This is a genomic window from Acidovorax sp. 35-64-16, assembly GCF_002281195.1.
In the GTDB taxonomy this organism is placed as follows: Bacteria; Pseudomonadota; Gammaproteobacteria; order Burkholderiales; family Burkholderiaceae_C; genus Acidovorax; species Acidovorax defluvii.
Genome location: NZ_NCFM01000006.1, coordinates 110501 through 164582, shown reverse-complemented (window position 1 = coordinate 164582; position 54082 = coordinate 110501). Strand labels below are relative to the sequence as shown.

The 54082-nt window shown below is 66.5% G+C and carries 62 protein-coding genes (1 of these 62 only partly in view); 7 read left to right on the top strand and 55 right to left on the bottom strand.

Annotation, left to right across the window (positions count from 1 at the left end):
* The first annotated feature begins 62 nt into the window (after nt 1-62).
* Together B7Y64_RS07210 and B7Y64_RS07205 are read left to right on the top strand one after the other, a co-directional pair.
* Complete coding sequence (locus B7Y64_RS07210) at nt 63-281, top strand: lipid A-modifier LpxR family protein (RefSeq protein ID WP_158386243.1); 219 nt, start codon at nt 63-65, stop codon at nt 279-281.
* A gap of 23 nt (nt 282-304) precedes the next feature.
* Nucleotides 305-1507: a patatin-like phospholipase family protein gene (locus tag B7Y64_RS07205; RefSeq protein WP_033448754.1), complete on the top strand. Its 1203-nt coding sequence runs from the start codon at nt 305-307 to the stop codon at nt 1505-1507.
* 57 nt (nt 1508-1564) lie between these two features.
* Here the strand turns inward: B7Y64_RS07205 and mobH are convergent, their stop codons facing one another.
* Nucleotides 1565-3415, bottom strand: a complete 1851-nt coding sequence (gene mobH, locus B7Y64_RS07200) for a MobH family relaxase (protein ID WP_033448757.1) — start codon at nt 3413-3415, stop codon at nt 1565-1567.
* A 317-nt stretch (nt 3416-3732) separates the two neighbouring features.
* Between mobH and B7Y64_RS07195 the strand changes: the two genes are divergently transcribed.
* The 3 genes from B7Y64_RS07195 to B7Y64_RS07185 all read left to right on the top strand — a co-directional run bounded on the left by B7Y64_RS07195 (nt 3733) and on the right by B7Y64_RS07185 (nt 5454).
* Nucleotides 3733-4359 (top strand): hypothetical protein, encoded by a 627-nt coding sequence (locus tag B7Y64_RS07195; protein ID WP_033448759.1) that lies wholly within the window; start codon nt 3733-3735, stop codon nt 4357-4359.
* 12 nt (nt 4360-4371) lie between these two features.
* Nucleotides 4372-5004 (top strand): RES family NAD+ phosphorylase, encoded by a 633-nt coding sequence (locus B7Y64_RS07190; protein ID WP_033448761.1) that lies wholly within the window; start codon nt 4372-4374, stop codon nt 5002-5004.
* A gap of 84 nt (nt 5005-5088) precedes the next feature.
* A complete protein-coding gene (locus tag B7Y64_RS07185) occupies nt 5089-5454 on the top strand; it encodes a DUF3742 family protein (protein WP_033448763.1) in 366 nt (121 codons plus the stop codon).
* Nucleotides 5455-5465: 11 nt separating this feature from the next.
* On the opposite strand, the gene B7Y64_RS07180 is transcribed toward B7Y64_RS07185, so the two are convergent.
* The 41 genes from B7Y64_RS07180 to B7Y64_RS06980 all read right to left on the bottom strand — a co-directional run bounded on the left by B7Y64_RS07180 (nt 5466) and on the right by B7Y64_RS06980 (nt 40313).
* The gene (locus B7Y64_RS07180) at nt 5466-6986 is read right to left on the bottom strand and encodes a conjugal transfer protein TraG N-terminal domain-containing protein (RefSeq protein WP_033448765.1); all 1521 of its coding nucleotides are present in this window, start codon (nt 6984-6986) and stop codon (nt 5466-5468) included.
* Between the two features lie 15 nt (nt 6987-7001).
* Nucleotides 7002-7373, bottom strand: a complete 372-nt coding sequence (locus B7Y64_RS07175; RefSeq protein ID WP_033448768.1) for a hypothetical protein — start codon at nt 7371-7373, stop codon at nt 7002-7004.
* Nucleotides 7370-8767 carry an integrating conjugative element protein gene (locus B7Y64_RS07170; protein ID WP_033448770.1) on the bottom strand — a complete coding sequence of 466 codons (1398 nt, stop codon included), beginning with the start codon at nt 8765-8767 and terminating at the stop codon, nt 7370-7372. The genes B7Y64_RS07175 and B7Y64_RS07170 overlap by 4 nt, the downstream gene beginning before the upstream one ends.
* Nucleotides 8768-8776: 9 nt before the next feature.
* Nucleotides 8777-9724, bottom strand: a complete 948-nt coding sequence (locus tag B7Y64_RS07165; protein ID WP_033448773.1) for a TIGR03756 family integrating conjugative element protein — start codon at nt 9722-9724, stop codon at nt 8777-8779.
* Nucleotides 9721-10167: a TIGR03757 family integrating conjugative element protein gene (locus tag B7Y64_RS07160; RefSeq protein ID WP_033449051.1), complete on the bottom strand. Its 447-nt coding sequence runs from the start codon at nt 10165-10167 to the stop codon at nt 9721-9723. The genes B7Y64_RS07165 and B7Y64_RS07160 overlap by 4 nt, the downstream gene beginning before the upstream one ends.
* Nucleotides 10168-10347: 180 nt before the next feature.
* Nucleotides 10348-11109, bottom strand: a complete 762-nt coding sequence (locus B7Y64_RS07155; protein ID WP_033448774.1) for a DsbA family protein — start codon at nt 11107-11109, stop codon at nt 10348-10350.
* Between the two features lie 13 nt (nt 11110-11122).
* The gene (locus B7Y64_RS07150) at nt 11123-13990 is read right to left on the bottom strand and encodes a conjugative transfer ATPase (protein ID WP_033448777.1); all 2868 of its coding nucleotides are present in this window, start codon (nt 13988-13990) and stop codon (nt 11123-11125) included.
* On the bottom strand, nt 13990-14430 hold the full coding sequence (locus B7Y64_RS07145; RefSeq protein WP_033448780.1) for a TIGR03751 family conjugal transfer lipoprotein: 441 nt from the start codon (nt 14428-14430) through the stop codon (nt 13990-13992). The genes B7Y64_RS07150 and B7Y64_RS07145 overlap by 1 nt, the downstream gene beginning before the upstream one ends.
* Entirely contained in the window at nt 14411-15829 is a 1419-nt protein-coding gene (locus B7Y64_RS07140; RefSeq protein WP_033448782.1) for a TIGR03752 family integrating conjugative element protein, read from the bottom strand. Before B7Y64_RS07140 ends, B7Y64_RS07145 begins: the two co-directional genes overlap by 20 nt.
* On the bottom strand, nt 15819-16736 hold the full coding sequence (locus B7Y64_RS07135; protein ID WP_033448784.1) for a TIGR03749 family integrating conjugative element protein: 918 nt from the start codon (nt 16734-16736) through the stop codon (nt 15819-15821). The genes B7Y64_RS07140 and B7Y64_RS07135 overlap by 11 nt, the downstream gene beginning before the upstream one ends.
* On the bottom strand, nt 16733-17425 hold the full coding sequence (locus tag B7Y64_RS07130; protein WP_033448786.1) for a PFL_4703 family integrating conjugative element protein: 693 nt from the start codon (nt 17423-17425) through the stop codon (nt 16733-16735). The genes B7Y64_RS07135 and B7Y64_RS07130 overlap by 4 nt, the downstream gene beginning before the upstream one ends.
* Nucleotides 17422-17832 carry a TIGR03750 family conjugal transfer protein gene (locus B7Y64_RS07125; protein ID WP_033448788.1) on the bottom strand — a complete coding sequence of 137 codons (411 nt, stop codon included), beginning with the start codon at nt 17830-17832 and terminating at the stop codon, nt 17422-17424. Before B7Y64_RS07125 ends, B7Y64_RS07130 begins: the two co-directional genes overlap by 4 nt.
* 12 nt (nt 17833-17844) lie before the next feature.
* Nucleotides 17845-18204 (bottom strand): TIGR03745 family integrating conjugative element membrane protein, encoded by a 360-nt coding sequence (locus tag B7Y64_RS07120; protein WP_023095489.1) that lies wholly within the window; start codon nt 18202-18204, stop codon nt 17845-17847.
* A 16-nt stretch (nt 18205-18220) separates the two neighbouring features.
* Nucleotides 18221-18454 carry a TIGR03758 family integrating conjugative element protein gene (locus B7Y64_RS07115; protein ID WP_003050225.1) on the bottom strand — a complete coding sequence of 78 codons (234 nt, stop codon included), beginning with the start codon at nt 18452-18454 and terminating at the stop codon, nt 18221-18223.
* The gene (locus tag B7Y64_RS07110) at nt 18451-18831 is read right to left on the bottom strand and encodes an RAQPRD family integrative conjugative element protein (RefSeq protein ID WP_033448795.1); all 381 of its coding nucleotides are present in this window, start codon (nt 18829-18831) and stop codon (nt 18451-18453) included. Before B7Y64_RS07110 ends, B7Y64_RS07115 begins: the two co-directional genes overlap by 4 nt.
* A gap of 98 nt (nt 18832-18929) precedes the next feature.
* A complete protein-coding gene (locus tag B7Y64_RS07105; RefSeq protein WP_033448798.1) occupies nt 18930-19679 on the bottom strand; it encodes a TIGR03747 family integrating conjugative element membrane protein in 750 nt (249 codons plus the stop codon).
* Entirely contained in the window at nt 19676-21868 is a 2193-nt protein-coding gene (gene traD, locus B7Y64_RS07100; RefSeq protein ID WP_033448801.1) for a type IV conjugative transfer system coupling protein TraD, read from the bottom strand. The genes B7Y64_RS07105 and traD overlap by 4 nt, the downstream gene beginning before the upstream one ends.
* Nucleotides 21869-21872: 4 nt before the next feature.
* Nucleotides 21873-22412 (bottom strand): integrating conjugative element protein, encoded by a 540-nt coding sequence (locus B7Y64_RS07095; protein ID WP_033448804.1) that lies wholly within the window; start codon nt 22410-22412, stop codon nt 21873-21875.
* Nucleotides 22409-22999, bottom strand: coding sequence for a transglycosylase SLT domain-containing protein (locus B7Y64_RS07090; protein ID WP_033448807.1), 591 nt, complete (start codon nt 22997-22999; stop codon nt 22409-22411). The genes B7Y64_RS07095 and B7Y64_RS07090 overlap by 4 nt, the downstream gene beginning before the upstream one ends.
* Nucleotides 22981-23706 carry a TIGR03759 family integrating conjugative element protein gene (locus tag B7Y64_RS07085; RefSeq protein ID WP_033448810.1) on the bottom strand — a complete coding sequence of 242 codons (726 nt, stop codon included), beginning with the start codon at nt 23704-23706 and terminating at the stop codon, nt 22981-22983. Before B7Y64_RS07085 ends, B7Y64_RS07090 begins: the two co-directional genes overlap by 19 nt.
* 14 nt (nt 23707-23720) lie before the next feature.
* A complete protein-coding gene (locus B7Y64_RS07080) occupies nt 23721-24362 on the bottom strand; it encodes a hypothetical protein (RefSeq protein WP_033448812.1) in 642 nt (213 codons plus the stop codon).
* Entirely contained in the window at nt 24359-24958 is a 600-nt protein-coding gene (locus B7Y64_RS07075) for a PilL N-terminal domain-containing protein (RefSeq protein ID WP_033448814.1), read from the bottom strand. Before B7Y64_RS07075 ends, B7Y64_RS07080 begins: the two co-directional genes overlap by 4 nt.
* A 227-nt stretch (nt 24959-25185) precedes the next feature.
* Nucleotides 25186-27465 carry a helicase-related protein gene (locus B7Y64_RS07070; RefSeq protein ID WP_033448816.1) on the bottom strand — a complete coding sequence of 760 codons (2280 nt, stop codon included), beginning with the start codon at nt 27463-27465 and terminating at the stop codon, nt 25186-25188.
* A gap of 135 nt (nt 27466-27600) precedes the next feature.
* Complete coding sequence (locus tag B7Y64_RS07065) at nt 27601-27906, bottom strand: hypothetical protein (RefSeq protein ID WP_033448819.1); 306 nt, start codon at nt 27904-27906, stop codon at nt 27601-27603.
* 88 nt (nt 27907-27994) lie between these two features.
* Nucleotides 27995-28315, bottom strand: coding sequence for a hypothetical protein (locus tag B7Y64_RS07060; RefSeq protein WP_033448821.1), 321 nt, complete (start codon nt 28313-28315; stop codon nt 27995-27997).
* 51 nt (nt 28316-28366) lie between these two features.
* The gene (locus B7Y64_RS07055; RefSeq protein WP_268258440.1) at nt 28367-29500 is read right to left on the bottom strand and encodes a DUF6094 domain-containing protein; all 1134 of its coding nucleotides are present in this window, start codon (nt 29498-29500) and stop codon (nt 28367-28369) included.
* 40 nt (nt 29501-29540) lie between these two features.
* Entirely contained in the window at nt 29541-30191 is a 651-nt protein-coding gene (locus B7Y64_RS07050; RefSeq protein ID WP_033448824.1) for a hypothetical protein, read from the bottom strand.
* Nucleotides 30192-30267: 76 nt separating this feature from the next.
* Nucleotides 30268-30528, bottom strand: a complete 261-nt coding sequence (locus tag B7Y64_RS07045) for a hypothetical protein (protein WP_033448827.1) — start codon at nt 30526-30528, stop codon at nt 30268-30270.
* 16 nt (nt 30529-30544) lie between these two features.
* Entirely contained in the window at nt 30545-30952 is a 408-nt protein-coding gene (locus tag B7Y64_RS07040; RefSeq protein WP_033448828.1) for a hypothetical protein, read from the bottom strand.
* A 103-nt stretch (nt 30953-31055) separates the two neighbouring features.
* The gene (locus B7Y64_RS07035) at nt 31056-31397 is read right to left on the bottom strand and encodes a hypothetical protein (protein WP_033448831.1); all 342 of its coding nucleotides are present in this window, start codon (nt 31395-31397) and stop codon (nt 31056-31058) included.
* 94 nt (nt 31398-31491) lie between these two features.
* Nucleotides 31492-32181: a DUF3275 family protein gene (locus B7Y64_RS07030; protein ID WP_033448834.1), complete on the bottom strand. Its 690-nt coding sequence runs from the start codon at nt 32179-32181 to the stop codon at nt 31492-31494.
* Nucleotides 32182-32238: 57 nt separating this feature from the next.
* A complete protein-coding gene (locus tag B7Y64_RS07025) occupies nt 32239-33156 on the bottom strand; it encodes a DUF3577 domain-containing protein (RefSeq protein ID WP_033448836.1) in 918 nt (305 codons plus the stop codon).
* 264 nt (nt 33157-33420) lie between these two features.
* On the bottom strand, nt 33421-33930 hold the full coding sequence (locus tag B7Y64_RS07020; RefSeq protein WP_033448839.1) for an XF1762 family protein: 510 nt from the start codon (nt 33928-33930) through the stop codon (nt 33421-33423).
* Between the two features lie 5 nt (nt 33931-33935).
* Nucleotides 33936-34778 carry a phosphoadenosine phosphosulfate reductase family protein gene (locus B7Y64_RS07015; RefSeq protein WP_033448841.1) on the bottom strand — a complete coding sequence of 281 codons (843 nt, stop codon included), beginning with the start codon at nt 34776-34778 and terminating at the stop codon, nt 33936-33938.
* Nucleotides 34779-34926: 148 nt separating this feature from the next.
* Nucleotides 34927-35280, bottom strand: coding sequence for a DUF3085 domain-containing protein (locus B7Y64_RS07010; RefSeq protein WP_033448843.1), 354 nt, complete (start codon nt 35278-35280; stop codon nt 34927-34929).
* A 78-nt stretch (nt 35281-35358) separates the two neighbouring features.
* Nucleotides 35359-36162, bottom strand: a complete 804-nt coding sequence (locus tag B7Y64_RS07005) for a hypothetical protein (RefSeq protein WP_033449053.1) — start codon at nt 36160-36162, stop codon at nt 35359-35361.
* Between the two features lie 272 nt (nt 36163-36434).
* Nucleotides 36435-37055: a class I SAM-dependent methyltransferase gene (locus B7Y64_RS07000; RefSeq protein WP_033448846.1), complete on the bottom strand. Its 621-nt coding sequence runs from the start codon at nt 37053-37055 to the stop codon at nt 36435-36437.
* Nucleotides 37056-37080: 25 nt separating this feature from the next.
* Complete coding sequence (locus B7Y64_RS06995) at nt 37081-37611, bottom strand: prolyl-tRNA synthetase associated domain-containing protein (protein WP_050450500.1); 531 nt, start codon at nt 37609-37611, stop codon at nt 37081-37083.
* The gene (locus B7Y64_RS06990) at nt 37608-38804 is read right to left on the bottom strand and encodes an MFS transporter (protein ID WP_033448849.1); all 1197 of its coding nucleotides are present in this window, start codon (nt 38802-38804) and stop codon (nt 37608-37610) included. Before B7Y64_RS06990 ends, B7Y64_RS06995 begins: the two co-directional genes overlap by 4 nt.
* A 25-nt stretch (nt 38805-38829) precedes the next feature.
* Complete coding sequence (locus tag B7Y64_RS06985) at nt 38830-39960, bottom strand: cysteine desulfurase family protein (protein ID WP_033448851.1); 1131 nt, start codon at nt 39958-39960, stop codon at nt 38830-38832.
* The gene (locus tag B7Y64_RS06980; RefSeq protein WP_033448854.1) at nt 39960-40313 is read right to left on the bottom strand and encodes a DsrE family protein; all 354 of its coding nucleotides are present in this window, start codon (nt 40311-40313) and stop codon (nt 39960-39962) included. The genes B7Y64_RS06985 and B7Y64_RS06980 overlap by 1 nt, the downstream gene beginning before the upstream one ends.
* 104 nt (nt 40314-40417) lie before the next feature.
* Between B7Y64_RS06980 and B7Y64_RS06975 the strand changes: the two genes are divergently transcribed.
* The gene (locus B7Y64_RS06975) at nt 40418-41089 is read left to right on the top strand and encodes a metalloregulator ArsR/SmtB family transcription factor (RefSeq protein ID WP_033448856.1); all 672 of its coding nucleotides are present in this window, start codon (nt 40418-40420) and stop codon (nt 41087-41089) included.
* A 29-nt stretch (nt 41090-41118) separates the two neighbouring features.
* Nucleotides 41119-41580, top strand: a complete 462-nt coding sequence (locus B7Y64_RS06970) for a PaaI family thioesterase (RefSeq protein WP_033448859.1) — start codon at nt 41119-41121, stop codon at nt 41578-41580.
* Nucleotides 41581-41614: 34 nt separating this feature from the next.
* Here the strand turns inward: B7Y64_RS06970 and B7Y64_RS06965 are convergent, their stop codons facing one another.
* From B7Y64_RS06965 to B7Y64_RS06905, 13 genes are all read right to left on the bottom strand, one after another.
* On the bottom strand, nt 41615-41893 hold the full coding sequence (locus B7Y64_RS06965; protein WP_033448862.1) for a hypothetical protein: 279 nt from the start codon (nt 41891-41893) through the stop codon (nt 41615-41617).
* 94 nt (nt 41894-41987) lie between these two features.
* Complete coding sequence (locus B7Y64_RS06960; protein ID WP_033448864.1) at nt 41988-42725, bottom strand: hypothetical protein; 738 nt, start codon at nt 42723-42725, stop codon at nt 41988-41990.
* Between the two features lie 211 nt (nt 42726-42936).
* The gene (locus tag B7Y64_RS06955) at nt 42937-43329 is read right to left on the bottom strand and encodes a hypothetical protein (RefSeq protein WP_033448867.1); all 393 of its coding nucleotides are present in this window, start codon (nt 43327-43329) and stop codon (nt 42937-42939) included.
* Nucleotides 43330-43350: 21 nt separating this feature from the next.
* Nucleotides 43351-43563, bottom strand: coding sequence for a hypothetical protein (locus B7Y64_RS06950; protein ID WP_033448869.1), 213 nt, complete (start codon nt 43561-43563; stop codon nt 43351-43353).
* Nucleotides 43564-43893: 330 nt separating this feature from the next.
* Nucleotides 43894-44451, bottom strand: coding sequence for a hypothetical protein (locus tag B7Y64_RS06945; RefSeq protein ID WP_033448871.1), 558 nt, complete (start codon nt 44449-44451; stop codon nt 43894-43896).
* Nucleotides 44452-44693: 242 nt separating this feature from the next.
* Nucleotides 44694-46310, bottom strand: a complete 1617-nt coding sequence (locus B7Y64_RS06940) for a DNA cytosine methyltransferase (protein WP_033448873.1) — start codon at nt 46308-46310, stop codon at nt 44694-44696.
* Between the two features lie 535 nt (nt 46311-46845).
* Nucleotides 46846-48858, bottom strand: coding sequence for a DNA topoisomerase III (locus B7Y64_RS06935; RefSeq protein WP_033448876.1), 2013 nt, complete (start codon nt 48856-48858; stop codon nt 46846-46848).
* Nucleotides 48859-49131: 273 nt separating this feature from the next.
* Nucleotides 49132-49584 (bottom strand): single-stranded DNA-binding protein, encoded by a 453-nt coding sequence (locus tag B7Y64_RS06930; protein WP_033448879.1) that lies wholly within the window; start codon nt 49582-49584, stop codon nt 49132-49134.
* A gap of 73 nt (nt 49585-49657) precedes the next feature.
* Nucleotides 49658-50185 (bottom strand): DUF3158 family protein, encoded by a 528-nt coding sequence (locus B7Y64_RS06925; RefSeq protein WP_033448882.1) that lies wholly within the window; start codon nt 50183-50185, stop codon nt 49658-49660.
* Nucleotides 50182-50964 carry a PFL_4669 family integrating conjugative element protein gene (locus B7Y64_RS06920; protein ID WP_033448885.1) on the bottom strand — a complete coding sequence of 261 codons (783 nt, stop codon included), beginning with the start codon at nt 50962-50964 and terminating at the stop codon, nt 50182-50184. Before B7Y64_RS06920 ends, B7Y64_RS06925 begins: the two co-directional genes overlap by 4 nt.
* 447 nt (nt 50965-51411) lie before the next feature.
* Nucleotides 51412-52680 carry an STY4528 family pathogenicity island replication protein gene (locus tag B7Y64_RS06915; protein ID WP_033448887.1) on the bottom strand — a complete coding sequence of 423 codons (1269 nt, stop codon included), beginning with the start codon at nt 52678-52680 and terminating at the stop codon, nt 51412-51414.
* A gap of 3 nt (nt 52681-52683) precedes the next feature.
* Entirely contained in the window at nt 52684-53244 is a 561-nt protein-coding gene (locus B7Y64_RS06910; RefSeq protein ID WP_033448890.1) for a DUF2857 domain-containing protein, read from the bottom strand.
* A 15-nt stretch (nt 53245-53259) separates the two neighbouring features.
* Nucleotides 53260-54082 carry the 3' portion of a ParB family protein gene (locus B7Y64_RS06905; protein ID WP_033448893.1) on the bottom strand. It continues 812 nt past the right edge of the window, so only the last 823 of its 1635 coding nucleotides appear in the window; its start codon lies off the right edge, out of view; it ends in the stop codon at nt 53260-53262.

Here is a 54082-nt window from a genome sequence, read left to right as displayed (position 1 = left end):
CCCTGTCAGCGCGCCTCCAATGCGGCGCGCTACTTCGGCTTTATAGGCGTCGATGTCAGATATTGGCCTCGAACGAAGTGATCGACGGGCGGCTACGCCGAGGCGCTTCCCACGTCGGTTCCAAGCATCTGGTTGGCGAGTTGCGCCCAGGCTTCAGTTACGGGATGGGCCGATGGACGGTCACATATCTGATGGCATGGCGCGGTGCCGAGTTTTCCACGCCTGACATGCCGAACCCGCCGTCGGTCAACTACGCCAGCATCATGCTCGTCTATGAGTGAGTCAGCGTCCACGGGGGCCTGCGATGGCACACATTAAGCCAGTCACTAGCGTTGAAAAGACGGCGCTGGTCCTGTCCGGAGGCGGCGCGCGCGCTGCCTACCAAGTTGGCGTGTTGCAGGGCCTGGTGAAGTTGCGCCGCGAACGTCTGGGCGACGGGGCGCCCAACCCATTTGGTATTCTCTGCGGCACTTCGGCAGGTGCAATCAATGCCGCCGCTTTGGCCTGCCGAGCAGACTCCTTTGATGCGGGCGTGGAGACAATCGCCGCAGTTTGGCGAAACTTTCGCGCTGATCAGGTGTATCGCACCGATGCGCTTGGTATTGCCCGCAGCGGCGCACAGTGGCTGAGCGCGATTTCGGTAGGCTGGATGTTGGCGCGCTGGCGTAAAGAAGGGCCACGTTCGCTGCTGGACAATGAACCTTTGGCCGAGCTGCTGCGACATTGGGCGCCGCTGGAACTGCTACCGCGCATGCTGGCCGAGCGTCATCTGCACGCGCTTGCGCTAGGCGCGTCCAGCTACACCAGCGGCGAACACCTCACTTTCTTTGAGGCCACCGGCGACATGACGGGCTACGAGCGATCGCAGCGGCTGGCCGTACCCATGCGACTGGGGCTGGAACACCTGCTCGCTTCGGCGGCTATCCCCTTCGTATTTCCAGCACAGCGTATCGAGCATGCGGAGCACGCCGGCTGGTACGGCGACGGCTCGATGCGGCAAACCTCACCGATCTCGCCGGCCATCCATCTCGGTGCGCAGCGTATGCTCATCGTTGGTGTCGGTCGGCTGCATGAACCGCGTGGGCGAATCGTGCGTGATGGCGGTTATCCGACACTGGCTCAAGTTGGTGGGCACGTGCTGTCGAATGTCTTTCTCGATTCGCTCGCGGTGGACATCGAGCGTATGGAGCGCGTCAACCGTACCCTGGAAATGATGACGCTGGGGCAGCGCCTGGCCACCTCACTGCGGTCGGTGAAGGCGCTGGTGATAGCGCCAAGCGAGCGCATTGACGACATCGCGGCTCGGCACCAAAAGCACCTGCCGCGAACAGTGCGCGCGCTGTTGCGCGGCGTGGGTTCGTCCAGCGCGAGCAGTGACCTGAGCGGTTCCGCTCTGGCGAGCTACCTGTTGTTCGAGGCTCCTTTCACTCAGGAGGTAATGGCGCTGGGTGAGCGCGACACGTTGGCACAACGGCAGGCAGTCTGTGATTTCTTCGGGTGGCTTTGAGGCGTGCGCTTCACTCCTGGGCGAGATGCCTTCAGGAACAGCGCTGGCAGACCATTTTCAATGGTGGAGGGACAAGTAGGGATTGTTAGGAGGGACGTCATGTAGCAGCCGAGACGGCTCTTCGAGCAAATAGCCATGCAAGCGCCGCGTTTTCCTCGGGCCGGTGACTTCGCAGGTCCAAATGTTCAGCCCATTGGAGTGCTTTCGGTGCAAACCCAGCTTCTCGAAGCGCTTCTGAACCCACTGCCAATCCTGCTGGCTCTCCTGCCTGGCCAGCGTACCTACCTGCGGGTGCTCCTGCGCATACCGCTGGAACACGCCTGGGCTGACCAGGTAAGCGGTGTCGCTGACGGTATGTACAAGGGCCTTTGCGTCGTTGATGATCAGACGCCGCGAGGTTATGCCATTTTGCAGCCACGCCATGAAGTGCTCGCCAGACGGCTGCGCAGCCGTCGGCGCAGGCGCTGGTGACGGAGGCAAAGGCTTGGCCAGGGGCGGCGCAGGTGTTTCAGGATCTGTGGCAGGCACCTCGCCCGAGACGGCTTCTGCATCCAGTCGACCGACAGGCAAATCATCATCCATTCCCACCATCGCCAGCATGTCTTCCATGACATCGGGCGCGGCTCGGGCGTCGGGTGGGTGAGCCGGGGTAGCGCCGCCGGCGTCCTCCCAGGGAGGGGGCTGCTGATCTTCGGAGGGGGGCATCGCCGCGATCGCTGGCGTTGGCACCGAGGCATCGGCATCTTTGTCTGCCGGCGTCGTGTCGATCGCCACCGTTCCGGCGAACGACGTTGGCCGCTCGCCAGGCTCCCAAATGAGCGCCGGCGCAAGTCGCAACAGGGTGAACGAGTGGGACCAGCCGGTGGCACTGGTTACGGTGGCGCGCCAGATCGCCTTGCCATCGGGCGTCGGCTGCAACATGCCGTGGTCTTGGAGCGCGTTGAACACTGCGGTGTTGTTCGCAGGGATGCCATCGACGCCCTGGGACAGCAGGTGCGCGCGGAGCTTGTCGGAAACGGTCTTGCTCACCAGCCATAGCGCATCGTCCGTGAGCCAGCCATCGGAGGCTTCGGGCTGGTTCAGTTTCAGCTCTTCTTTGAGCAGGTAGCGCAGCCCGTTGACCAGCTTGCGTTGGAGCGAGTGCTTGGGTGCAGCCATGGCGCGCGCGGGATCGCCGCCCAATTCCTGAGCGACGGAGGCGCGGTCAGCTTGCACGACCAGTTCGCCCAGCACCCCGGCGTGCTTGTACTGTCCGGCCAAGACGTAGAGCAGCGGCGCCCACAGGGACGGATAGCCGCTGAGCCAGTCCAGCAGATCGCGGTCGAGCAGTTGCCGGTAGAGCAAGCCTGTCGCGGCGCTATGGAGCCGGTACTCGCGATCCTCGCGGTAGCGGAAGCGGTACGGCTGACACAGGGGGCCGTGCCACGGGTGCCAGGCGCTGCCGTCGGCCAGTTCGACATGCAGATCGACCGCCACCTTGCCGATGTCATGGAGCAAGGCGGCATAGGCGACGGCCGCAGTCCAGGCTTCGGCCTGCGCCGCCTGGTCTTCGGGGCTGGCCCCGATGGGCAGCAGATGGGACTGCCGCAGCTTCAGGCTGTAGGCGACGATTTCCAGGCCATGGTCGAGCATGCCGCCGAGGTATGCGTGGTGGTGCGCTTCGGAGGCCGGGAAAGCCTGGACCAGCTCGGCGTAGCGCTCCAGTGGCGTGCGGTACAGGGTGGCGAACTGCTGGCGCGAAAGCGAGGTGCGCTGCCAGATGTGCTCCATCAGCTTCTGCCGGCGCGGGGTGGCCAGCAGCGATGCGGCCGACTCCGGCCGCATCAGCCCTTTCGGGAGATCGACGGCGGGGGCTGGCGACGGCGCGGCAGCGACCGGGGGCCGTTTTCGCTGGAACAGGGAGAGCATGTCGATGTCCTGATGGTGGGCCGGGCGGGAGGCCTTTTGGCCTTTTCGAGGTAGGGCCTTTCCCCTTGCACCCCATTCCCTTGCCGTTTCGACCCTTTGGCCTTTAACCGTTTCGGTATAGCGGGGCCTGGGCTGCGGCTCCAGCGTCAATGTGGAACCCGCACGAATGGATTGGACGGCGACCTGGTGCTGGCCCCCGGCCTATGCTGCCGGGACGCTACACCACACAGGTAGGCTCCCACTCAGGCGACTAAGTTGACAAAAGCGACAAAGGCGACTATAGTGAACCCTGTCTCAAACCTACCTGGGAGCTGACCATGCCCACTGCGATCGAATTCATTGCCGACCGGCTGCCGCGCGTCACGGTGGAGGATGTGCGCCGCTTCGCCGATACCGTCGAAATCCGGGATGCCCCGGCTTTCGCGGCCGAGTTGCAGGCGTTCATCCACGAGCGCGTGGAGGCGGTGACGCTGCCCGCCAACCTGGAAGGTGAAACGGTAGCGCAGGCCTTGCAGCGCAAGGCGGCCACGTTGCGCGCCGACACGCGTTGGGCACCGACTGAAACCGACGTCCAGCGAGGCCGCGCCGTGCTGCTGGAAGCCTTCAACCAGCCGCACAACCTGCCGCCCGCCGAGTTCGCCAAGCTGGCGGACAAGTCGCGCCAGCAAATCTACAAGGACATCCTCGCCCGTCGTCTGCTGGCGCTGAACGTGGGGCCGCGCGGCCAGAAGCTGCCCGACTGGCAGCTCGACCCGGTGAAGCAGCAGTTGACCCAAACCGTGCTTCAGGAGGTCGAGGGCATCGACCACTGGACGATCTACCGCGCGCTGTCCGAACCGCTCGAAGGCCTGGGCGGTCGCTCGCCGGTGGATGCGGTGACGCATGGCACGATCGATGACGTGGCCGAGGCCGTGTTCAACGTGCTGGGCGTCCAGGTGCATTGAATCGAGACCGCCATGAGCCACGAGCTGCCTTCGTTCCTGATCGATGCCGGTGAACTGCTCCAGCATGTGAGCCGCGTCGTCTATCGGGGCAGCCCGCTGTACTATGGCCGCAGCAGCACGAATCGATACGATGACCCGGCGGGAACCTACGGCGTGCTCTACCTGGGGCGCGACCTGCCCACGGCGCTGATGGAGTCGGTCTTTCACAAGCACCAGTGGCTTGAAGACACGAAGCGCTCCATTGCCCTGAAGGAAGTCCAGGCCCGGATGGTGCGCGCAGTAGGCGTGCTGGACGACGTGCTGCTGGCCGACCTCACGGCGCCGGGCGTCATGGCGGGCCACTTCGGCCTGAACCTGGAGCAGTTGGCCAGCCGCGACTACACGCACACGCAGCAGGTGTCCGCACAGGTGCATGCGATGCTCGGAGACGACAGTGAGCCGCTGTTCGACGGGGTGCTCTACCCGTCGCGCAACAACTATCCCGCCAAGAGCATCGCCCTGTTCGAGCGTGCGGGAGCCAAGATCAGCGTTGTCGAGGACATCGACCTGGTTGACCATGTGGACTGGCCGCGGTTCGTTGCCACTTACCGCATCGGCGTGGAACCCGATCCGGGCCCGGTAGAGCCGGAGGACGAAGCGTCCTGAAGCGGCAAGAAAGCGCATTGAAGCCTCAAACCGAATGAATTGGAGCAAACTGGAATAGGCATTCCTCAGCAGCAGGAGACGACCATGAGCACGACGACCCGCACCAGCACCGCAGAACGCCTCGGCCGCGCCTTCGGCCGCGGATGGCGTGCCTATGCGCGCGGCGAACGGCGGGCGTCGAACTGGTTGGTGTCCAAGGGCATGCCGCGAGCTGGCGCTACCGCGCTCGTGTGGGTAGTCAAGCTGGCTGTACTGGGGGTGCTGCTCTACGTTGCGTTTTGGTTCGCACTCGTGCTGCTGGGCGTTGCGGCGGCGGGATGGGCCGCTGCTGCCAATACTTCGGATGAAGACGAGTGGCCTTTCACCGACCTCACCGAGCTGCGCAAGACGCCGGGCTACGATCCCAACCTGTACAACGACACGTCGCACGAGTTGTACACCGACGACTGACCGGCCTCGTGCTATTTCAGCTTTCCTCCGGTGAGCGCCCCGGCACCCTTGCCGCCAGCTTGGCCGGCGCTCTTACTGCCATCGGAAAGCCCCTGGATGACGTGCCCGGCCCGAATCCCAACCCAGGTAAGGCTCGCCAGCCAGAATCCCGGCAGAACCAGGAACATCGTGCCGGTGACGAACATCAGCAGCATGTCGCCGAAGGCGTTGTTCAGCCCCACCAGCGGGTCGAAGTTGCTGTGCGGCCGGTTCCAGCCGAAGCCCCAGCCATAAAGCGCGTCCAGAATCGTCGAGTCGATCCAGCGTGCGAGCTGGAACCAGAAGTCCGTGAAGAACAGCGCGAACTGCACGACGCTGACGGTGACGACCGTCTTCAGGTCGTAGGTGCCCACAACCAGCACGAGCGGGATGCAGATGACCAGCGCCATCTTCAGTAAGGCGAGGATCATGGGCAGGGATTGGCGCACGACATCCATGGCAGGAAACGCGGCAATCGCGCCGACTGCCATCCCGACGTCGCCCGTGGCGCGCGTCACGATGTTCGGCAGGGTCTTGTCGATCTGGCCGCCGTAGTCCGTATAGACGCTGCCCTGGTTCAGCTTCTGCTGCCGGGGTGACGCGATGGCGCGGATCACCGAATCGTCCACCTCGGCCCGGCTGAGGAACCCGGCCCAGCCCGCTAGGCGATTCAGCAGGCTCGGGTCCACCTGACCCAGCAGGCGTGCCCGCAGGCCGTTGCTGCCGTCTGACCACCACTGCCTGCAAGTCGGGTAGCCGCCACCATTGGCAACCTGCGCGAGGCCAGCATCGCGGGTGTCGTCGTAGGGCCATGCCTCGCGCGCCGTGCTGGAGCGGTAGCTGTCGTAGTAGCCACCCGTGTCCGTGAAAAAGCGCGAACCGATCCAGGTTACATCGTGCATCTGCTGCTCATCGAGATCCGGGCGCTGCATGAACAATTTGGCCCGCGCAGGCCCATAGCAATCCCGCGAGAAGTCCGCGACCTCCTGGGCCAGTACCGGGTCGTCAATGCGCGTCGCGTCGATCTCCATCCTCATCTGCCGCAGATCCGTACCGCACGGGATCGCCGCTACCGAGGCGCTCGTGACGGCGCGCGAGAGCGCGTGCATGAAGGCCCACCAGACCGGCACCTTCGCCGACTGGTTGTTGACGGTGCTGAAGGACTGCGACCACCCGGTTTCCGTGGGCTGCGGCACGCTGACTTGGCATTGTGCCGAGCGCGAACTGTCGTACTGGATGGTGCTGAGGTCCACGTCGATGAACGGAATGCCGGCGAACATCACCACCACGATGGCGACGAAGACCCGGTTCTCGATGCGCGCAGCCGAGAGCACCCCCTTGTTGCCTTCGTCGGCGCCTTCCGCACGGGCCTTCAGCCACTCCTGCACGACGATGGCGACGAAAGGCAGCGCGAACACCCCGCTGGACACCAGCACGGCCCAGATGCCGTTGTTGACGATCCAGGACACGAGGGTGAGGTAGTACTCCAGGTAGTCCGTCGTAAAAAGCGTCATGGCCCCGATCTCCCCTCAAGCGGCCTGCATCAACAGGCTGGCTTCCAGCGCGACGATGGCGACAACGCCGGCGACCTCGGTGCGGATCAGCCGGCGCCGCGCCTGCCCATCTGTCCCGCTTTGGTCTTCGCGGGCCAGCACCCGGCGGCGCATCCAGAACCATCCATAGGCCGTTGCCGCGTACACGCACAGCCGCCAGATGAAGAAATACCCTGCGGAGGCCGCCAGCCACCGTTCCCAGCCTGCAACGCTGCCGACCAGGTAGATGCCCGCGACGTTCGCCCCCACGGCGGCGGCAACGATCAGCACCAGCCACAGCAGCGTCTTCGCCGCGCGCCGGCTGAACAACCAGCGCAGCGGCCGCCAGGCCATGCGCGCCGGGCTCATGGCCGACTCCCCGGATTGCCCTTCTGGAGCTGGTCGAGACGGTCCGGCACAGGATCGCCCTCGTAGATGCCGCGCGAGCCGGCCGCGCGCGCGCCGTGGCGCTGGATGATCGCCATGGGCGAGTTGTTCGCCAGCTCGCGCCGCAGCTCCAGTTCGGTCTTGAGGTTGCGAATCTCACGGTCGAGCGTGTCGCTCTCGTGGTTCACCGCCTCAACGGCAAGCTCGTTGGCCGCGACGTTGGGCTCCTTCTTGCCCGTGAGCAGCGTGCGCTGCAGCAGCAGCGCTTTCTCCAGCACGGACGCCAGCGCGACCTCGGACGCCAGGCGCTGCGACAGCAGGTGCTGGTCGGGCTCGTCGCGCAGCGCCTCGATCACGCCGCGCGTGATGGGCAGCGACGCACTGCCGGCCTCGCGCAGGTTCTCGGGCGTCGTGTTCTTGGCCTTGGTCACCAGGTCCTGGAGCGCCTGCAGCTTGGCGTCGTACTCTTCCTGGATCAGCGGCGTGAGCCCGACGCCTGGCGTCGTCTCGGTCTTGGTGCAGGCATCGCACGTGCGCTGCTCCTTCTCGCCGAGCACGCGCGTAGCCCACTCGACGGCGGCCTGCGGCGAGGCCCAGGTCTGGCACGAGAGGCTGCCGCAACTGGCCGGCGCGATGGACGAGGTGTCGGTCACGCCGCGGCCGTTGACCAGGTTGTAGCCGGCGCGGGTGACATCGCCGACGACCTTGATCGCGGGCTGGCCGGAGCCGCCCGCGTTGCTGCCCCCGACCCACGGCACGCCGTCATTGCCGCGTCGCGTCTCGGCTTGCTCGATGGCCGAGACCGCATCCGTGCTCGACACGGCATCGCGCAGCGCCAGCCCTTCGGCCATCTGGCTCCAGCCGAGCTGGCCGCCCGCCGTTTCGGCCATCTTCTCGGCCATGGCACGGCACGTCAGCTTGCTGCGGTCGAAATCCAGCCGCGCCTGCAGCACGCCATTGGTGAGCAGGTTGTACAGACCGGGATCGGCCCGCTGGATGATCAGCGCGGGCAACGATGCCACCGCACTGGTGGCACTCTGGATCACCGACGACATGATTTGCTGGAAGCCGTTGGTGATGCCGTTAAGTTGGTTCTTCAACGTGGTCTGGATGCTCATGTCGCCGCAGATCAAGTTGCTGTTCCAACCCACGCCGACACCGAGAGAGCGCATGCCGGCCGCACGGCCCATCGACACGGCGTTGCCGCCACCGATCGAGTACATGACGTCATCGCCGATGACACTGCCGCTGGTCTGGTAGCCCAGTTGACCCCAGGCCACGCCGCTGCCCAGCGCGAGTGCGCCGGCCAGCGCCAGGACGATCTCCGTGCGACGTGCCCGGCGGGAGAACGGATTGAGTGCAGGACGGAACTTCATGGCACCACCTCAGAGGAAATCGACGCTGCCCAGGAACACCTGGCCCCGGCGTTCGCAGCAGGCATACGGCCGCCACAGCGCCCATGCGTAGTCGCCTTGCTGCGCCTGGGTCAGAAAGCCGCTGCGCGGGAAGACCGTGCAGGACGAGGACAGGACGGGTGTGAGTTCTTGCCACTTGCCGGTGGAGGCATCGCCCTCCATCAGCGCGCCGGCCGGCCAGTAGCCGTCGCGGGAGTTGGCAAGCAACGGCTGATAGACGTGGATCTGCCCCCGGCGAGTGACCACATCGCCCGCACGCTGGGCCACCACTGCGCCGGCCTTAAAGTCGTCGGTCTGGTGCAGGAAGCCGCCGCGGGGGTACACGTTGCCCCAAAGGTTCATCGTGGTGCGTGCGCCAACCTCGCGCCGGCCCGGAATCAGCGCTTCCGGGTAGGCCATCTCGGGCACGTTGTAGCGCCAGGCCAGCGTATCCAAGGTGCTGAGCAGATATGGCATGAATGCCGTGCCCGCGCCTTCGCAGATGTAGCCGGACGATGAGGCGAACTCGCTGAAGACCAGAGTACCGGGGTGGCCGATCACGTCGGCGTTCTTGAACTTGGCGAGATTGTTCTCGTGGTCCTCGTTGGTGGTCCCATCGCCGCCGGCTTCAGCGGATGCGTTGGGCGGGCTCATCGACTGCACCTCGACCCAGGGGTTCTCGCCGGTGTTGCTGTAGCTGGAAACCACCGCGTCGGGAACGTAGTGGCGCACTTTGGTGGATGTGCGCACGGTGCAGCCCGTCCATGTGCAATAGAGCCAGTAGCAGATGCCGACGACGCGGTATTCGAGGCAATCGGGCGATGCCACCGAGCCGACGATGGTTGCTGTATTGAGGGCGTAGCTGCCCGTGGTGCTGAGCAGCAGCAACGAAGCCACGCCAGCGCGCAGGCGGCGCATCAGGTCGAATGGTCGGGTCACGGCTGGTTCCTCCGGTGCTGCTCGATGCGCGCTACAGCGCGAGCCACGTCCGGCTCGCCATAGACCACATAGCGCCTGTCCACCACCACGGCCGGGAGGCTGGTGACGCCGAGGCTCCATGCGTCGGTGACGCCTTGGTATGCGGAAGCGATGCGTCGCTGTAGATCGGCACCACCGCCATTCAGCCGGCGCTTGACGATGGCCGTCGCCTGTTCGGGGTCGGTGGGCAGTTCCGCAGAAAGCTCCGCTTCAATGCGGTGGGATTCGTCCAGCTCGATCAGCCGCTCGCCACCCATGGTCTTGACCGGGTGGCGGCTGTCGGTGACGACCACCACGTCGGCGGCGAAGGTGGCCGGGCTGAAAGCGGCCAGGGCAGCCGGCAGTGCAACAGCCAGGCCGAGGGTTCGCCAGCCTGGCGCGAACCGGGGAAGAGATGCTGGCATGTCGCGTGTCCTGAAGTTGATCAGGGCTATAGTCAAACGCGAACCCGAGGCAGCCCCAACAAACAATGCGCATCACGGACTGCCCGCATACCTGCTTGTTTCGCGCCGACGAAAAAGCGGAGGCCGAAGCCTCCGCAGTGATTGATGGAGTGGTAGCGGTACGGCCTCTAGGGCCATGGACTACCGGGGTACATGCACGTCGTCGGCGGGCTTCTCGGTAGTGGACGCGGCGCTGGTGTCGTCAGCCGCCAGCATGTCCATGGCCGACAGCAAGGCATCGCCCTCGATCGGCCCCTGCAGCAGGATGGCCTGGCCCGTCTGGCGATCGAGCAGGCGCAGAGACGGCGTGGCGGTTACGCCGCTATTTGTGGCTTCCGCGGCCTGGGCGCGGATGGCCGCGTCGGGGCGCTCGCTCGCCATGCACTGTTCGATGGCTGAGTTTGTTTCGGGGTAACGCAAGCCATCGGGCAAGCCCTGGCCGTCGCTGCGCGTGTGGGCATAGACCCATTCGACCGCCTGCCAGAACGCTGCATGCCCGCCCGCTTCGGCGGCGCACTCGGCCAGACGTGCCTCGGCCGACGCGGCAGGTTCATGCGCGGCCAGCGGCTGGTGATGCCATATCAGTGCGACGTCGGTGTTGTTGCCGACCCACCGCTTGAGCTGCGGGAAGTACTCCCGGCAGAACGGGCATTCCAGGTCGGCATAGAGCGTCAGCGTGAAGCGGCCTTCCGGGTTGCCCATCTGCCAGGGTGGCCCAGCGACCTGCGCCGTGCTGGCCGGCGCGGGCGACGGCGCTGAGGATTCTCCGGGCGTCCGGGACACCAGCCAGATCAGCAGCAGCGCGACCAGCGCAGCAGCCAATACCCAGGGCCAGCGAGGCCGCCAGCGGCGACGGCGGAACGCCTGGACCTGCATCGGAATGGAAGGACGTTTCTGTTCCATGGCGTTCTCCGGTTTACGACAGTTCCAGGGCCGGCGACTCGATGCCGCGGGCCTGGTCGATCTTCTCGGCCACCTTGAAAGCCGCTTCCAGTTCGGTGCAGCCGTACTGTTGCATGAGCTGGTAGCGTTCGGCCTTCTCCTCGGGTTCTGTCTGCGCGAGGGCGAGGTACAGGCTCGGCGGCACGGCGCGGAACAGCACTTCCATGCTCTTGGAGAGGATGACGCCTTCGGTGAATTTCCCCGCCTCTTTGCGCGCCGAAAGCATCAGCGCCTTCTGCGCGGGCGAGAGTTCGCGGAACCGCGCGATCTTCTCGACTTCATCGGGTGGCATGCTGAGACAGATCCACCACTCGATCATGTTGAGCATGGGCTCCGCGGCGCGCGGCAAGTCGTCGATGTTCTGCGTCGCGAGCCAGAACCAGGCCCCCAATTTCCTCCACATCTTTGTAATTTTCACGACGTAGGGCGCGAGCAGCGGGTTCTTCGTGATGATGTGGCCTTCGTCGGTGACGTTGATGATCGGGCGGCCCAGGTACTGGTCGCGCTCGGCGATGTTGTTCACCGTGCTGATCAGGCTGATGTAGGCGATGGAGAGCTGGGCGTTGTAGCCCTCCCGTGCATAGGTCGCCAGATCGACCAGGGTGATGTCGGCTTCGGGCCACGGCGTGCCGTCGCGGTCGAACATCTCGCCGTCCGTGCCTTGGCAGAACATATCCATCGCGTCCGCCATCTCCAGCAGCCGCACGCGCCGCATTTCGGGCAGCGTCGGGTCCTGGCCGCGGGTGCGCAGCGCGTTGCGCACGTCGCGCGTGAGCACCGTGCGCTTCTCGGCCACGCAGTGCTCGGCGGCGTCGAGGATGCACTGGCGGATCAGCGAGCGGTCGGCCCGCGTCATCCGGGCTTCTTCCTTGTCCTCGCCGCCCGTGATCATCAGCCGCGCCGTGATCTCCAGTTCGCCGAGCACGTCGCGCTGCTCGTCCGCCTCCATGGCCGAGGCGTCCGGGGGCAGGTCCTCGTCCAGCGCATCAGCATCGAGGGTCTGCACGTCGCTCGGCGTTTCGATCAGCCGGCGCGCATCCGCGAACGGCGCGAGGCTGATGCCGGAGCCTGGGGCCAGCTTGACCCGGTTCACCGTTAGCCCGAGCCTGCGTGCGAAATCGCTGAACAGCCCGAAGCTGTTGCCGGCCTCCACGATGAACAGCCGCGGGCGGTATATCGCCGTGACCTGGTTCAAGAGGTTGTTGAGCGTCGCTGACTTGCCCGAGCCGGTGGGACCGAACAGGAAGAGATGGGCGTTCATCTGCCGGTCCAACCTGTTCAAGGGGTCAAACGTAATCGGGCCGCCACCACGGTTGAACATCGTGATGCCGGGGTGCCCCGTGCCTTGGGCGCGGCCCCACACCGGCGACACGTTCGCGATGTGCTGCGCGAACATCAGTTGGGTGTACCACCTGCGCCGATCCTGGCCGGGGTTGTAGCAGCACGGCAGCCAGCGCAAGTAGCTGTTGAGCGGTGCCACCTCGTCGTCCTCGCGCACCGGCTGCAAGCCGGCATTGAGCATCACGTTCGCCAGGTCCAGGCCGCGCCGGTCCAGTTCCGCTTCGTCGCGTCCGCGCAGGTAGAACGCCAACGTCCCCCGGTAGAGCTTGTGCGCGCTGCCGATGAGGGAGCGGGCTTCCTGCACGTCCTTCAACGTCTGCTCCGACGCCAGTGTCTCGCCCACCGCCTTCTTCGCCAGGTGGTTGAGATCCGCTTCCAGGACATCCTGCGGCGTGGCGACCATCGTGAGACAAAGCAAGGTGTCTTCCGGCATCTGGTCGAACAGCGTGTTGATGGCATCCCCTTTGCGGGTCTCGCCGGTCAGGTGTCCGGTGCCGGGCGGCATGCGCAGGCGGTCGGTGATCAGCACGCGGTGCGGCATGCCATCGAAGTACCAGGTGCCATGCTCCACGTCGGAGCGTGGCTGGCCGAAGAACAGCCGCTGGCTGAAATCCCGCCCGCTCGCCAGCTCGATTTCGCCGTCCTCGGCCTCGTCGGGGTAGCGCGCCATCGCGTAGAAGCGCTCCCGGTCCTCTGCACTCGGCCCAAGCATCGCGGGGCGCGGATTGAACCACCGCAGCAGCCAGTCGTGGACGTCGGCTGCGACCATGCGCCGTGCCTGGATGCCGGCGTTCGCCAAGCCGCCGCACAGGCGGTCGCAGACGATGTTCAGCATCTGCTCGGGCGTCTGGCCGCGGCGGCTTGCCTGCCCGGTGGCACGGCGATAGATCACCATGCGCACCCGCCGCGTCTGGCCGCGCCAGCGCAGCCGCGTGACCACCGTGTCCTCGAACAGGCCGCCCGGCTTGGCGACCGCGCGCAGGTGGTGGCCGAAGAAGCGCAGGTAGAACTCGGTGAATGCGGTATCGCGGGCGCGCGGCTGCACGTAGTCGCGCAGGGTCTGCATGTACTGGTCGAAGCTGGGCTCGTCCTGGGCGTAGAGCTGGAGCACCCAGGGGTTTTCGTCCAGCTCATCGAACGAGTCCTGGAGCGCGTTCTCCAAGGCATCGCGGGCATGCGCGAGCCAACCGGGTTCCCGGCCCTCGGTGCCCAGCGGCACCAGCTCGTAGAAGGCAGCGACCGACTGCCCATCCTCCAGCAGCATGGACTTCGACTGCGGCAGGAACTCCACCCAAGGCAGCAGTTCCGCGAACGACGGCGCGACGTCGTACAGCGCCTGCTCGTCGGCTACCGTCGCCGGCCTGCGGCCCTGTACCGCTGCACCAGGTTCGGGGATGCCGGCCTGGCGCAAGGCATCGACGTGGCGCTGCCAACCGTCCGGCTGCTCGTCGTCGCTGGTGCTGGATGCGGTCAGCTTCGGCCAGGGAAGTTTCCAGCGCATCAGTAGTCCTCCACGCGCTCGCCCGGCATGGCGTACTGCACGCGCTGGTACAGGGGGAAGACCGTCGTGTAGCCCGGCACAGGTACAGGGTCCGAGCCCGCCAGGTGCGGATACACATACATGACGAGATCGGGATTCGGCAGCCGGTGGAACTGGCGATAGACCTCGTTGCGCGCGGTGCGCGTGTAGCGCATCTGCTCGGCGGGCGCGGCCTGCACGTCGGCCTCGGTCAGCGGCCGGCGCAGGCTCTGGCGGGCATCGAGCAACTGCCGGCGTGCCGCCTGGCCGGCGCTCCCGCCGCCGTCGCCGGCGTTCTGCTGCCAGATGTCCATCATCGTGCTGTCGCCGTGGGGCAGCAGCTTTTCCTTGCTGGTGGCGCAGCCGCCGAGCACCGCGACGGCGAGGGCCAGCGCCAGGCCCCTATTCAAGTTCGAGAGCATGGCTTTCTCCTGCGCGGTGATCGACCTTGCGGCCTTCGGGATCGAAGTCGATGGCGAGCGGCTTTTCGAGGTGGACGGCGACCTTCGCGCCGGGCTGGACATAGACGGCCGCGAACGCCTGCCCGTACAGCTTGTTCACCCAGTCCGCCATGTCGCGCACGCCACCGGCCAGGATGCGGCCCACGGCCTCGTTGCCCGAGATGCCGACGCTGCCGATGGAACCGTCGGCGCCCACGTAGGACATCTGGCCGCTGTCGCTGTCGATCAGCGAGGCCACCCCGGCACCGGCCGCGGTGATCAGGGCCTGCGAGCCGAGGTACTGCTGGGCGTTGCTGCGCCGCTCGCCGCTGACGCAAGGGATGCCATACGGGTCGCTGATCCAGCCCAGGCCGTCGCGCTGCTGGTTGTTCTGCTGGTTGCCGTCGCGGTCTTCGGGAATGGTGCGGATCGTGCCGTCGTGGAACACGAAGGTGATGCTGCGCACCTGACCGCGCACGCACGAAAGCGTCCAGTCGCCCGACGCGGTTCCGCTGAACACAGCGCCGGCCACGTCGGGAATGTCGATGCCATTGGCGGTCAGGTTGTCCGGCCCGACCAGTACCTTGAAGGGGTACGGATCGTTCACCGTCCCGTCGATCGGCACACGACCGATCAGCGCCGTCATCGCGACCGACCCCATCAGCGTCGAGTTGGTTGGCACGGTATAGACCGGCTTGGCGCTCTTGACGCCTGCCGCACGTGCGCCGGCGTTCGCCACGGTTTCCGCTGTCGTTTCCAGCGTGCTTTGCGCCGGGCCGAAGCTCGTCGGGAAGCTCATGCCGCTGCCCGCGCCACGACTGCCGTTGCGTCCCTCGGTCTTCTTCGCGTCGTCCGGCTCGACCCAGCGCATGCCGCCTTCCATGCCGGCCTCGTCGCCATCGCGCAGCCCCAGGCCCACGGGCAGATCGGCATGGCCGCCGCCGCGCCCGCCGATGCTGTCCAGACGCCGCTGCAGGTCGGCGAGCAGCCCTTCGGTCTGCTGGCGCGCACTGGCCGCCTGTTCCTGGTCGCGGCGCAGGTTCGAGCGCTCGGATTCGAGGGCCGAATTGATGCGCTGATCGATGGAGTTCTCGCGCTGGCGCAGCCGCTGGTTTTCCTCGCGCTGCGACTTGTTGTCGGTCAGCGCGGTCTGAAGCTCGGTGCGCAACTGCTTCACTTGGGCGACGAGCGTTGCCACGGTATCGCGCGGGGTATCGCCTTCGATGCCCAACGCCTTCATTTCCTCGGGCGTGAGCTTGGAACCGGCATCCGCGGCGGGCGGTGCCGACGTGCTTCCGCCGGAGAACAGCCGGATGGCAACGAACAGCACCAGCAAGGCGACCGGGATCATCAGCCACTTGAGCAAGCCGTTACTGCGCATGGCGGGCCTCCTTGCCTTCGTCGGCTTCCGCTTCCGGCTGTGGCAGGTGCGCAGCCGGGTCGAAGCGGTGGATCGCCGGCAGCAGCGATTGCGCGAGGCTGTGCCCGCGCGTCACCAGGTACAGGACGGTCGTGTCCTCGGGCGTCCCGCGCGGGCCGAGCGCTTCGTGCTGGAAGGTGGCGGTGAGGAAATCGCCTTGCAGCACGCGCGGGTCGAGCGTGACCCAGCCGCGGCTGCTGTTGGTCAGACGCACGGCGGTGACCCACTGGTCTTCCAGACGCCACGACGCGAGAGCGACCGCGCGCACGGGCAGCGTCGGCATCAGCGTGCTGAGGTCGAGGCCACGGCGCAGGTTCACCCGCATGACGCCCGGCAGCGGCTCCACGGTGCGCAGCGGCGCGTAGAGGTTCTGCGCAGCAAAGCGCGTCAGGACGACCGGAACCGGCGTCTCGCGCCGCGCTGCCCGCGTACCTGCCTGATCCTGGGCGCGTGCCGGGGCCTCATCGGCACCGCCTGGCTGATCACCATAGCGCGCCGGGGTGCTGCTGCCCTCGACGATGCGCACCGGCTCCAGCTCGGCTTCGCCGTCCTTGGGCGGCTCGGCCGCGATGTCGAGCAGGATCAGCGCGCCCGTGTCGGCGTCCTGCAGTTGCAGCCGGGTGGGCTCGATCGGCTCGCTTGCGCGCAGGTACACCGCGCCACCCGCGCTCTGCACGCGCAGGCGTTCGCCCACGCCTGCGGGCACGCCCACGCGGACGTTCCGGTCGATGAACACGATGCGCTCCTGGCCCACCTTCAGCGGCACCGCGAGCGGCATGCGTTCCCAGCGCAGAATCTCCACAGCATGGGAGACGGGTGCCGCGGCCACGGCCAGCAGCCCCAGCAGCACGAGTACAGGATGCTTCATGGGGTGTTTCCTCCTTGGGGCGCTTGCGGAGACAGGCCGCCCGGCGCCGGGCGCGTCGGCTCCGGGGCGCTGATGCGCTGGGGCGCACCGTCGTAGCAATCCAGCGCCAGGCCGAACGGGTTGCGGGCGGGATCGACGTCCACCCGCGTGACTTTCACCGGGTAGCGCACGAGCGCGCGCTTGACCTGCTCGGCGCCGTAGTACTCGTCGGCGGTGATGTCGAGCGTCACCACCCAGTCGCGGTCGGAGACCACGCGCACGCGCGCCGTGGGGTCGTCACCGTACCCGCGGCCGGGGATTTCGTAGATGCCGCGCACGCGCTGGCGCAGCTCGCCCGTGCTGCGGCGGTAGTCGTAGTCCGCGCGCAGGAAGGCCTGGCAGGACGGGGTGAGGTACGGCGAGAGCGTGTGGAGGTTGCGCGCGTAGTCCTCTTCGCCGTTCGTCGGCCAGCGGTTCAGGGTCTGGAACACGTAGAACGTGAACGCATAGACCGATTCGGGCGGCACTTCCCACCACTTTCGGGTACTGCCGGAGCGCAGGTCGGGCGGGACGTGGATGGTCAGGTCGCGCGGCGCGCTCCACCAGCCGCCGCCCATAACCAGGGCGACGATCACCAGCGCGCCAGCCCCCAGGCGAAGCGTCTTGATGTGCGCCTGCAGGTGGGTGATCTCGTTCTTGAAGCGGCTCATCGTGCCCCCCTTGCAACAGACCTTCGGGTGGACCAGAAGCCGGAGCGCGAGATCAGCACGTGCCCGCCTACCCAGCCCGCCATCAGCGGATGGCGCGTGGCGATGCGCCATTGCAGTTGCCGGTACAGCCAGGTATCGGGACGCCCGCGCTTGAGCCGGCGCAGGATGCCGCCGCCGATGAAGACGCCCAGGGCCACGCCCAGGACGACGAACGTCGGCGCGATGGCGATCGTGCGGAACACCCAGGACAGCGGCGAGCCGACCAGCAGGCCGGCGGCGCCGGACAGGCCGCAGCAGATCCACAGTTCGTCGGCGGTGAGGCCGCGCACGACAACGGGATGGCGGTTGAGCCGGTGCGGAAGGAACGTGACCGTCCCGTCCGCACGGACGTGCTGCTGCTCGGACATACCGGCCTCGCCTTACAGGATGCCGGTGGCTTCGGTGAGCAGCCAGATGCCGATCACCAGCAGCACGGCACCGATCGCGACGGTGAGGCCGAACTGGCCCCAGGTCTTGCGGCCGGTGTGGATTTCGGCGTAGGTGCCGTAGGCGTGGTAGCAGACGCCGATAAACATCGACGCCACGACCAGGAGGGCCACGAGCATGATGATGTCGTAGCCGTAGTTCCTGATCGTTTCCATGATGCCGTTGCCGGTGCCGCGGGTCGGGTTCTCCAACTGCGGCAAGCCTTGCGCGAACGACAGCGCGGGCAGCGCAGCGGCGCCCAGCGCCACGGCGGCGCGCTGGGCAAGACGGGAATGGAGGATGCGGTTTTGCATGGTCGTGCCTTTCAGGTCAGGAGAGGAGGAAGAAGCTCAGGACGAGGTACATCGCGACGAAGCGGATGCAGACGCCGAGGAACTGGCGCTGGTTGAGGCGGCTCTCGGACCACCCCACGTAGGCCGTTCGGATGGCCCAGACGCCCCACACGAGCAGGACCGCGAACACGACGCCGACCAGGACGGTCGCCATCGCCGAAGGCGCGATGCCGCTGTTGGCTTGAAATGCCGAGACCTGGGCGCCGTTCATTGCTTGGCTTCCGTAGCCGTCGGTGATGGCGAGGCGGGCCGCTCGGTGCGGTAGTCGCCGGCCAGTTCGGAGGGGTCGCGCGGCCGGGCACGCGACGGTGTGAGATGGGCCTGGATGCCGGCGCGCACGCGCGCCAGGTCAGCCAGCAGCCGCGGGTAATCGAAGTGGTAGCGCTCGCCCGGCTGGATGGGGGCACGCGCGGCGCTGTCGGCGACGGTGCGCTCCAGGGCGTCGAGCTGGCGCAGCGCCGCGACCAGCTCCTGGCGCTGTGCGGGGGACTCGGCCAACGCCATCGGGGACTGACCCAGCAGCAGGGCCGTCACGAGAAAAATGGGCACGCCGCGATGCGCGGCGCGCTGCCAGATCGGAGCCAACATCGCGCCATTCCTGTGTGATCAGCAATGGCTTGATCGTGGGCAGCGAGGGGCTTTTAGGCCGCAAACAATAGGAATCCGCGGATGACCGGATTGATGACCTAGAGGTACTTCTTGAAGCTGCCTGCGGTCAGGCTCACGGCCAGTCCCAGCAAGGCGGCGCTGGGCAGCAGGATCAGCAGTGGATGCACAGAGATCGGCAAGGCCAGGTACGTGACCCACGGCAGTACGGCCAGCGGCATCAGGCTCGCCTTCGCGCGGTGGTAGATGAAGCCGGATTCCCGGCCTGCGCCGAACCGGCGCACGTCCCGCCGCACAAGACCGTCGATCAGGCCGACGAATGCCGCGGTGAAGATCAGCGGCAGCGTGAGCACCAGGACCAGCAGGCGCACGAGGAACGTAAGCGTCGTGAACGCGGCGGCGATCAGGTAGCTTTCGGTCCAGACATAGACCCGGCTGACGTAGTAGCGGAAGTTGCGTGTCTGTCCGTGGCTGGGCGTGCGCGCACGTTCGGCGGTCTGGCTCATGCGCTCCAGCAGCCCGGAGCGCACGAACACCCATTCGTAGCCGGTATCCACCAGCTCGTGCGCCGTGCGCCCCGGCTCCTGCACGACGACGCTGCGCGTGAAGTGGCTGGACAGGTGCCCCAGCTCGTACTGCAACATCTGCTGGGAATGGCGCCAGCCCTGGTCCTGCCAGAACAGGTGCATGCCGACGCACTCTACGACGATCGAGAACAGCAGCGAGCCGACCAGTACCCCGAGCAGCCGGAAGGGCAAGGTGATGGTGCCGACGATCAGGCCCTGGCGCTGGTTCTGCTCCCGTTGCGCAGTCGAGGCGGCGTCTTTCATGGCGAAGCCTCGTCGGCGGCGCTGTCGCCCGTGGTGGTGGTCACCACGTCTGGCCCGGGCGCAGCGGCATCGTCTAGCAGGTCGTCGGGCAAGGCTGCGTCCTGCAAGACCGGGGAACTGGTGAACTCCCACCACTGCGTCGCTTCGCTGTAGCTCTGGCGCATGTACCCGGCCAGTTGCTGCAAGTCTGCCGGCATCACCTCGTCCGGGTCCGGCGCCGGCAGCGGCATGCGCACTTTCCAAAGCTGGCCGCCCTGCAGCAGTGCGAAGCACTGGCCCTTGGGCAGGCCGACGACATGCGACGGCTCGATCATCGGCACGCTGGACATGCTGATGCGATCCTGGGTGTTGCTGGTGAAGTCCGTCGCCCCGCGGATGTCCGAGCTGTCCGTCGCGCCGCTCACGATGGTGGTCGTATAGACCTCGACCTTCGGTAGTTGCCGGGTCAGCAGTTCAGCGGTCGCGGTCTCGCGCACGCGCAGCACGAAAAGGTTGTTGAAATTCCCGATCACCTGACCGGCCTTGGCGCGGTTGCCGATGCGGGCCTCGATGTCCGAGAGGGTCTGCGTGTACGCGGTGACTTGCAGGCCGGCACCGCCGCCTTTGTTGATGAGCGGGATGAACTCGTCGCCCATCAACTCGTTGAACTCGTCGGCGTGGACATTGATCGGCACGCGCGCACCGGCCGATGCGCCCGGCAGGCCATCGTCAATCCCGTGCTTGTAGATGTGCCCGGCGACCGACACGAGATCGCTGAACATCGAGTTGCCGACCGCAGCGGCGACCTCGGCGTCGGACAGTGCATCCAGGCCGACATAGACGATGGCCCTCTTACGGATGACCTGCATCCAGTCGAAGATCGGCCTGGGGTCGTTGAGGTTTGAATAGTTGGGAGCCAGGAGCTGCGAAATCTTGCCGCTGGTGAGCTTCTCCAGCAGCGGCAGGAGGCTGGCGACGATCTTGTCGAAGTACGTCTTGTCGTAGCGGACGGCGGAGCGCAGGCCATCCAGCACCGGGTCATAGTTGCGCGCCTGCGAGAGGTACTGCTCCAGCGCCACCACGCGCTTCTCGCGCCCGATCATGTTGCGCGGGATGTTCTTCTCGTTGAGCTTGGCCTCGATCTGGACGATCACCTCCCAGGCCTTGGGCTCCGTCTTGGCGAAGTAGTGCTGGGCGTACTCGATGAACAGCGCGTCGATGTTGATGACGTGCCGCTGGATCAGCATGTAGTCCGGGCGCTGTCCCAGCTCCACCAAGGCCCGGGCGATGATGTTGACGAAGCGCCAGGCGAACTCGCGGAACGCCGCGCTGTTGCCTTCGCCGGAAAGCTGCCCCGCGACGCGGGTGGCCACCTCGCTGATGCGGCCGAAGCGCCCCACGGCGTTGTAGCGCGCGGAAATGTCCGGCCAGCCCAAATGAAAGACGTAGAACTCGCCTTCGCGGCCCGCGCGCTTTGCCTCGACGTACATCCGCTTCAGGAGATCGGCATCGCCCTTGGGGTCAATGACGATCACCACCTCGTGCTCGCCCGCGGCGTTCACGCGTCGGATGTCCTGGGTCACGAACAGTTCGGCCAGCCGGGTCTTGCCGACGCGCGTGGTGCCCAGCACCAGCGAATGCCCGACGCGCTCGCCCAACGGCAGGCTGACATCCACCTCCTCGGGCTCGATGCCGTGCAGGCGCGGCAGACCGCCCACAGGCGGCAGCGGCCGCACCGGGTTGAAAGGCACGTCCCAGCCGGTGAGCGCTGGCAGCCGGGACAGCGGGAACGGCGCGAACTCCAGCCGTTCTTCCAGACGCCGCGCCAGCCGGTACGCGGGCGTCGGCTCGACGTAGCGGCGGAACTCCGGCCGGTACGTCTGCATCAGCCTATGGGTGTGCTTCTGCTCCCACAGGAAACCGCGCCCGACGAACAGCCGCTGCTGGCTGACCGGCACGTCCTTGCTGGTCATCACGTATCGAGGCAGGCGGCGGATGTTGCGCCGGTAGCGCAGGATGACGCGGGCATCGCGGTAGCGGATGGCACCGTAGGCGCCGAACGCCAGCGCGCTGCCGACGCCCATGGACGGGCTCAGCGCGAGCGACCATGGGGCCACCAGGGACAGAAACGCGGCGCCCGCGCATGCGGCAACGGTGTATAGCTCCACCGCTGGGCGTAGCAGTACCTCGACCGGCTGTTTCCCCGACATGGCTTCATTGCTCGATGCCGGTGGCCGTGATCAGCGCCGGGTAGTGCCGCAGGCCCAGACGCTCGGCCAGGTCGTCGCCGGACACAGGCGCGAGCGGCACACCGGGCACCAGGGCGCGCAGCAGCGCCAGGCCCTGCACGGTCTCGACGTTGACCACCAGGCCGACCGCGCCGCGCTCGCGCAGCGCTGCCGCCTGGCTGCGCAGCCAGGCCCGGGATGCCTCGTCGTCGCCGACGACCACGAAAGGCCGCAGGCCCGGTGCCTCGATGACCCGCCGCGCGACGGTGCCGGGCGTGAGCTTGGCGCTGCGCACGGGTAGCATCGCGGCCTCGTCCGCCGGCGTGGCGAGAACCTGGGGTGTCGGGATCGGCGGCCGGGCCGGCGCGTTGGCGCGCGGCTGGAGGTTCAGGGCTTCGTAGTACGGCAGCGCCGACGCGCCGCCACGGTCTTCGACCACGATCAGCGGCTCGCCGGCAAGCGAGGCCAGCGGCAGGCCCGCCAGCAGTACGAGCAGGCCCCGCAAGGCCAGATGGGATGTCGTCATGGGGATGTCTCCTGGCGTGCGGCGAGAACCGCGGCGGTTGGGCGTGCGCCCTGCACCCGGGCGAGGTGGCGCGACACGCTGCGCCGGTAGCGGGCGGCAGGCTCGCCGCCCGCAGGACGGTGGTAGCGGCCGATCGCCAGCAACCAGTCCTCGCCGGGGGTGTGCTGCTCGCGCAGGATCTCGGCAGCGATGGCGAGGTTGCGGTACGGGTCCAGCAGGTCGCACGCGCTGGCGTAGCGCTGCTGGTGGTAGCCGAGGTTGATCTGGCCCAGGCCGGCGTCGATGCGCGTGTGCGGCGTGGAGCGCATCACCTGCTGCAAGCCCGCGCAGGCATCGGCGCGGGTTGCATAGCGGCGCGACTGGCCGGCGACATTGAGCGACCACGGCCACGGTACGATGCGCCCGTTGCGCCGGATGCCGCTCTCCTGCAAGGCCACGGCGTAGAGCACCGTCGAGGGGATGCCTGCGCGCTGTGCGGCGAGCTGGTAGGCCGGTGGCGGAACCTCCTGGGCCTGGGCGACGCAGGCGCACAGGCCAGCGGCGAGCATCAGTGCGCGCAGGAGTGCGGCTATGGCTGGCGCTGCCATTGGCCGTTCACCTCGCGCACGACCGCGGGCAAGTCGCCGGGCAGGCCCAGCGACAGCCAGCGGCCGCCGTCGTGGTTGAGCGTGATGGTGCCGCTGCGCACGCGCGCCGGATCGACGTTCGCGCGTTTGGCCCAGTCGCGGATGCGCGCATCGTCCTGGCGGCTGCCGACCATGTACAGGTCGAACTCAGTCCCCGAGGATTGCAGGCGCTGTACGAGCTGCCCGCAGGCTTCGCAGCCGTCCTTGACGAACACCGCCGTGCGGCCGGAGCCGCGCGTGGCTCCGGCGATCGGCTTGTCGTCGGGCAAGTTCACCCGCTGCATGCCGGGGTTCAGACGCTGCCAGGCCTCGTCGTAAGCCCTCTGGTAGGCGAGCAGCTTCTCCACGCGGCGCGCTTCGACCTGCACCTGCAGCTCGGCGTAGCGGCGCCGTTCTTCATCGGTGCGCGCCTCGATGCCCAGGGCCGACAGCGGGTCCAGGTTGGGCGAGTAGATGCCCAGTGGCCCGTCCATCAGTTCGCGGTAGCGCGCCCACTCCTGCGGTTGCAGGCCCCAGTCGCTCGCCACCCGGTCATCCAGAACGCGAGCGACCAGCGGGCGCTCCTGGCTCTGTGCATTGCGGGCGGGTGCCGCAGGCGGCTGCTGCGCCCAGACGGGCCACTGGGCGGACGCCAGCAGGAGCGCGGAAAGGAAGATCGACGGCTTCATGCGATCTGCTCCGGTCAGGGAATCGCCACGCGGCGGGTCTGGTCGCCGGCCTGGAACACCGCGGTGTTGCCCTCGACGACCTGCAAGCGCCACGGGCCGACGGCATCGCCGGGTAGCAGCACCTGAAGCTGGTCGGGCGTGAAGTCGCCACTGCTCGGCGCGACGGACACGCTGCGCTCGCCGGCGCGCAGTTCGGCACCGACGATGCGGAACGGGAGCGGCGGGGGTTCAGGCTTGGCGGCTGACTTGCTCGGTGCGCGCGGCTGGGCGGGTACTGCGGCGCGTGCGGCGGTCTGGCGCGCCTTGACCTGCTCGACTTCGGCGCGCAGTACCTGAAGGTCGTCGGCAGCGGCATAGGCGCTCAGCGATTTCTCGACCTGGGCCGCGCGTGCTTCCAGGATTTGGCGGGTGTCTTTGAGGTCTGCCGCCGTGGCGACGGCCGGACGCTGCTGGATGGCCTCGACGATCTCGGCCAGGCCCGTTGCCTGCGCTTCGAGGCGTTGCAGGCGGGAATCGAGGCGATCCTGGTCGGCCTGGTCGTTCATGGCCTGGTAGCCCAGGGCCATCAGAACACTGAGGCCGATCAGCCAGAGCCACATCAGGCTCTGCACCACCACGGTGGCCGTTGAACGATGGGTGGGCTGCGGGCTGTTCATGGCTGGCCTCCCGATGCCGCGGGTGCCAGCGGGAACGTCTGCACCGCCTCGGTGGCGGGCGGCGCGGGTGCGTTGTCGGCGGTCATGCTGTCGCCGGGCCGCTCGAAGCAGATTTGCCGCGCGCGGTCATCCGCGTGCAGTTCCCAGGCCGGACCAGCCAGCGTGAGCAGCGCATCGCGCAGGGCCATGGGGCCGAGGTGCAGGTGCGCCGCCGGCAGCGGCAGTGCGTACAGCTCGATCACCGCGTGCGCCGTCTGGCATAAGCCGTAACCGCTGCGCTTGAGCACATGCCGTAGCCCGTCGCCGACCGTGGCGCGTGCATCCTCGGGCATGGCGACATCGATGGTCTGCAACAGCAGGTCCCGCTGCGCTGCTGTCGGTGCCAATTCCACGAGGGTGTAGCGGCCGTAGCGCACGACGGGGATGTAATCGGGCGCCTCGGGTACGGGCGCGGCCGAGATTTCCTCGATGGTGTCGGGCGCGACCGGCGCGCTCGTCGTGGCGCAGCCGCCAGCCAGCACCGACCAAAGCAGGCCGAGAAAACCCGCCAGCAGGCGGCGTTCGGGATGGTGAAACCAAGGTGGAGAGGGGCACATGGCGCGTCGTCCTGAAACATCGAGCCCTCACCATCGCCGCTCGGGCCACGAGCGGCAGCAAACAATGCGAACCAGGCAGCGCCCGATTTCCCGGCAGCCTCCCTCCAAAGAAAAAGGCCCCCGAAGGGGCCAGTGAAGATGCAGCCACGTCCACGGAGACCGTGGGCGTGGCTGCAAGGTGGGAACAATGGAAAGCCGGCGGCGCGAGGCCGGCGTTGGCGTGGGGATCAGGCGGCGACAAGTTGCCGGGCCAGTGCGACCTCGACGGAATCACCGTCTTGGTTGAGCACATCGAGGCCCGATTCGGGCACGTCGCCCGAGGTGGACTGCGAGACCATGATCTTCTTGGCCATCAGCTCCAGGCAGGTCATCTGCGAGGAACCGGCGTAGCCCAGGTAGATCACGCGCACCGGCTGTTTCTGTCCGATGCGCCAGGAGCGGCGTGCCGCCTGCTGGAGCGAGTACACGTTGTAGCCCGACTGCATGAAAACGATCGTCGGGAAGTCCAACAGGTCCAAGCCCGTCTTGACCAGCTCGGGGTTGGTGATGAGCACGTCGATGCCACGGTCCAGTTGCTCGGCGATCCAGTCCTCGCGGCGGCTGGCGTCCACGCTTGCGCGCAGCACCGCCACCCGAAAGCCTTCTTGCTCCAGCAATACCTTCAAGCGCGACGTGGTGTCGCGCGTGCCGGTATAGACCGTGTAGGCCAGAACCTTGCGGCCCTGCGCCTTCTCTTCCTTGCAGATGTCGATCAGCTCGCGCTCTTTCGGCGTCACCTCGAACTCGTTGAACTGAGCCGGGACGAACGCCAAGGTGTTGCGCGTGCGCGGATGCACTACGGTTTCCGACCGGAAGCAGCAGTCCGGCCAGGCCAGCAGCACGTTGAGCACCACACCCAGCAGCGTCGTATCGCGTCGCGCCAGAGCCTGTTTCAGCTCTGCGGTCAGCCGACCCGCCAGGTCGCGGTAGGCCGCGGCTTGCGCCGTGTCCATTGCGACTTCGCGGAACTCCTCGTCATACGGCGGCAGGACGTTGCCGCCGATGTCCTTGAGCTTGAGGAAGATCGTGAACGGCAGGATGCACCGCAAGACCCCCTTTGGCCCGAAGCCGGGAGCCTTGACCGTGCGCACCGATACCTTGGTGCCCCTGGCCGTCTTGTGCGCCGTGCCGGTGCTTTCGGAGTAGATGTCCTTGAGGACCCCGTGGTCCCTCATGAACGCCATGGCCGCCGAGGTCATGCTGCCGCTCGTGGTCGGGCGGTAGCCGTCTTCGATCATCCGCCCAGGCAGGGCTCGGAACAGCAGGTAGAACAGGTCGTCCCCGTAGCCGCCCATCAGCGTGCCTGTCAGCAGCAAGGTCTTGCGAGCCTTCGCCGCCAGCACGCCCATAGCCTGACCCTGGGCACTGCCACCGTTCTTGTACTCGTGCGCCTCGTCCGCGATGCACAAGTCGAACGTGCCTTGCGGCAGATAGCGCTTGATGAACTCGGACGGCTGGTAGCCGCCTTCGCCAAAGCCGAACTCCATGTTCGCCATCGCTCTTTCCATGCGATGCGCCTGGCGGTCAGAGAAGACCAGTTCGCCGTTGCCATCCATCAAGTTGATGAACTCGTGGATGTTGTCGCCCAGCATCGACGCCAAGAACCCGTCGCCGAACTTCTGCATCAGCTTCTGCGCAGTGACTTCCCCGATCGTCGGGATGCGCTTCAAGGCTTTCAGCACGGCCGAGGACTGGTCGCTGCCGGACAGGCTGCGCGGGCGGATCAGTGTCCACAGGGGGGCGGCGCAATGGCTGCACTTCCTGCGGTATTCCTCGGCTTGGAGCGCGACCGGGTTGACCGGCTCGCCGTCGAGGTCGGTGATGACCGTGCCGCAGTCCGGGCACGCCGCCACGTTGCCGTGACGGGTACGCCGCTGGGTGAAGACGGGCTTCCAGTGGAACCCCATCCGCATCCTGACCCGGCCCAAGACAAAGAACTCCTGGCCCGTGGGCTGGACATTCAACTGCTCGCGCAGCTTGATGAGCTTGACGAGCGTGTCCGGCCCGTTGAGCACCCACACCTTGGCGCCTGCCACCGTCTCCTGGATCTCGCGCCGCCACTTGTAAACAAGGTGCGGCGGCGAAAGAACCAGGGTGCGGCGGTAGCCTTCGGCGTTGAGCACAGCGGCCGTGGCGATGCCGACGGTCGTCTTGCCGCAGCCCATTTCGCCATTGACGATCGCGGCGCGTTCGCCACGGTCGATCAGCAGCTCGGCGGCGGCGTGGACGACTTCGGCCTGGGCCGGGAACAGCTTGCGCTTGAGGCTGGCGACGACGAGTTGCCGGTGCGCCTGCGGCTGGCCGTTATAGACCGGCGGGTTGGCGCTATTGAGGGCGTCGAGCAGTTCGTCGCCGAACTCGCCGACGAAATCCTGAAGGCTCAGGGTCAGAGGGGAAGATTCCGCATCGAGCAGTTCGCCCTGTACGGGCGCGGCTTCAACGGCAGTGGTTTCGAGATCGAGGGACATGGTGATGCTCCAATGAAAAATGGGGCATGCACCACCCCCAGCGGGGCAATGGCATGCCCCGCAGTGGGAAGGAAATCGGCGCTTGGCCGAGGTGGTCGAAGTTGCCGGCCGTGGCGGCCTGCTGGTGAATCGTGCTCAGTCTTCGGACGGCAGCACGATGACGGTGGCGCTGCGCTGCGCATCGGTGACGATGCGGATGGCCAGCCCCGGATGGATCACGTAGCGGGATTCCAGCGATGCACCGGATTGCAGTGCAGTGCTGTTGGCCTGCCATTGCTGGATGTTGACGTCGCCCCAGTCGCCACGGGTGTGGCGCCTGAAGTACGGGATCGGGTCGAGGCGACCCGTTCGGACCAGGCGATCGATGCCCCTGCTGAAGATGAGCGCACCGATTGGAAACGCCAGCCTGTGGCAGTAGGTTTCAATGCGATGTGATGCCATGGGCTCCTCCTTGATGAGTCATTGAGCCACGACACCCCTGGCGGAGTGAAGTGGCTCCGGCAGGTGGATGAAGACGACAATGGTGCTGTCAGATCATGTCCCGTTCTTCGGGAAGCTGGATCACCGTGGTCTGGTGGTCCTCGCTGGTTTTGACGATCAACACCAGTTCGGGCGTGATCCTGAAGTGGGAGATCATCGGATCGTCCCCACGGATTGCGACATCGTTGGCTTGACGGGTGGCCTCATCGGTCTCGCCCCAGTCACCGCGCACATGGCGCTGGACAAGAGCCAAGGGGTCGATCAGGCCTTTGCGGGCCAGCCAATGCACCTTTTCGCTCAACTGCAACGTACCTGGTGCGAACAACGGTTGCTTCTGCGGCGCGGGCCGCTTGAACAGGCTTGAGAACATGGGTGTTTCTCCTTCGAGGTGGTACAGCAGGACGGCAGCGCGTCCGGTGGACTAACGGATGGTCAGGACCTCGCCCCGTGTCGCGGAGCCAGGCGTCATGTCCCACGCGCGGATGACGGGTACGAACTTGTCGGTGAGGATGCGGGTCTCGGCGATCGAGCCGTCTTCGCGTTCGGTGAATTCCCGCTGGAGCGTCTTGTCCTTGTGGGTGTCACCTTTGACGACGAGCACGCGGCCGGTCTTGGAGCGCACAACCCCCGAGATCGCGCCCGCGGCCAGAGCCAGGGCGAGATGCCAGTGGGACAAGGCACGCGCCGGCGGACGCAGCGACTGCTGCGCGGCCCCCAGGTGCGTGTCCAACGACGGCCAGAGGCCTTGCAGCCGGCCGACTTCATCGGCGAACTGCTCCGGCTCCATCGTCACGCGGAAGAAATGCTCCGGCTCGGCCGGACTGGCGGGGACGATGTACGGCAGGAACGGCCATTCGATCGGCAGCTCCTCGGCTTCGACTTCGCCAAGCCCAACCTGCAGCAGCAGATTGCGCACGGCCTTGAGACCATCGGGTGCCAGTTCACGCTGACGCACCCTGCGGCCGAAGATCACCACCTGCTTGAACTGCGTCTCCACCGCTCGGTAGATCCGCAGGTCCGTGTAGTGGCGCGTCAGCCAGCCGACCAGCTCCGCGTCGAGCACGTAGCCGGGGACGATGAAGACCAGCACGCCGCCGTACTGCAACAGCGACAGGCTGCGCTGGTAGAACAGCTTTTCGAGGCGGGCACGGCCCTGGCCCTGATAGCCGATGTTGCCGTTGACGTCCTTGGACAAGTCGCCATACGGCGGGTTGAGCCAGAGCAGCCCGAACGACTGCTTGGAGATCATCGTGTCCATCAGGTCCGCGTGCAGGCAGTGATCGATCAGGCCGCGGGCATGGCGTGCCCGCTCCGCGTCGAACTCGACGGCGAACGCCTTGGCCTGCTCGCGCCCAAGGGCATGAGCGGCTTCGGCGATCGCCACGCCTTCGCCGGCGCAGGGATCGAGGACGCACATCGGGCCATCGCTGGGCATCAGTGCGGTGAGGGCTCTTTCGAGGGTGGGTTCATCCGTGGGGAAGTACCCGTTCTTCACGAAATTGCGGGCGAGCCGCGGGAACATGAGGGCCATGGAAGTCTCCTGGTTGGCGGGGATGAAGTGCGAAAGCACGCCTTGGCGTGCTCTCGCGGGTGGGTCAAGCCGCTACCGCTTCCGGCGTCCAAATCTTGGCCGGATACGGATAGGCGGTGAGCACGTCACTGCGGATCAGGGAGCCCAGCGCCAGGGTCAGCGCCGGCACGTCGATGGCGAGCCGATGGCCTTCCAGCGGCCCGAGGGCGAACGGAAGGCGGGCCAGCATCTCGCGGGTCTGTAACAGCTCCAGCACGGTTTCGCGCCAGTGGTCGAGCAGCGGCAGTGGGCAGGTGTCCCGTACCAGTATCCACAGGCGGTCAAGCCGGTGGGCGCTGCCCTTGGGCAGCAATGCCAGTGCGCTGGCGTTGGCCTTGTCGGGTTTGACGCAGCGGCGGTCGAACAGCCACACGTTGGACAGCGAACCGAACAGCGTTCGCCGGTAGGCGCGGGTCATGCGCTTTTCCAGGCGATCGACGTTGCCGACGAATACCGGGACGCTGCCGCCCTGGTCGGTGATGACGTGGAACTGGTCCAGGCCCTGCTCGTCGCGCCCGAGGGTCAGACGAGCGAGGAACTGCTGGATGGCGGTGTCGCGCGCCCAGATCGACAGGAAGATCAGATTGCCCTGGTCATCGCCGACGCAAGCGTCGGCCATCACGTCGGAGCATTCGTCGATCCGATACAGCGTGGTGGAAGAAGTGTTTGCGGGCATGGTGGTGTCCTCGGATGAACGGGAACAGCACCGCCCGCTGGGGCAAGTACTGCCCCAGGGGGTGGAAGAAAACCGCTCAGTCCGGCTCGAACTGCCGGGTGTGCGGGTTGAAGTGAAGCGCCTCATCTACCGAAGTGATTGGCGTGAAGCCCTCCAGGTAGATGTTGTTGAGGTACTGGTCGCGGTAGGCCAGTGCCTGCCGCCCCTGTTCGTCGGTGAGGCCGTTGCTGATGAAGTACTCCAGCATTTCCTCGTCGGAAGAAACTTCGTCGTTGGACAAACTCCCTTCAACGAGCTTCAGCAGCAAGGGCGGGAGCGCAGCCAGGATCGGGTCCATGTCGGTTCCTCCTGGCTCAGGCCATCAGCGCTGCGGTGGGTGCCGCAGGTGCCATGGGTGTGCGCCGCCGCGCGTGGTAGGCGCGAACGCCTGCACGCCAGTCGGCGGACTGTTCTGGTGCGAGGTCCAGATAGGACAGCGGGCACGAGTAGTAGTACGGGTGCATGGACTCGTCCAGCGGCTTGTAGCCCCACTGACCGCCGCTGCGTTCGAGAAGATCGCAGCGGATGTAGCGCAGGGATTGGCCCGGCGCCAGATGACGATGCACGCCTTCGACCTTGGCCGTCACTTCCGTGACGGACCAGAGGACGTTGCCGCGCAGCGCGTGGGCAATGACCTTGACGCTGGCGCGCTCGGTCTCTTGCGGTGCGATCAGTTCCGCGATCAGTTCAGATCGCGATTGGGGGGAAAAATACCAGCCCATGAGAGGCCTCCTGAAGAATGGAGCCGGAGGCCTCCCCGTGGGGGAGAACCCCCAGCGGGTGATGGAATGCCGCGCGTGCGGCGAAGGAACCTATGCTTTGCCCTTAGTCCCAGTCGTCATCGTCGCGATCACAACCGGCCGGGCAGTAGCCGAACTCGATCCCGTGAGAGCAATAGCCATGCTCCGCATTCCAGTCCTGGGTTTCCTGCCTTTCGGCAGGCGTTGCGTAGTCCCATTCCCGGGCTGCGATTTCCAGCGCTTGAGTGCGCTGGTCCTGCGGCAATCGACTGGCTTGCGCGTCGATTTCCGAACTGAAAAGCGTGACCCAATGATCCCAGGACAGGCCGCAACCACGCTGGGCGTGCTCGGCGGCCGTCTTGCAGACAGCGCGCCAGGCGGTTTCGTCCAGCGTGGAATGAGGTGCATCGCAAGCGATGGTGGACATGATGGAGACCTCCAGAAGAAAGCCGGAGCCTCCCCCGCATGGGGAAGGAACCCCGGCGGGTGGATGAAGAACACCGCAGGTGCGGCGTCTGCGATCACGCAGGTTGCAGTTCGGCCTGGCGGCTCCACTCCTGCGTCTTGAAGTCCAGCGTGTAGCCCAGTTTGCCCAGGCGGGCGATCTGCGCGCGCAAGGTGCGGCGGTCGATGGTCGAATCCAGTTTCACGGACTCACCCAGCGGCCAGAGCAGCCCGAACAGTGCGGCGTCGCCATCTTCGGTGCTGCCGGGGGCAGCAGCCGCAGCGGGCGTCGGCGCATCCACGCCGAAAGGCGTGGTATCGACCATCGGGTCCGCGGACGCCTGCACGGATGCGGGCTTGGCGGGTCTGGATGCCTTGGCGGGCTTGGCCGGCGTTGCCGCAGGCTGCGCCCCCAGTTCTTCATCGAGCGGATCGATGTCCTGGGTGGAAAAGCTGCGAATATCGTCGCGGCTCAGTTTGTCAACGCCGAAGAGCGTCATTCCATCCAAGTTGCAACGAATCTCGAACTTGATACCGCCCCGCATGGGGATCGGATTCGGAAAGATGTAGCGGATCACGAACTCCCCGTCGTACTTGCCTTCGGGGTATTGCTCCAGCTCCGCGTCCTTCACCGCGAAGTTTCCGATAGGAGTGACGAGGTAGCCGACGCAGAACGGACCATTGCGGCCGTGGATTGTGCGAATCGAAAGCTGACCCGATACGACGATGGGCGGGACTGACCTTGCGGATGCCGATGTGACTGCCATGATGGTTCTCCTTGGGGAATAGGAAAAAGGCAAGGCCCCGTGAGGGGCCATGCCGGATCAGAACGAAGCAGCCAATGCCGGCTCCTGCTCCTCGACTTCACCTGCGGGCTCGCGCTCGGCGGGCTCGACAGGCTGGTCGGCAGCGGTGTCGGCGGCAACCTCGGCTTCGGGCGCGGGTGCGTCCTCGGCTTGCGGCGCCTCGGCTTGCGCCTGGCTCGTCGGATAGACCTGGGTGCCGTCGATCTTGATGAGACCGATGTGGACCAGCGTCGATTCCAGGCTCGCTCCCGGTTCCCCGGCGCGCTCGCCCTTGGTGCGGATGTACGGATCGATCTTCATGTCGTTCAGACGGAAGGCGATCAGCACCTTGCGGTCCCCTTCGATGGCCTGCACGCACCGGCGAACCAGGTGCTCGGCTTCAGGGGTGGCGACGATGGTGTCGAAGTACCGATATTCCGGTTCACCGACAGGCCCGGCCAGTGCCGCGACGCAGCACGACAGGAACGGATCGCCATCCTTGGGGGAGACGTCCTTCGGACGGCTGAGGTAGCCGATGCCGCGGGTGATCAGCTCGTGCTGCTTGATCGAAGCCAGTTCGGCCCGGTCAAGCGGCTCGGCCTTCAGCAGTCGCGCCTTCAGAGACGCGGCGGCCTGGCCCTTGTGCTCACCCTTGTCGCGGATGTACGCATCGCCCCAGAGGTCGCCGAGGCGGAAGCGCACCAGCGGCCGCTGCTTGGGATCGTCAACGCCGATGTAGCGCTCGACCAGTTTCTTGGCCTCGGCACCCGAGACCTTGACGTCGAAGTAGCGGTAGCTGGGGTCCTTGGCGGAACCGACCAGTGCGGCGATGGTGCATGCCAGAAAGGGCTGCGCGCGGCGGCCGCCCCGGACGGGAACCTCGCGGGCTCGCTGGATGTAGCCGATGCCCGAGGTGTGGAGGTCGAAATACGATTTCTCGTTGGACGTGGTGCTCATGGTGAATCTCCATTGGGATGAAGCGGAGACACACCGGCCCCACGCATGCGGGGAAAGGTGCGTAACCCCGCGGTGGGTTGATAAGGCGAAAGCATCCGCCACCAGAGACTGGTGGCCGCTCGCGGACGGATGCGGTGCGAGCTGGCTCGGTCACGCAGTGGGAACTGCGTCGCAACCTCGAAGACCGATGGTTGCCTGGCATGTCGCTGACAACGTCAGCAGGCATGGGGGCAGCATGTCCGGGCCTCGCGCGCGCGGCAGCAATCAATCGGCATCCGGGCGTTTCCCTTTGTCCGCACCGCCCGGTGCTTGCCACAAGCACTTAGGGCCGCGCAGGTGGTCGGGGGTGTCAGCGCGAGGACGGCTGGGGCGACTCCAGGCACCGCCGCCGCGCGTTCCGAGCAAATGCCAGCCGGCGGCGCGCAGGCTGGCACCACCTTCATCGAGCAAGGTGTAGGTGATCAGCCGCGTGTAGCCCAAGGCCTTGGCCGCCTTCCAGGCCGCGCCGTAGAGCTTGCTGCAGGCGTTCGGTGCGCCATCGGTGCAGAGCCGGGTGACTTCGAGCGTCCAGCCGTCATCCAGGTGGCGGGCGACCGGGCGGCCGACGATGGCCACGCCGCAGATGCCATCGGTGGCGGACAGCGTGACCGCCAGGGCGAACTTCGCTCCCTGAACCGGACGGTGGTGGCGGTGGTGCTTCTGCACGAAGGCATTGGCACAGCGCAGGGATACCGGCAGCAGTCGCAGCGATGGCGAGGTCGATGGCCCGGCCATGGCCGTCAATCACCGCAGAAGCAGGCGATCGGTTCCTCGGCGTCGTCGAACAGGTCGCCCTGGTCGGCGGCGAAGCGTGCCAGGTCGGCGTAGCTCGGGCCATCGGCGCGAAACCGGGCGCCGCTGGGCTTGCTCGCCAGGTTCAGCGATTCCATGCGAATCCACCACACCGCGGCCTCGGGTCGAGCCTTGATGAGGGCCAGGCGCTGCCCGCGCGGCTTCAGGAAACACAGGTCGCAGTTGCCTTCGAGCGTGCGCCCGTTCACCGTCAGCAGGTCGAGGTCGAACGCTTGCGCCTGCCAGAACGCGCCCACGTCGCGCACGGTGACGCCTGCGTCCGCCAGGGGCATGCACATGGTCTCGTGGATCGATTCGGTGGAATGGCCGCGCGCGCGAATCTTGGCGACGCGACGCTGCTCGTCGGCGCGGATGCCGATCATCTGGTCCCAGTCCGTCCAGCCCAGATGCCGCAGGTAGCGGTGCATCGGTCGAATCTTCAGGCTGGTCGTGCAGCCGCGCGCGACGGGATTGGGCAGGTACTGACGCTTGCGGATCAGCGCCTCGAACGGCTCGCCCTGACGGCTGGCCCGATCGAAGTCCACCAGCGTGAAGCCTGGCTCCGTGGGCAGATATTCCAGCCAGCGTATCGGCACCTGCCAGTGCCCGGCGCAGTCGCGCACAAAGCGCAGGGTCGCTTCCACCTCCTTGCCGGTGTTGGCGAAGCAGACCACGGTGTCGGCAGGCAGGCCGCCATTGGCCTGCAATACGCGCCAGAGCATGTAGGCGCTGGTGCGCCCGCCCGAGAAGCTGATGCAGGTCGGTTGGGTGATCTTGAACGGGTCGTGCATGCGGTCGTCTCCGTGGGTAGGTCGGCGGGCGAGCCGACGCGGCGGGCCATGGCGGCCGGAGACGAGCACGCACGCGGCGAAGGCCGCAGTGCGGAAAAAAGGAAGCCCCCAAGAAGGGGGCCGTGAGGGGATGGTGGTAGTCGTTGCGCTACACCGATGGCACCACCTCCAGCGACAGGTGCGTCGTGGTGGCAGACAGCATCAGATCGTCCGTGCCGTGCAGGATGCGTGCGAAGACGTCTTCCTTCGGGTCGAAGAACTCGCCGAAGTCGTCGCCACCCAGCTCGGCGCGCGCCAGTTCCCACCAGTCGTCAAACGGGTCGGTATCCGGGTTGCAGCCGACGGCATAGGCCAGCAGCTTCACGCGGCCATCGGGACGGCGCTCTCCCTGCTCGGCGAGGAAGTACACGCCCTGGTCCTTGGCGAGGACGACGCGGCATTGGTTGGCAACGGCCTCGGCCAGCACGGGGCGCAGGTCGGAGCCTTTGAATCGCAGTGACATGGTTGATCTCCTGAAGAAAAAGGCCCTCCACCCGAATAGATGGAAGGCCCATGGCGGCAAGTCGCCGGTAGGCTGCGATCAGCCGTAGCGCCGCTTGGTTGCCTTGGCGTCGATGACGCTCACGTCGATCAGACGCCAGCGTCCGTCGTCGATAAGCCGCTCCAACACTTCACCGAGCATGTCGAAATACACCTCGTCGTGCCGATCGACCAGTTCACCGTCGCGGCGCATCTCCACCACGTAGGTGTCGCCGCCGCGGTCGTAGAGGATCGTCACCTGGCCCTCGAACTTCGCGGTCGAAACCGTGAAGCTGATTGCCGGGGGCGTCTCGATGATCTTGGACGGCTTCGGATCGACCCAGGTGAAGTCGCGGGCGCCCGCATCGACCAGCATGTGGGTGATGCGCCGGAACCCGTCGGGAGCCGGCATTTCCTCCAACTGCTGGATGAGCTGCCCCAGTTCCATGCACTGCGGCTCGGGGATGGGCAGCTTGGCAGGCGCGGAGCCGAGGATGTGCCTGGTGATGGTGTAGGGAACACCGTCCGCGGTCTTCTCGGTGATCACTTCCGGGGTGTCCGCGCGCAGGCCGTCGAAGCGGCGGCGGGCATACGGTTGGACATGCACCTTGGCGCCTTCGCTGGGAACGGTAGTCACCAGGTTGGGATCGAGCACCGCGAACTCGCTGGGCTTGAGCTTGACGACGATGGCGTCGTCGTTGGCCGCGACCACCTTGCCGTCGAAGGGCTTGGGATCGATGGCAAAGCCCAGCGTCGAGGATTGCGGCTGATCATCGAAAAAGCGGTACTTGATCGACCGCACGTTGCGGGGCACATGGCCTGCGACAAGCGAAGGCATCATGGTTTTGATGAGGGAACGGTCCATGGGAATCTCCTTGAGGAAGAACAAGGGATTCCCCGCCCGCAAGGGAGAGGTCCCTTGTGGGTAGATGGACGCGGTGCGTCCGTAGGAAGAAACGACCAGCACGGCTTCCCGTGCTTGCAGCCTCGAAGGTCTCGGCTGCCTGGGCATGTGTCGGCAACACCGACGAACATGGGGTAAGGATGGCCCTAGAGTGCTCGGCCGGCCTGCATGAAACGGCACCACACCGCACCCGGTTTCTTCCTATGGTCTATGCCATTTGCTTCCTCAGGATTTCATGATGCTGTCTTCTGGAACAGGCAGAAAACGAACTGCTGCACTGTCCCGAAGGGCGTGTGATGCGCCTGGCGCTCCTGCCGCAGCATCGTGAAGGCATCGCCGAACTGCGCATGCAGCTCGTCCGGGCTGTAGCGCGTCACCGGCAAGCCGCTGCACTGCTGCGGCCCGTCGTCCGCGAAGGTGGCGATGATGGCGAAGCCGCCCGGCCGCAGGGCATGCAGCATCGTCCGCACATAGGCTTGGCGCTCCTGCGGCGCCGTCAGGAAGTGGAATACCGCCCGGTCGTGCCACAGGTCGTAGGCCAGCGCGGGCAACTCGACCTTTGTAATGTCCCCGACCATCCAGGCCACCGCCTGGGCGCGCTCGCCCAACCGCGCCTGGGATGCCGCCAGCGCGGCACCCGACAGATCCAGCACGGTGAGGCTGGTATGGCCCTTGTCCAGCAGGTCGTCCACCAGCGTCGAGGCACCGCCGCCCACGTCGATGATCGGCACATCGAGCGGCACGCCGGTTTCCCGGATCAGCACCAGTGAGTGGCTGGCGTGCGGCTGGAACCAGCTCACGCCGGTCGGCTCCTTGGTCCGATAGACGTGATCCCAATGCTCTCTGGATGGCATTTCCTGTTCTCCCGCGCCGCAGGCGCTACGCGGCCGGTGGCGAAGTGTCGAAGTCCACCACCAGCGGCTCGCGCCCGCACGAGCGCACGAAGGCCACCAGTTCCTGCGGCGCCAGCCCGACGCTCTCGGTCTGCCGCAGCGGATGGAAGTTCAATTGCGCATCGCCCATCAGCGAGGCATCGATCACCACCGTCACCAAGCCTTCCTCGTCCTGCATCAGGCCCAGTGGCGTCAGCGCGCCCGGCTGCACGCCCAGCAGCGCCTGCATGCGCTCGCCGGCCACGAAACTCAGGTGCCCCTTGCCGCCCACCAGCGCGGAAACCGCCTTCAGATCCAGCGTCCGGTCCTCATGGATCGCCAGCAGGAAGTGCCGGCCCTTCTTGTCCTTGAGCAGCAGGTTCTTGGTGAATGTCCCGGCCATGGCGCCGCGCAGCGCCTTGCCTTCCTCGACGGTCGCGTGCTCGGGATAAGGCACCACCTTCGCGTCGATGCCCAAAGATGCGAAGCGCTCGAACAGGCAGCGGTAGGCGGTTTCATCGGTCGTTTCCCGGTTCATGCGCCCACCTTCGCGGCTTTCGACCGCTGACGCATCCCCAGCCACAGCAGCGACAGCGCCGCCAGCGCCAGCCACGGGATCAGTGCCAGGTTCATGGTCTGCCAGCCCAGGGCTTGCAGCAGCCCGCCCGCGCTGAAAGAGCAGGTCAGGCCGACAACGAAGATCGTCATGTCATTGATGGCCTGCGCACGCCCCTTCTCGGCAGCGTTGTAGGTGTCGGTCAACAGCGTCGTGCCGCCGATGTACATGAAGTTCCAGCCCACACCCAGCAGCACGAGCGCGCTGGCGAAGGAGCCAAAGCCCGTGCCGGTGAGCGTCGTCAGGATGTGCGCGATGAACAGCACCACGCCCGTGAGCATGATGCGCAGCACGCCGAAGCGCGCGATCAGCGAGCCGGTGAAGAACGACGGCAGGAACATGCCCAGCACGTGCAACTGGATCACCGTGGCCGCCGCACCCAGTTCGTGGTGATGTAGCCGCATGGCGATGGGCGTCGCCGTCATCGCCAGGATCATGATGCCGTAGCCCGTGGCGGCGCCGAACAGCGCCACGAGATAGGCGGGCTGCGCGACGATCTGCTGCCAGGGTCGGCCCTTGTCCACCGGGCCGGTAGACGCGGCAGGCGCAGGGATGTGCAGGTTCAGCAGCACGCCCGCCGCCACCATCGACACCACGGCCAGGATCAGGAAGGAACCCAGGTACTCGGGCGAGAGCAGCGGCCCGCCCAGCCTTGCCAGCAACGGCCCGGCCAGCGCTGCGACCACGCCGCCGGCCATCACCAGCGAGATCGCGCGTGGGCGGAAAGCCGCGTCCGCCACTTCGCTGGCCGCGAAACGGTAGAACTGCGCGAACGCCTGGTAGCAGCCCACCAGGAAGGTGCCGAAGGACAGCAGCGGCAGCGAAGCCTGATGGATGCCCCAGGCACCCACCAGGCCCCCCGCCACGCCCAGCGTCGTGCCGATCAGGAACCCGGCCCGGCGGCCGGCGCGGGCCATCCACATCGAGGCCGGAAACATCATCGTGGCCGTGCCGAGGAACATGGTGGCGATGGGCAGCGTGGCCCAGCGCGGCGATGCGGCGATCTGCCCGCCGGCCAGGCCGCCGACGGTCATCACCATCACCGACACGATCTGGAACAGGGCCTGCGCGCAGGCCAGGATCAGCACCTGGCGGTGCATGGGGTTCTTGAGCATGAGTTTCTTCGCGTTGTTGTTCGATTCATCGACTCGCGATGGCGCGCAGGCGCTCGGCCACGGCGTCGATCTCGGCTTGCGTGGTGCCGCGTCCCAGGCTGAAGCGCACTGCGCCCATGCCGACCGGCTCGGGCACGCCCATGGCGGCCAGCACGGGCGAGAGTTCCACACGGCCCGCATGGCAGGCCGAGCCGGTGGATGCGGCCACGCCGTCCAGATGAGCCAGTACCTCGGCGCCGATGCGGCCGGCGAAGTTCACGTTCAGCGTGTTGGGCAGCCGGTGCTCGGCGTGGCCGTTGAGCACCACGCGCTCACCGAAGATCGCTTGCAGCGCTTGCCAGAAGTGATCGCGCAAGGCGCGCAAGCGCTCCGGCTCACCAACATCGAGATTCGTTCTCGCCAGTTCGCAGGCCGCGCCCAGCGCCGCAGCCATCAGCACGCTCTCGGTGCCGGCGCGGCGGCCCGCCTCGTGGCCGGCGCCGTGGATCAGCGGCTCCAGCGCCGTGCCGCGCCGCACGTACAGCGCGCCTATACCCTTAGGCGCGTAGAGCTTGTGCCCGGCGATGCTCAGCAGGTCCACGCCGAGGTCGTCCACCTTCGTCGGCAGCTTGCCGACGGACTGCGCCGCATCGGTGTGGAAGCGGATGCCGTGTTCGCGAGCGATGGTGCCGATGACCTTGATGGGTTGCAGCGTGCCCGTCTCGTTGTTCGCGTGCATGACGCTGACGAGCACAGTGCGCGGTGTGATGGCGCGGCGCACCGCCTCGGGATCGACCCGGCCCGTGCCATCCACCGGCAGCCGCGTGACGCTCGCCCCCAGTCGCTCCAGAAAGGCCAGTGGCTGCAACACCGCCGGATGCTCCGTGGCCTCGGTGATGATGTGCTCGCCGCGCTCGCGCAGCGCGAAGAAGCTGCCCTTGAGCGCGAGGTTGTTGGCCTCGCTGCCGCCGCTGGTGAAGACGATCTCATCCGGCGACGCGCCCAGCAGCCCCGCCACCTGGGCGCGAGCATGTTCCAGGGCCGCCTTGGCTGGGGTGCTGGCCCAATGGCCGCTGGATGGGTTCCCGTAGGCCGTCTCCAGCAGCGGCAGCATGGCCGCCTGCACTTCCGGCGCGATGGGCGTGCTGGCGTTGTAGTCGAGGTAGATGCCGGCCATCAGAACACCAGCACCTTGTCGGCGGCCACGGTGGCGGCGGCCAGTTCATCCATCGTGCTGCGGCGTGCGCCGGGCATCACTTCCTCGTCCTTGATGCCGCGCGCATCCAGGCAGGTGCCGCACAGGAGCACCTCGCCCTGGGCATTGTTCGTCACGCGGCGCAGCATGCGTTCAACGTTGTAGTAGCCGTCGGGGGTCTTCTGACCGGCCTTGCAGCCGGAGACGGCATCGGCCATCAGGAACACGCTGACGTGGTTGGCCGCGTCCTTGAGCAGCGTGGAAGCCAAGCGCAAGGCGTTGTACATGCGCTCGGTGCCGTAGGGCGGGTCGTTGATGATGAGGAGGGTTTTCATGGAGGCCCCAGCGGAGAAAATGGCTTTTGTCCGGGATGGCTTGATGCTGGGCAGCAATCATGCCATCATTCAATCAATGTGTTGATTGTGTAATTGTGAAATCCATGTTGTCAACCTCATCCGAAAGCCCCAAGCACGTGGTGTTCGAGAACCTGGCCGCCGTGGCGCAAGCGCTGGGCCATGCGCATCGGCTCGAACTGCTCGAAGGCATGGCGCAGGGGCCGCGCAGCGTCGAAGACCTGGCCGGACTGGTCGGCCTGTCGATGGCCAACGCCTCACGCCACCTGCAACTGCTGCGGCGCGCGCGGCTGGTGGAGGCCGAACGCCAGGGCAAGCGGGTCTTCTATCGCCTGGCGGGCGATGTGGAGGTGGTGGCGCTGCTCAAGGCGCTGGGCCGCGTGGGCGAGCGCAACATCGCAGAGGTACGCGGCGTGATGCGCGACTTCTTCCATGACCGTGACGCGCTGGAAGCCGTTTCGCGCGAAGAACTGGCCGAGCGCCTGAATGCCGGCCAGGTGACGGTGCTGGACGTGCGCCCGGAAGCGGAATACGCGCTGGGCCACGTGGCGGGTGCCATCAACATCCCGGCCGACGAGCTGGAGCGTCGCCTGGCGGACTTGCCCAAGGGCCACGAAATCATTGCCTACTGCCGTGGGCCGTACTGCGTGATGTCCTTCGAGGCCGTGGCGGCGCTGCGCGCCAAGGGCTTCAAGGTGCGACGGCTCGAAGACGGCTTCCCGGAGTGGAAGGCGGCCGGGCTGGCCGTGGAGGCTTGAGCCTCGCCGTTGTGCAATCAAGGATCGACATGCAAGCCATCCAAGATCATTACCCGGCCGAATTCGCGCACTGCTACGGCTGCGGGCCAGCCAACCCCCAGGGGCTCCATCTCAAGAGCTTCATCGAGGGCGAGCGCACCCATGCGCGCTTCTCGCCGGCGACGATGTACAGCGGCGGCTATCCGGGCAACGTCTATGGCGGCATGCTGGCCTCGCTGCTGGACTGCCACGGCACCGCCAGCGCGGCGGCCTTCGCATACCGGGTGCAAGGTCGCGTCATGGGGGATGGTGGCCCGCCGATCCGCTTTGTCACCGGCTCGCTGAAAGTGGACTACCGGCGGCCCACGCCGCTGGGCGTCGAATTGCTCATCGAGGGCACGCTACGTTCGCTGGAGGGGCGCAAGGCCATCATCGATTTGACACTCAGCGCCGGCGGCGAGGTGTGCGTCACAGGCGAGATGGTGGCCGTGCAATTCGCGGCGAAAGCCTGAAAACAAGCAGCCCCTCGGATGAGGGGCTGGCAGGTCAGGCTTCGTACACGAAGTAGTGCTCGCGCTGACGAGGGAAGAAGACATGCTTCCATGTGTCGCCGCTGGTGTTGCCACCGTCGAAGACGACCATTTCGTAGTCATCAATGTCGGTGTCCATCAGGTCGGCGCTGACGATATGGCGCATGTGCAGCGCGCCGTGCGTGCGCTCGAATACCAGGATCTGGCCGATGGCGTCGTCCTGGCTCATGGCGTTGACGCAGGCTCCAAGCTGATGCTCGAAGTCGGCTGCGGGCGAGATGAGGTCGGGGAACATGAGGTTGCGCCTATGAAAATGGACCAGCCCGGCTCCTGGGGGAAACGGGCTGGCATGGGGGGACAATGAGGAAGGCCGGCGTGTCGCGCGGCTGCTAGGACTCGGCCAGCGGCAGGCCCAGCAGCGCGGGTGCGTCGGCGTCGAGGATCAGAATGCGCACATCGGCCTGGCCGGCCAGTTCAAGGATGTTTGCCAGGTCCTCCGGCATGCCCTTGTTCCGGTGCTCCTGCCGAAGCTGCTCGGCGGTGATGCCCTCGGCGTGCTCCAGGTTCTGGTCCGTCCAGGGCGTGGAGATCAGCTTGACGCCGATCGCCGGGCTGTACGGCACACGGAAGGCGATGAACAGCATGGCCTCCGGCGTGGCGATGTCCGCCAGGTCGGCGAGGTAGTGCCAGGTATCGACCGTGATGTGCTCGCGGCTGATCTCCCAGCACCGGCTGTAGTAGCCGGTCTCGAAAGTCAGGCGCTGCACCACTTCCCGCGCAGCCTCGGCCGAATAGGCATCGCCGACGTGGACTGGGCGACCGTCGAAGTCCTCGCCATGGATGGCATAGACCACGGCACCAATCACGCCTTCGCCGCTGACGCCTTCACCGGCGTCGCATTCGGCCAGCACGTCGTCGCTCAAGGGTTCAGGGCCATTGCTGACCACGGCGAAATCGTTGGTGACGATGCAGGACGATGAAACCAGTTCTTCGTCGGAAAGGAATTGCTGGCTCGCGTGGATGTTGCGCCAGACATGCGGGCTTCCATCGTCGTAGCTGATGCACAGCGTGCGGACGATTTTCAGATTCCAGTAGCCGCGAAGGAAGGGATTAGGATTCTGGGACATGGGATCTCTCCAGATTGAATAATGGAGCCAATCCCCGCCACCGGGAATTGGACCCGGTGGGTTGAAAAATGGAAAAAGCGTCAGGCAGCGCCGACCATGGCGTTGTCAGCACTGCGCTGGACTACGGGAAACAAAATGAGGGGCACGGCCTCGTGGGCGCGTGCCCCTCGTGGGGAGTGAACGAAGACGTGGTGGTGTGCCGGAGACCGGCTCACCAGCCGTTGTAGTTCACGAGCAGGTCGGCGAGGACCTTACGGCGTTGCAGGTCGAGACCGTCGAAGTCCGACAGTCCGTTGAAGTGGCAGCGCTTGAGCATGGCACCGCCCTCGCGCGCGTTGTAGAAGCTGACCATGGCGGACAGGAACATGCGTTCGCCGCTGCTCAGGACGCCGAGGGCATCGTTGAGCCGCAGCATGTTGGGACGCAGATCCCACTTGCTCTTGGCCTGGTTCAGACCTTCACGGGTGCCGTCACCGAACCATTCGGGGCCAGCGATCTCGACACCGCGCTTCCAGGCCTCGAAGAAGGCTTGGGGCGCGGCCGCGAAATGCTGTTCTTCCCGCATGATCTGATCGACGACTTCCCGTGGCAGTAGCTGGTTCATGACGTGATTCCTCCAGTTGGATCAGGGAATGGCGAGCTGGGACCAGCCGCCTCTTTCGAGGGCACGTTGAGCCGCGGCATGGCTGCGGAAGTACTCGCGGGATTCCCGCGAAACGGGCCCTTCGGTATCGCGCGTGCCGATGTAGTGACCGGCGGCGCTTTGCAGGACTTCGAGCGGCAGGAACTTGCCGCAGTAGGTCGAGGCCAATTGGCCGAAAGAGGCTTGCTGGGACATGGACGGGCTCCTTGGAAAAGCGGGGCCTCGTCCCTCACGGGATGGCAGCTCCCGCACGCGGTTGAAAAAATGCATCAGCGTCATGGGGACGCGCGTCCGCAGACTTGATGCGATGCGGACTGGTGGGCAACGCGGGAGAGACCCGCGGCAGCTTGAAACCCTGGCTGCTGGCATGTGCTGACGAATCAGCGAACATGCGGGCAGCTTCGTGCGCGGGCCGCGTCGCGTCAGTTGGAAAACGGCATCCGGCCCACCCCCGATTGATGCGCGCAGAGAAAAAGAAACCCCGCATCGAGTGCGGGGCTGCCAGGAGAGTGCGTCGGTGCTGGGTCAGTCGGGCTTGTCGCCCAGGACATGCTGCTTCCACAGGTCGAATGCCTGCTCGGGCGCAAGCTCGGCGAGGATGACGATGGGCTGGGCCTGCCGAGCGCGCAGCGAAGCGAAGTACGCCTTGCGGTCAGCAATGGCCTTGAGCTTGATGCCCTTGATGAACAGCAATTTGCCGTCCTTGATGAACAGCACCTTGTTGCCGATGTCGCGGTTGAACGCGGCTCGCACCTTGCGTTCCGCGTGCATGGCGTCGGCAAGTTCATCGACCAGGAAGTCGAGCGTCATGTCGATGTAGTGAGGGTCTTCGCCCTCCTGGCCGAGGTTGAGCGGCGCAGGCGGCAGGCCCTTGGCGAAGGCTTCGGCCTGAGCCAGCAACGCCGCCTTGCCGCTGAGCGCGTGCAGGAACGTCGAGCCGCCGTGGCCGTCGTTGCGGGCCTCGGCGATGGGAGTGCCGTCGAACACGACGGTGGCGCTGAAGCACATCGTTTCTTCGCTGGCGAAATCTGCCACCTTGAGGCTCTTCAGCGTGATGCGGTTTTGCTTGGTGATGTTGTCCATGGGAAGTCCTGAAATCGACCGGGTGGCGACATGCCCCTGACGGGACGTGGCGGCCATCCCGTGGGTTGGAGAAAGAGGCATCGGTGCCCCGGTGGGCAGCGTTCGCCGGTGAGATGCCGAGGCGAACTGGCGGGTGGCGCGGGTGGAACCCGCGGCAGCCTTGACACCCTGGCTGCGGGCTGCTGCCAATACATCGGCAATGCAGGAGGGAGAATGGCGCGGCCCGCAGGCTGCGTCGCCGATCAATCCGAAGCGGTCGAGCCCGTCTTGTGCAGGTACTGCACCAGGCGCTGGCCCAGCCATGCCATGCACGGTACAGCCATGGAGTTGCCGATCGCCTTGTAGCGTGGAGCGTCGGCGGCGGGCTTGCCGCGGTAGGTGATCAGCGTGTAGTCGTCGGGCATGCCTTGCAGCCGCTCGCACTCCACGGGCATCAGCCGCCGCACCCGCCAGTGCGACCAGTCGCCGGGGCCAGGGCCGTTCCAGTCGTAGCGGAAATGCGCCTCGAAGTCGGGAGCCAGCACATGGGGCTTGTCCGCGCCGCCGCCGCTGGTGCGAAGTGCGCCCGCTACGGTGCCGCCCAACTCGGCGGCAAGGCCGTTCTCGCGGCCACGCAGAGATACGCAGGCCACCATCGGCACGCCGTAGCCCGGCTTGCCGTTGGACAGCACGGTGCAAGCCACCTGTCCATGGCCGGATTCGTAGCGCACTTCACCGCGGTTGTTCTGCGCGAAAGCGATGGCGGGCACGACACCGGCGTTCGCATGGCTGTTGCGATGGCCGCCAGCGCGCAGCGTCGGCGTCAGGTCGAACGTGGCATCGGCGCCGCTGCCCTGGGCAGTGAAGGCGATGATCGGAACACCCTTGCCGGTGCCATCCTCGCTGCTGCCCCTGCCGTTGTTGGCGGTGTCGAGGGTGTGGGCGATGCTGCCGACGACCGACTGCACCATGAACGTCTCGGTGCGAATGTCGTGCTTGGGGCCAGCGGCCATCAGGCACGCCGCCACATCGACGGGGCCAATGCCGCCGCTGAATCCGAACGTCGTCGTGACCCTGCCGTAGGGCTGCTTCAGCCCTGCGAATCCTGCAAGTCCTGCGCATGCGCCTGCTGCTTCAGCACCCGGTCCAGCATCGTGGGCAGCTTCTTGCCACGGCGCGCGGCCCGCACAAGAATCCCCGAGCAGGCCTGCGCGCTCAAAAAGTACTTCTGCGGGATCGAGGTCATCTCCACCACTTGCCACAAGAAACACGCGCTTGCGGCGTTGGGCGACACCGAAATATTGAGCGTCGAGCACGCGCCACGCGATGCGGCGGCGGGGTCCAGACACACAACCAGCGTGCGCCCACCGATCCCCTGGCGGCTGGAGCGCACGGCTTTCCCCGACCAGTGCCCCCAGGAAATGCCCGAAGGCATTGCTGCGGTCGTTGAGGACGCCGGGGACGTTTTCCCAGACGAGCGTGGCCGCCGGGCGGCGGTCTTGTTGGCGGGTTTGGTCGATGGCATTGGCAAGCTCCACATAGGCAAGGGAAAGGGCTCCGCGCGGGTCATCCAGCCCGCGCCGGCTACCTGCAACGCTGAACGACTGGCACGGCGTGCCGCCGACCAGGATGTCGGGCGCCGGCACGGTGCCGGCGCGCACCTGGCGGGCGATCGCGGTCATGTCGCCCAGGTTGGGCACGTGGGGGTAACGGTGGGCGAGCACGGCGCTCGGGAACGGCTCGATTTCGGCGAACCACACGGCTTCGAGGCCGAGGGGTTGCCAGGCGAGGCTCGCGGCCTCGATGCCGCTGCACACGCTGCCGTACAGCAGTGGCGCGGCCTGGGGCGCACCGCGTGAGGTGCGAGGTTGCGGGTTCATGTCGGGTCTCCTGTTCGTGTGGCCCTGGACCGTGTGGCCGGGCCGGGACGTTGATCGGCAGGAGAAAGGCGCCGAAGGCCGTGTGGCCTTCGGCTCGGGAGGACGGAACCACCCGTGGGCTGTTGCAGGCCCGGTCGTCGCTAGAACCGTCTGCTGTCAGCAATCGCACCCGGCGCATGTCGTGGTTGGCGCCGGCATCTTCTGGCGCACATCCGCGCACAAAAGGAGCCCAGTTTTTCGCCGTTGGGCACGGCATCGAATACCGCTGACCACGAAGGGTCTCCGGGTGGCTCGCAGGCCGGCAAGCCACCGGGGGACCCTTCGCAGAGGCGGAAAATGCTGATCAGCAGAACGCGCCGGGAAACCCCGGACATGGTTCGTGGAGAAGCTACCTTCAGGTCCCGCGGCTGGGGGACGGCTGGGCGGGACGCGCACACGGACAAGAGAAGGCGTTGCGCGCTGGGCGTCCCGCAGGGCGTGCGGGACATGGGCCACGCCGCCGATGGCGGGCACGGCTCTCGGGGAGCGGGGTCGGTCAGGAGCCCTTGCGGCCGCTACTGCGCGGGCGCGACGCACCGCGCTTGGACGTGCCGGAATCGACCGGCAGCGTGCCTTTGCAGTCGGGGTAGCGACTGCACGACCAGAAGGGGCCGGTCTTGCCGGTGCGCTGGCGCGTCGGTGCGCCGCACTGCGGACAAGCAGGCCCCTGGGGAACCTTGATGGACAGCGAGGTGCTGCCGTACTGCACGATCAGTTGCGAAATCCATGCGGCCTGCTTGCCGATGAACACATCCAGTGTGAGTTGTCCGGCCTCGATCATGTCGAGCGCCTGCTCCCACACGGCGGTGGTTCCGGGGTCGGCAATCGCCGCGGGTACGGCATCGATCAAGGTGAACGCCGCATCCGATGCGCGAATGGAGCGCCCCTTCTTCACGATGTAGCCGCGGGTGATCAGCCCGCTGATGATGTTGGCCCGTGTCGCCTCGGTGCCGATGCCGACCGTATCCTTGAGCTTCTGCTTCAGGCGCGGGTCCGTCACCAGCTTGGCGACCCCCTTCATGGACTTGACCAGTTCGCCCTGCGTGTACGGCTTGGGCGGCATCGTCTTGAGCGCCTTGATCTCGGCCTCGGCCACCTGGCACGCCATGCCCTCGCGCAGCGGGGGGAGTACCTGGCTGCGCGCCGTGGCTTCACCGTCCTCATCCGCTTGCGGTTCGGCCAGCACCAGGCGCCAACCCTGGGCGACCATCTGCTTTCCGGTGGCCGCCAACTTCTGTTGGCCGCAGGACAGCTCGGCGACAGTGCGGTCGAACTCGTGGTGAGGGAGGAACTGCGCCAGGTAGTGCGCCCGGATGAGCCGGTACACGGCCAGCTCCTTCTCGCTCATCGCAGAGAGGTTCGCGGGTTCGAGCGTCGGGATGATGCCGTGGTGGGCTGTCACTTTGCCGTCGTTCCAGGCGCGCGAGCGCTGGTAGCGGTCGAGTTGGCCCATGATCGGGCGCAGCGAGGGATCGGTCTTGAGCAGGCTGTCAAGGACAGTCGGCACTTCCGCGAACATGCTTTCGGGCAGGTAGCCGGAATCCGAACGCGGGTACGTTGTGGCCTTGTGTGTCTCGTACAAGGCCTGCGCGATTTCGAGGGTCTCTTGAACATCCAGCCCAAGCTGCTTGGAACAAACCTCCTGAAGCGTTCCCAGGTCGAACAGCAGCGGCGGACCTTCGCGCACGCGCTCGGTCTCGACTAATAGGACCTGGGCGCTGCCCGCAGCGCGGATCTGCTGCGCGGCCTGCTGGGCGATCGGCTGCTGCAGGCAGCGACCGGCGTCGTCGGTGCAGCCATCGGGCGGAACCCACTGCGCGCTGAAAGCCTGTCCACCTGCGGACAGGGACACGTCGATGGCCCAGAACGGCACCGACTTGAAGGCCGCGATCTCGCGGTCGCGGTCCACGACGAGCTTCAAGGTCGGCGTCTGGACGCGACCGACGGACAGCACGCCGTCGTAGCCGGCCTGACGCCCGAGCACCGTGAACAACCGGCTGAGGTTCATGCCCACGAGCCAGTCTGCGCGTGAGCGCGCAAGCGCCGAGTAGTACATCGGCAGCGTGTCGGATGAGGGCCGCAACTTGCCGAGCGCGGTGCGGATCGACGCATCGTTGAGCGCCGACAGCCATAGCCGCTCGATGGGGCCGCGGTAGCCGCACAGGTCGATGATCTCGCGGGCGATCAGCTCGCCCTCGCGGTCGGCATCGGTGGCGATGACCAGATGAGTCGCCTTCGCCAGAAGCGCTTTGACGACCTTGAATTGCGTGGCGGTCTTCGGTTTGACCTCGACCCGCCACTGCTGGGGAATGATGGGCAACTGCTCCAGCGACCAGCGCTTGAGCGCCGCGTCATAGACCTCGGGAGCTGCCGCTTCTACGAGATGGCCGATGCACCAGGTGACGGTGACGCCGGAGCCGCTGAGACAGCCTTCACCGCGCTGCGTCGCGCCGAGGATTCGACCAATGTCTTTGCCTTGCGATGGCTTCTCGCACAAGAACAGCCGCATGTCCGTCCATCCGAATTCCGTGGTTCATTGAGTTGCTGGAATCGAGGATGCCGAGCATCACCAGGGGCAGCAGCAAACAAGCCGCATGCGGTGGCGACCACTTTCATGGGATGGAATGGCCGGGACGGAAGTGGCGTGCGGCCGGGGGTGTGCGGGCCGGGAGCCACGATTTTTTGGAGCGCGCGGACGCCGGTAGACGTTGATGGAGCTATCCCCTGGGGATAGCTCGCGAGGGCGTGGGGCGACGGACGACTGCCGCCGCCCCATGCTGCATCACTTCCTGCGCTTCGGCTCCTTCGGCGCGGTCGGTTCCTGGGCGGCCTGGGAATTCGGCTGCGTGTCCTGCGCGGTCTCCTGCTGCCTGGGGCTGAGGGTCACCGACTCGATGCGGAACGGCAGGATGCCGACGCTGCGCGCGTTGATCTGCCAGGTCTCGCGCGGCTGATCCTCGTTGTCCGTCCAGGGTTCGCGCTCCATGCGGCCGACGACCAGCACGCGCATGCCTTTCTGGTACAGGTCCTTCCAGTGCGCGGCGTCGCGGTGCCAGATTTCCACCGGCGCCCAGAAGCCGCCGCGATCCTCGAAGTCGCCGCCCTTGGTGGGGACGGGGTTGTCGAAATACACGTTCAGCCGCAGCAAGCGCCGCGGTTCGTCGTTGCCGTTGGGAAACTCCCGGTACTCGGGGGGCGAACCGATGTTGCCTTCGCCAGAAAAATGCGTGCTCATGTTGCAATCTCCGTGGTGGTTGAAATACCCGCACCTGGTCGGCGGCGGGCGCGTGCTGGGGTGCCTGGCGCGATCACCGATCACGCATGGCGGATGGCATGGACTTGAGCCGGCGCAGGTAGGCGTCTTCCGCGTCGGCGGCCTTGCTGGCGCACTCCTGGGCCTGCCTGCCCAAGGTGTGCAACAGGCTGATCTGCATGTTCAGCGTGATGCGCTGAAGCTCGATCGCGTGCAGGTCGGCCAGGAGGTTGACCGGCGTGCTGGTGCTCGCCATCAGCTCCTGCCACAAGGCGACGCCCATGGCCGAGCGGTCGTGCTTGCGCCAGCGAAGAAACGCCGTGCCTGCGCCAGTGGTCTGCTGGGCCAGCTCGATTGAGAGCAGGTGGAAGGGATGCCCGACGGCCTGTGGCAGCACCTGTCGCTGCGCCAAGCCAATCAACTCGTCGCGCATGGCGAAGCACTGGCTGGCCCAGGCCTCCAAGTCCCCTTTACCTTTAAAGGGCTTTAAAAGGCCTTTTAGAGAGCCTGCGTGTTCCAGCCGCATGAAGGCGGTCTGTTGCAGCGGGCGGAAGTAGCGGGTGTCGCGGTTCGGGTCGCTCATGGCTGCGCGTCCTCGTCGGCGGCGGCCTCGGGTGCCTCGGTGGTGGCAACCTCGTCGGTGGGCGATGCGGCTGCGGCAGGACCGTCACCGCGCTGCTGCAGGCCACGGCGCACGATGGGCGGCGCGAACTTCGAGCGGCGCGTGCCTTCCAGCACGTCCTGCGGCAACTCGCCGAACTTCTCCAGCGCCGCCCGGGCTGCGGCGTTCTTCGCGGCGAAGTCGTCGCGGGTGCAGCCCGAGTAGCGGTACTGCTGGGCCAGCGAGAACAGGCTGCGCAGTGCATGGGCGCCTTCGTTGAGCCAGCGTTCGAGCGTCGAGCGATCGATCAGCGCGGTGTGGTGCGCGAGGATCAGCTTGCGGGCGATGTCGTCGTAGTCGGCCAGCAGATACACCGCGGCAAAGCCCAACTGCGCATTGACGAACAGCGGCAGCTTGACGGGCTGCACGTTGAGGTTCTCGCCCAGGGTGAGTGCCGGCGGCACGCTCGCCAGGGCCTGGTCCACCTGCTCGCGCAGCGATTGCAGCGTGGCCTTCGTCTGGTCGAGCTTGTCCTCGATGCGCAGCATCCAGAAGTCGCTGTACGGGTCGTCCTGCTCCGAGCCGCGCCGCATCTTGTTCATCTGGGCGATGTAGCCGTTCAGGCCGACGATGCCGGGTCGCCCCTCGCCGGCGGCGCGACCGTGCCAGATGCGCGAGGCGTGGTGAGTGTGCAGCGTCAGCGACATCGCGCTGCGCAAGGAGCCGAGATTCAGTTGCAGAGGTTCGTTGGTCGTTGCCATGGTGTCCGCTCGTTGTTGGAAAAGAGCGGCCAGCTTCGGCAGGAAGCGGAAGGCAGTCAGTCAACAAACCGAAACCCGCCCGTCCCCGGTTCAGGGCGCGGCGGGTGCATGAGACGCGAGCTATCCCCAGGGGATAGCTCCATGGAGCGCCAAGGAACGCTGCACGCCCGGATCAGCGCGGACAAGGACGATCTCGCGGCAAGCGATCGGGGCTTGGCGTGCAGCGGTTCGACGTCGTAGCCGTCAGTGGAACTATCCCCAGGGGATAGTTCCATGGAGAGCCAAGGAACGCTGCGCGCCCGGCTCAGCCCGGACAAGGCCGATCCCGCCGCAGGCGATCGGGGCCTGACGTGCAGCGGTTCGACGTGTAGCCGTCAGTAGAACTATCCCCTGGGGATAGCTCTGCTGGAAGCCACTGGCATCCACTTCACCGCCTTGCAGGCCCGCTCACTTGCTGGCGAGCAGGTTGCGCAGCCGCTCGATGTGCTGTTTGGCGACTTCTGGCGGCACCGGCTTGCCCTGCGGCTGGGATGGTGGCGGTGCTGGTGGTGGCCGCTCATTCGGCGGAGCGTATGCAGATGGCGCGTCTTTCTTGGCCCAGGCGTTGAACTCGCCATGGATGGCCCGTTGGATGATGCCGAACAGATACCCCGCAGGATTGCGGATGCCGTGGCTGCTGCATCGCGTGGCCCATTCGTCCAGCACAGCCTGCCTCAGCGAGGCATCGACCTGCTGCAACGCCACCCGCGCACCTGTCTGCTGCTCTGCCTTCAGTTCCGCGAAGCGTTTGGGCCATTGGAGGTCGCCCAGCGCGCGCGCCTGCGCTTGTGCGTGCGCGGTAGTACGTACTTCATTAATACGAGTACTACGTACTGTACGGGCCTGCTTCGGATTCCGAAGAGAGGCGTCTGGCGCGGGTTTCGACCCTGCTTCGGATTCCGAAGTGGGGTCGTCAGGATTCCGAAGAAGGCTCGTCGCCCCTTCTTCGGATTCGTGCGTGGCGTCCTCCTGTGGATAACCTTCGTGCGCCCCAGCGCCCTGGCTGGCGAGGCGCTCGGCCAGGACTTGCAGCCTCGACGGCAGGGTGCGCCCGGCCAGCATCGGGTCTTCGCCGATTTCCTTGAGGGTGTGCAGGCCCACGATCTGAACGGTTTTGGCCGAGTGGCCGAGCGCCTGGCTGACCAGTTGCAGGTAGTCCGGGTCGAGCTGCATGGCCTCGAACGGCGTCAGGGGTTCGTCGTGCAGCACGTACAGATTGCCGAGGATGCGGCCGGTCCTGGCGTCGCGCCGTCGCCGCACCAGGCTCAGCCACCGGGTCAGTCGCAGCAGCGTCAGGGCTCGCGCCACGGTTTCATGCGAGGCCTGGCCGGCGCAGGGCATCGAGGCCAGCCAGGGCCGCAACTGCTCATAGGTGGGGAATGCGGTCACGCCGTCGTCGTTGAGCATCAGCCGGAACACCTGCCAGGCGTTGCGCTCCAGCGGCGTCAGGCGGCGGTCGAGGAACAGCCGCCGCGGTACGGTCTCGTGCCGATTGCCGCTGAAGAGGAGCGCATCGCCGGTCGCGGCCGGTGTCGCAGGTGACGGCACGGGTATGCGCTCGGGAGCGGGTGTTGGCGGGTTGGGGTTGGGCTTGGGCGCAAAGTTCTTCAGCGCCGCATCGAACAGGTCAGCGAGTGCGACGGGGCCATGGCGTGGCGCGGTATCGTCCACGGCCATGGCTCAACCCAGTCCCTGATCGACCCACGACTTGATCGCGGCCCAGACCACCGACAACGGCAAATCCATGCCTTCGGCGAGGTCCATGGCCGCGTCGAGAATCGAGGTCTCGTCCTCCAGGTCCACATTCCTGCTGCTGGTGATGGCTTTCCAGCGCCGCCACAGTTCGACGTCCTGCTTCTCGTCCAGGACAGGGTGACGACCCTTGCGCTTGGGCAGGCCCAGCACCTCACGGCGCAGGGCGACTTCCTGATGGGTCAGGCCATAGAAGCGGCTGACCATCTCCGTGCTGGCCCCCAGGCGCAACATGCGATCGACGGTCGCGATTTCCTTCTCCACGTCCTGCGCCTGCGAGAGCAGACGCCGGAGCACCTCGCGGTTCACGGACACGGAACACCACGAGACATTGGCGTTGGCGAGCACGCTCACCATGGCGGGATGCTTGAGCGCATCCAGCTCGGCCTCGCTGAAGCCCATCGCCTTGCAGCGGCGCAGTTGGCCGTTGCGCAGGTCGTAGAGCGCCTGGGCGATGACGGCCTGATTGAGCGGGTGCGGGGCGGCCATGCGGGTCTCCTTCCTTCATGCCCCAGGGCCTGCGGCACCGGACTCCAGGTCCAGCAGGCGCCGGGCCAGGCGCAGCAATCGGAACAGCTTGACCAGCGCGGTGTCGCTCAAGCGGCGGGTCGCATCGCCTTGGCCATGCAGCAGCGCCGGCAGTTCGGCGGCAAGCTGCCCGCCGTCCAGATCGGCATCGGTGAAGCTCTGGCCTGCCAGGCTCGCCAGCAATGCCAGCACGACGCGGCCCTGCGGTGATGGGGGCTGTGCGTTGGGATGGCATGCGAAGCCCACACCGTCCGCGCGGTCCTCGATGCACTGATCGAGGCCTGCCTCGCCCGCGATCTCGCGTGCGAACTGCGCGATGTGGATGCGCAGGCGATCGGGCGTGTCCAGGCCCGCGTCGATGTGCCAGACGTCGGAAATCGGGTAGAGACCGCCCGCCTGGACGGGAATGGACTGCAAGACGTTGGCCGAAAAATCGGGCAGCGCATCCCCCAGCTCGTCGGCGACCATCCGCTGAATGGATTGCAGCCGCTCCGTCGTCGGTGCAGGCGAAACGATGTGCCCCTGCAGCAGATCACCAGGAGCAGCCACGGGGCTTCCTGCGGGCGAGCCGTCCGTCCCCGAGCCGCCCTCGCGCTCGCGCGACCCAGGTGTGGTCGCCGGCGTCGGGGCCGATGGGGCCGGCGCGGCGGGCGGGCGTGCCACGGTGCCGGGCTCAGGCAGCGCGGGCGGTGCCGATGGTGGGGTCGGGTCGCTGATCAGGGCGCGATGGCGGCTTTCGGATTCGGTGAGGTCGAGCGCCAGTACGTCGTAGTCGATGCCGAGCAGTTCGGACATCTGG

Bases quoted from the DNA above. Each gene is read 5' to 3' on its own strand.
- B7Y64_RS07205 (WP_033448754.1), top strand. From the start codon at position 305: ATGGCACACATTAAGCCAGTCACTAGCGTTGAAAAGACGGCGCTGGTC.
- mobH (WP_033448757.1), bottom strand. From the start codon at position 3,415: ATGCTCTCCCTGTTCCAGCGAAAACGGCCCCCGGTCGCTGCCGCGCCG.
- B7Y64_RS07195 (WP_033448759.1), top strand. From the start codon at position 3,733: ATGCCCACTGCGATCGAATTCATTGCCGACCGGCTGCCGCGCGTCACG.
- B7Y64_RS07190 (WP_033448761.1), top strand. From the start codon at position 4,372: ATGAGCCACGAGCTGCCTTCGTTCCTGATCGATGCCGGTGAACTGCTC.
- B7Y64_RS07185 (WP_033448763.1), top strand. From the start codon at position 5,089: ATGAGCACGACGACCCGCACCAGCACCGCAGAACGCCTCGGCCGCGCC.
- B7Y64_RS07180 (WP_033448765.1), bottom strand. From the start codon at position 6,986: ATGACGCTTTTTACGACGGACTACCTGGAGTACTACCTCACCCTCGTG.
- B7Y64_RS07175 (WP_033448768.1), bottom strand. From the start codon at position 7,373: ATGAGCCCGGCGCGCATGGCCTGGCGGCCGCTGCGCTGGTTGTTCAGC.
- B7Y64_RS07170 (WP_033448770.1), bottom strand. From the start codon at position 8,767: ATGAAGTTCCGTCCTGCACTCAATCCGTTCTCCCGCCGGGCACGTCGC.
- B7Y64_RS07160 (WP_033449051.1), bottom strand. From the start codon at position 10,167: ATGCCAGCATCTCTTCCCCGGTTCGCGCCAGGCTGGCGAACCCTCGGC.
- B7Y64_RS07155 (WP_033448774.1), bottom strand. From the start codon at position 11,109: ATGGAACAGAAACGTCCTTCCATTCCGATGCAGGTCCAGGCGTTCCGC.
- B7Y64_RS07150 (WP_033448777.1), bottom strand. From the start codon at position 13,990: ATGCGCTGGAAACTTCCCTGGCCGAAGCTGACCGCATCCAGCACCAGC.
- B7Y64_RS07145 (WP_033448780.1), bottom strand. From the start codon at position 14,430: ATGCTCTCGAACTTGAATAGGGGCCTGGCGCTGGCCCTCGCCGTCGCG.
- B7Y64_RS07140 (WP_033448782.1), bottom strand. From the start codon at position 15,829: ATGCGCAGTAACGGCTTGCTCAAGTGGCTGATGATCCCGGTCGCCTTG.
- B7Y64_RS07135 (WP_033448784.1), bottom strand. From the start codon at position 16,736: ATGAAGCATCCTGTACTCGTGCTGCTGGGGCTGCTGGCCGTGGCCGCG.
- B7Y64_RS07130 (WP_033448786.1), bottom strand. From the start codon at position 17,425: ATGAGCCGCTTCAAGAACGAGATCACCCACCTGCAGGCGCACATCAAG.
- B7Y64_RS07125 (WP_033448788.1), bottom strand. From the start codon at position 17,832: ATGTCCGAGCAGCAGCACGTCCGTGCGGACGGGACGGTCACGTTCCTT.
- B7Y64_RS07120 (WP_023095489.1), bottom strand. From the start codon at position 18,204: ATGCAAAACCGCATCCTCCATTCCCGTCTTGCCCAGCGCGCCGCCGTG.
- B7Y64_RS07115 (WP_003050225.1), bottom strand. From the start codon at position 18,454: ATGAACGGCGCCCAGGTCTCGGCATTTCAAGCCAACAGCGGCATCGCG.
- B7Y64_RS07110 (WP_033448795.1), bottom strand. From the start codon at position 18,831: ATGTTGGCTCCGATCTGGCAGCGCGCCGCGCATCGCGGCGTGCCCATT.
- B7Y64_RS07105 (WP_033448798.1), bottom strand. From the start codon at position 19,679: ATGAAAGACGCCGCCTCGACTGCGCAACGGGAGCAGAACCAGCGCCAG.
- traD (WP_033448801.1), bottom strand. From the start codon at position 21,868: ATGTCGGGGAAACAGCCGGTCGAGGTACTGCTACGCCCAGCGGTGGAG.
- B7Y64_RS07095 (WP_033448804.1), bottom strand. From the start codon at position 22,412: ATGACGACATCCCATCTGGCCTTGCGGGGCCTGCTCGTACTGCTGGCG.
- B7Y64_RS07090 (WP_033448807.1), bottom strand. From the start codon at position 22,999: ATGGCAGCGCCAGCCATAGCCGCACTCCTGCGCGCACTGATGCTCGCC.
- B7Y64_RS07085 (WP_033448810.1), bottom strand. From the start codon at position 23,706: ATGAAGCCGTCGATCTTCCTTTCCGCGCTCCTGCTGGCGTCCGCCCAG.
- B7Y64_RS07080 (WP_033448812.1), bottom strand. From the start codon at position 24,362: ATGAACAGCCCGCAGCCCACCCATCGTTCAACGGCCACCGTGGTGGTG.
- B7Y64_RS07075 (WP_033448814.1), bottom strand. From the start codon at position 24,958: ATGTGCCCCTCTCCACCTTGGTTTCACCATCCCGAACGCCGCCTGCTG.
- B7Y64_RS07070 (WP_033448816.1), bottom strand. From the start codon at position 27,465: ATGTCCCTCGATCTCGAAACCACTGCCGTTGAAGCCGCGCCCGTACAG.
- B7Y64_RS07065 (WP_033448819.1), bottom strand. From the start codon at position 27,906: ATGGCATCACATCGCATTGAAACCTACTGCCACAGGCTGGCGTTTCCA.
- B7Y64_RS07060 (WP_033448821.1), bottom strand. From the start codon at position 28,315: ATGTTCTCAAGCCTGTTCAAGCGGCCCGCGCCGCAGAAGCAACCGTTG.
- B7Y64_RS07050 (WP_033448824.1), bottom strand. From the start codon at position 30,191: ATGCCCGCAAACACTTCTTCCACCACGCTGTATCGGATCGACGAATGC.
- B7Y64_RS07045 (WP_033448827.1), bottom strand. From the start codon at position 30,528: ATGGACCCGATCCTGGCTGCGCTCCCGCCCTTGCTGCTGAAGCTCGTT.
- B7Y64_RS07040 (WP_033448828.1), bottom strand. From the start codon at position 30,952: ATGGGCTGGTATTTTTCCCCCCAATCGCGATCTGAACTGATCGCGGAA.
- B7Y64_RS07035 (WP_033448831.1), bottom strand. From the start codon at position 31,397: ATGTCCACCATCGCTTGCGATGCACCTCATTCCACGCTGGACGAAACC.
- B7Y64_RS07030 (WP_033448834.1), bottom strand. From the start codon at position 32,181: ATGGCAGTCACATCGGCATCCGCAAGGTCAGTCCCGCCCATCGTCGTA.
- B7Y64_RS07025 (WP_033448836.1), bottom strand. From the start codon at position 33,156: ATGAGCACCACGTCCAACGAGAAATCGTATTTCGACCTCCACACCTCG.
- B7Y64_RS07020 (WP_033448839.1), bottom strand. From the start codon at position 33,930: ATGGCCGGGCCATCGACCTCGCCATCGCTGCGACTGCTGCCGGTATCC.
- B7Y64_RS07015 (WP_033448841.1), bottom strand. From the start codon at position 34,778: ATGCACGACCCGTTCAAGATCACCCAACCGACCTGCATCAGCTTCTCG.
- B7Y64_RS07010 (WP_033448843.1), bottom strand. From the start codon at position 35,280: ATGTCACTGCGATTCAAAGGCTCCGACCTGCGCCCCGTGCTGGCCGAG.
- B7Y64_RS07005 (WP_033449053.1), bottom strand. From the start codon at position 36,162: ATGGACCGTTCCCTCATCAAAACCATGATGCCTTCGCTTGTCGCAGGC.
- B7Y64_RS07000 (WP_033448846.1), bottom strand. From the start codon at position 37,055: ATGCCATCCAGAGAGCATTGGGATCACGTCTATCGGACCAAGGAGCCG.
- B7Y64_RS06995 (WP_050450500.1), bottom strand. From the start codon at position 37,611: ATGAACCGGGAAACGACCGATGAAACCGCCTACCGCTGCCTGTTCGAG.
- B7Y64_RS06990 (WP_033448849.1), bottom strand. From the start codon at position 38,804: ATGCTCAAGAACCCCATGCACCGCCAGGTGCTGATCCTGGCCTGCGCG.
- B7Y64_RS06985 (WP_033448851.1), bottom strand. From the start codon at position 39,960: ATGGCCGGCATCTACCTCGACTACAACGCCAGCACGCCCATCGCGCCG.
- B7Y64_RS06980 (WP_033448854.1), bottom strand. From the start codon at position 40,313: ATGAAAACCCTCCTCATCATCAACGACCCGCCCTACGGCACCGAGCGC.
- B7Y64_RS06975 (WP_033448856.1), top strand. From the start codon at position 40,418: ATGTTGTCAACCTCATCCGAAAGCCCCAAGCACGTGGTGTTCGAGAAC.
- B7Y64_RS06970 (WP_033448859.1), top strand. From the start codon at position 41,119: ATGCAAGCCATCCAAGATCATTACCCGGCCGAATTCGCGCACTGCTAC.
- B7Y64_RS06965 (WP_033448862.1), bottom strand. From the start codon at position 41,893: ATGTTCCCCGACCTCATCTCGCCCGCAGCCGACTTCGAGCATCAGCTT.
- B7Y64_RS06960 (WP_033448864.1), bottom strand. From the start codon at position 42,725: ATGTCCCAGAATCCTAATCCCTTCCTTCGCGGCTACTGGAATCTGAAA.
- B7Y64_RS06955 (WP_033448867.1), bottom strand. From the start codon at position 43,329: ATGAACCAGCTACTGCCACGGGAAGTCGTCGATCAGATCATGCGGGAA.
- B7Y64_RS06950 (WP_033448869.1), bottom strand. From the start codon at position 43,563: ATGTCCCAGCAAGCCTCTTTCGGCCAATTGGCCTCGACCTACTGCGGC.
- B7Y64_RS06945 (WP_033448871.1), bottom strand. From the start codon at position 44,451: ATGGACAACATCACCAAGCAAAACCGCATCACGCTGAAGAGCCTCAAG.
- B7Y64_RS06940 (WP_033448873.1), bottom strand. From the start codon at position 46,310: ATGAACCCGCAACCTCGCACCTCACGCGGTGCGCCCCAGGCCGCGCCA.
- B7Y64_RS06935 (WP_033448876.1), bottom strand. From the start codon at position 48,858: ATGCGGCTGTTCTTGTGCGAGAAGCCATCGCAAGGCAAAGACATTGGT.
- B7Y64_RS06930 (WP_033448879.1), bottom strand. From the start codon at position 49,584: ATGAGCACGCATTTTTCTGGCGAAGGCAACATCGGTTCGCCCCCCGAG.
- B7Y64_RS06925 (WP_033448882.1), bottom strand. From the start codon at position 50,185: ATGAGCGACCCGAACCGCGACACCCGCTACTTCCGCCCGCTGCAACAG.
- B7Y64_RS06920 (WP_033448885.1), bottom strand. From the start codon at position 50,964: ATGGCAACGACCAACGAACCTCTGCAACTGAATCTCGGCTCCTTGCGC.
- B7Y64_RS06915 (WP_033448887.1), bottom strand. From the start codon at position 52,680: ATGGCCGTGGACGATACCGCGCCACGCCATGGCCCCGTCGCACTCGCT.
- B7Y64_RS06910 (WP_033448890.1), bottom strand. From the start codon at position 53,244: ATGGCCGCCCCGCACCCGCTCAATCAGGCCGTCATCGCCCAGGCGCTC.